Source organism: Vibrio sp. 779(2023) (genome assembly GCF_033344285.1).
Classification (GTDB): domain Bacteria; phylum Pseudomonadota; class Gammaproteobacteria; order Enterobacterales; family Vibrionaceae; genus Vibrio; species Vibrio alginolyticus.
The window spans coordinates 1-57671 of record NZ_JAWPOM010000001.1; the positions used below are offsets into that span (position 1 = coordinate 1).

The 57671-nt window shown below is 46.5% G+C and carries 54 protein-coding genes and 1 pseudogene (1 of these 55 running past the window's edge); 24 read left to right on the forward strand and 31 right to left on the reverse strand.

Going from position 1 to position 57671, the window contains the following annotated elements; translation table 11 throughout:
• From R8O70_RS00005 to R8O70_RS00020, 4 genes and pseudogenes are all read right to left on the reverse strand, one after another.
• Positions 1-251: transposase (locus tag R8O70_RS00005; protein ID WP_206937396.1), on the reverse strand; the 251-nt coding region annotated here is incomplete at its 3' end.
• Positions 252-310: 59 nt separating this feature from the next.
• A pseudogene (locus tag R8O70_RS00010) lies at positions 311-553 on the reverse strand (HlyD family type I secretion periplasmic adaptor subunit); the annotation flags it as partial.
• 173 nt (positions 554-726) lie between these two features.
• On the reverse strand, positions 727-1950 hold the full coding sequence (locus R8O70_RS00015; RefSeq protein ID WP_005383565.1) for a sigma-54-dependent transcriptional regulator: 1224 nt from the start codon (positions 1948-1950) through the stop codon (positions 727-729).
• A complete protein-coding gene (locus tag R8O70_RS00020; protein ID WP_017634535.1) occupies positions 1943-3817 on the reverse strand; it encodes a sensor histidine kinase in 1875 nt (624 codons plus the stop codon). The genes R8O70_RS00015 and R8O70_RS00020 overlap by 8 nt, the downstream gene beginning before the upstream one ends.
• 115 nt (positions 3818-3932) lie before the next feature.
• On the opposite strand from R8O70_RS00020, the gene pdxH reads away from it, so the two are divergent.
• Complete coding sequence (gene pdxH, locus R8O70_RS00025) at positions 3933-4568, forward strand: pyridoxamine 5'-phosphate oxidase (RefSeq protein ID WP_005374570.1); 636 nt, start codon at positions 3933-3935, stop codon at positions 4566-4568.
• Between the two features lie 73 nt (positions 4569-4641).
• Here the strand turns inward: pdxH and R8O70_RS00030 are convergent, their stop codons facing one another.
• A complete protein-coding gene (locus R8O70_RS00030) occupies positions 4642-5361 on the reverse strand; it encodes a PAS domain-containing protein (protein WP_017820063.1) in 720 nt (239 codons plus the stop codon).
• A 972-nt stretch (positions 5362-6333) separates the two neighbouring features.
• On the opposite strand from R8O70_RS00030, the gene R8O70_RS00035 reads away from it, so the two are divergent.
• From R8O70_RS00035 to putP, 4 genes are all read left to right on the forward strand, one after another.
• Entirely contained in the window at positions 6334-7146 is an 813-nt protein-coding gene (locus R8O70_RS00035) for an AraC family transcriptional regulator (protein WP_025768702.1), read from the forward strand.
• Positions 7147-7552: 406 nt separating this feature from the next.
• Positions 7553-10684, forward strand: coding sequence for a bifunctional proline dehydrogenase/L-glutamate gamma-semialdehyde dehydrogenase PutA (putA, locus tag R8O70_RS00040; protein ID WP_318183986.1), 3132 nt, complete (start codon positions 7553-7555; stop codon positions 10682-10684).
• Positions 10685-10695: 11 nt separating this feature from the next.
• A complete protein-coding gene (locus R8O70_RS00045) occupies positions 10696-11403 on the forward strand; it encodes a 1-pyrroline-5-carboxylate dehydrogenase (protein ID WP_006740880.1) in 708 nt (235 codons plus the stop codon).
• Positions 11404-11539: 136 nt separating this feature from the next.
• Positions 11540-13033 (forward strand): sodium/proline symporter PutP, encoded by a 1494-nt coding sequence (gene putP, locus R8O70_RS00050; RefSeq protein ID WP_005374582.1) that lies wholly within the window; start codon positions 11540-11542, stop codon positions 13031-13033.
• Positions 13034-13152: 119 nt separating this feature from the next.
• Here the strand turns inward: putP and R8O70_RS00055 are convergent, their stop codons facing one another.
• Positions 13153-13686, reverse strand: a complete 534-nt coding sequence (locus R8O70_RS00055; RefSeq protein WP_017820066.1) for a GNAT family N-acetyltransferase — start codon at positions 13684-13686, stop codon at positions 13153-13155.
• A gap of 148 nt (positions 13687-13834) precedes the next feature.
• Between R8O70_RS00055 and R8O70_RS00060 the strand changes: the two genes are divergently transcribed.
• Positions 13835-14074: an RNA recognition motif domain-containing protein gene (locus R8O70_RS00060; protein WP_005374587.1), complete on the forward strand. Its 240-nt coding sequence runs from the start codon at positions 13835-13837 to the stop codon at positions 14072-14074.
• 91 nt (positions 14075-14165) lie between these two features.
• On the opposite strand, the gene R8O70_RS00065 is transcribed toward R8O70_RS00060, so the two are convergent.
• Positions 14166-14600, reverse strand: a complete 435-nt coding sequence (locus R8O70_RS00065) for a hypothetical protein (RefSeq protein ID WP_017820067.1) — start codon at positions 14598-14600, stop codon at positions 14166-14168.
• Positions 14601-14618: 18 nt separating this feature from the next.
• Complete coding sequence (locus R8O70_RS00070) at positions 14619-15152, reverse strand: GNAT family N-acetyltransferase (RefSeq protein ID WP_085569453.1); 534 nt, start codon at positions 15150-15152, stop codon at positions 14619-14621.
• A gap of 359 nt (positions 15153-15511) precedes the next feature.
• On the opposite strand from R8O70_RS00070, the gene R8O70_RS00075 reads away from it, so the two are divergent.
• Positions 15512-15760: a hypothetical protein gene (locus tag R8O70_RS00075; RefSeq protein ID WP_005374593.1), complete on the forward strand. Its 249-nt coding sequence runs from the start codon at positions 15512-15514 to the stop codon at positions 15758-15760.
• Between the two features lie 292 nt (positions 15761-16052).
• Positions 16053-16529, forward strand: coding sequence for an Lrp/AsnC family transcriptional regulator (locus tag R8O70_RS00080; protein WP_005374595.1), 477 nt, complete (start codon positions 16053-16055; stop codon positions 16527-16529).
• Between the two features lie 102 nt (positions 16530-16631).
• Here the strand turns inward: R8O70_RS00080 and R8O70_RS00085 are convergent, their stop codons facing one another.
• Positions 16632-17339: a DUF445 domain-containing protein gene (locus tag R8O70_RS00085; RefSeq protein ID WP_005383549.1), complete on the reverse strand. Its 708-nt coding sequence runs from the start codon at positions 17337-17339 to the stop codon at positions 16632-16634.
• Positions 17340-17932: 593 nt separating this feature from the next.
• Positions 17933-19783: an ABC transporter ATP-binding protein gene (locus R8O70_RS00090; RefSeq protein ID WP_005374597.1), complete on the reverse strand. Its 1851-nt coding sequence runs from the start codon at positions 19781-19783 to the stop codon at positions 17933-17935.
• Between the two features lie 404 nt (positions 19784-20187).
• Between R8O70_RS00090 and R8O70_RS00095 the strand changes: the two genes are divergently transcribed.
• Both R8O70_RS00095 and R8O70_RS00100 read left to right on the forward strand, forming a co-directional pair.
• Positions 20188-21189, forward strand: a complete 1002-nt coding sequence (locus R8O70_RS00095) for an arginine deiminase-related protein (RefSeq protein WP_005383547.1) — start codon at positions 20188-20190, stop codon at positions 21187-21189.
• A 264-nt stretch (positions 21190-21453) separates the two neighbouring features.
• On the forward strand, positions 21454-22692 hold the full coding sequence (locus R8O70_RS00100) for a DEAD/DEAH box helicase (protein ID WP_132936212.1): 1239 nt from the start codon (positions 21454-21456) through the stop codon (positions 22690-22692).
• Between the two features lie 55 nt (positions 22693-22747).
• Here R8O70_RS00100 and R8O70_RS00105 read toward each other — a convergent pair whose 3' ends face one another.
• A complete protein-coding gene (locus R8O70_RS00105) occupies positions 22748-23452 on the reverse strand; it encodes an MOSC domain-containing protein (RefSeq protein ID WP_025768698.1) in 705 nt (234 codons plus the stop codon).
• Positions 23453-23563: 111 nt separating this feature from the next.
• Here R8O70_RS00105 and R8O70_RS00110 point away from each other — a divergent pair, with 111 nt between their 5' ends.
• Both R8O70_RS00110 and R8O70_RS00115 read left to right on the forward strand, forming a co-directional pair.
• Entirely contained in the window at positions 23564-24379 is an 816-nt protein-coding gene (locus tag R8O70_RS00110) for an AraC family transcriptional regulator (protein WP_054575376.1), read from the forward strand.
• Between the two features lie 88 nt (positions 24380-24467).
• Positions 24468-25460, forward strand: coding sequence for a zinc-dependent alcohol dehydrogenase family protein (locus tag R8O70_RS00115; RefSeq protein ID WP_054576540.1), 993 nt, complete (start codon positions 24468-24470; stop codon positions 25458-25460).
• A gap of 73 nt (positions 25461-25533) precedes the next feature.
• Here the strand turns inward: R8O70_RS00115 and R8O70_RS00120 are convergent, their stop codons facing one another.
• The 3 genes from R8O70_RS00120 to R8O70_RS00130 all read right to left on the reverse strand — a co-directional run bounded on the left by R8O70_RS00120 (position 25534) and on the right by R8O70_RS00130 (position 27733).
• Positions 25534-26229, reverse strand: coding sequence for a VC0807 family protein (locus tag R8O70_RS00120; protein ID WP_005383527.1), 696 nt, complete (start codon positions 26227-26229; stop codon positions 25534-25536).
• Between the two features lie 166 nt (positions 26230-26395).
• Entirely contained in the window at positions 26396-26926 is a 531-nt protein-coding gene (locus R8O70_RS00125; RefSeq protein WP_255209459.1) for a sigma-70 family RNA polymerase sigma factor, read from the reverse strand.
• Between the two features lie 120 nt (positions 26927-27046).
• Positions 27047-27733 carry a DJ-1/PfpI family protein gene (locus R8O70_RS00130; RefSeq protein ID WP_132936213.1) on the reverse strand — a complete coding sequence of 229 codons (687 nt, stop codon included), beginning with the start codon at positions 27731-27733 and terminating at the stop codon, positions 27047-27049.
• A 126-nt stretch (positions 27734-27859) separates the two neighbouring features.
• On the opposite strand from R8O70_RS00130, the gene R8O70_RS00135 reads away from it, so the two are divergent.
• Together R8O70_RS00135 and R8O70_RS00140 are read left to right on the forward strand one after the other, a co-directional pair.
• A complete protein-coding gene (locus R8O70_RS00135; RefSeq protein WP_017820076.1) occupies positions 27860-28816 on the forward strand; it encodes a LysR family transcriptional regulator in 957 nt (318 codons plus the stop codon).
• Positions 28817-28943: 127 nt separating this feature from the next.
• Entirely contained in the window at positions 28944-29483 is a 540-nt protein-coding gene (locus R8O70_RS00140) for a CAP domain-containing protein (protein WP_005398264.1), read from the forward strand.
• A gap of 79 nt (positions 29484-29562) precedes the next feature.
• On the opposite strand, the gene R8O70_RS00145 is transcribed toward R8O70_RS00140, so the two are convergent.
• Positions 29563-29982: a VOC family protein gene (locus R8O70_RS00145; protein WP_132936215.1), complete on the reverse strand. Its 420-nt coding sequence runs from the start codon at positions 29980-29982 to the stop codon at positions 29563-29565.
• A 229-nt stretch (positions 29983-30211) separates the two neighbouring features.
• On the opposite strand from R8O70_RS00145, the gene R8O70_RS00150 reads away from it, so the two are divergent.
• On the forward strand, positions 30212-30781 hold the full coding sequence (locus R8O70_RS00150; RefSeq protein ID WP_064369556.1) for a hypothetical protein: 570 nt from the start codon (positions 30212-30214) through the stop codon (positions 30779-30781).
• A 253-nt stretch (positions 30782-31034) separates the two neighbouring features.
• On the opposite strand, the gene ahpF is transcribed toward R8O70_RS00150, so the two are convergent.
• The 3 genes from ahpF to R8O70_RS00165 form a co-directional block, all read right to left on the reverse strand.
• The gene (gene ahpF / locus R8O70_RS00155) at positions 31035-32603 is read right to left on the reverse strand and encodes an alkyl hydroperoxide reductase subunit F (RefSeq protein WP_005374617.1); all 1569 of its coding nucleotides are present in this window, start codon (positions 32601-32603) and stop codon (positions 31035-31037) included.
• 171 nt (positions 32604-32774) lie between these two features.
• A complete protein-coding gene (ahpC, locus tag R8O70_RS00160; protein WP_005374632.1) occupies positions 32775-33332 on the reverse strand; it encodes an alkyl hydroperoxide reductase subunit C in 558 nt (185 codons plus the stop codon).
• A 305-nt stretch (positions 33333-33637) separates the two neighbouring features.
• On the reverse strand, positions 33638-34096 hold the full coding sequence (locus R8O70_RS00165; RefSeq protein WP_005383518.1) for a MarR family winged helix-turn-helix transcriptional regulator: 459 nt from the start codon (positions 34094-34096) through the stop codon (positions 33638-33640).
• A gap of 137 nt (positions 34097-34233) precedes the next feature.
• Here R8O70_RS00165 and R8O70_RS00170 point away from each other — a divergent pair, with 137 nt between their 5' ends.
• From R8O70_RS00170 to R8O70_RS00180, 3 genes are all read left to right on the forward strand, one after another.
• Positions 34234-34656 carry an organic hydroperoxide resistance protein gene (locus tag R8O70_RS00170; RefSeq protein ID WP_005374640.1) on the forward strand — a complete coding sequence of 141 codons (423 nt, stop codon included), beginning with the start codon at positions 34234-34236 and terminating at the stop codon, positions 34654-34656.
• 264 nt (positions 34657-34920) lie between these two features.
• Positions 34921-35163, forward strand: a complete 243-nt coding sequence (locus tag R8O70_RS00175; protein WP_005383516.1) for a type II toxin-antitoxin system Phd/YefM family antitoxin — start codon at positions 34921-34923, stop codon at positions 35161-35163.
• Positions 35164-35176: 13 nt separating this feature from the next.
• On the forward strand, positions 35177-35512 hold the full coding sequence (locus R8O70_RS00180; RefSeq protein ID WP_020195558.1) for a type II toxin-antitoxin system RelE/ParE family toxin: 336 nt from the start codon (positions 35177-35179) through the stop codon (positions 35510-35512).
• Between the two features lie 53 nt (positions 35513-35565).
• On the opposite strand, the gene R8O70_RS00185 is transcribed toward R8O70_RS00180, so the two are convergent.
• Complete coding sequence (locus R8O70_RS00185; protein WP_258625362.1) at positions 35566-36663, reverse strand: ElyC/SanA/YdcF family protein; 1098 nt, start codon at positions 36661-36663, stop codon at positions 35566-35568.
• A gap of 298 nt (positions 36664-36961) precedes the next feature.
• The gene (locus tag R8O70_RS00190; protein ID WP_258625365.1) at positions 36962-37861 is read right to left on the reverse strand and encodes an AraC family transcriptional regulator; all 900 of its coding nucleotides are present in this window, start codon (positions 37859-37861) and stop codon (positions 36962-36964) included.
• A 184-nt stretch (positions 37862-38045) separates the two neighbouring features.
• Here R8O70_RS00190 and R8O70_RS00195 point away from each other — a divergent pair, with 184 nt between their 5' ends.
• Entirely contained in the window at positions 38046-38909 is an 864-nt protein-coding gene (locus tag R8O70_RS00195) for a helix-turn-helix domain-containing protein (protein WP_258625367.1), read from the forward strand.
• Between the two features lie 91 nt (positions 38910-39000).
• Positions 39001-39588 (forward strand): GNAT family N-acetyltransferase, encoded by a 588-nt coding sequence (locus R8O70_RS00200; protein ID WP_258625369.1) that lies wholly within the window; start codon positions 39001-39003, stop codon positions 39586-39588.
• A gap of 111 nt (positions 39589-39699) precedes the next feature.
• On the opposite strand, the gene R8O70_RS00205 is transcribed toward R8O70_RS00200, so the two are convergent.
• From R8O70_RS00205 to R8O70_RS00230, 6 genes are all read right to left on the reverse strand, one after another.
• Positions 39700-39966 carry a DUF2999 family protein gene (locus R8O70_RS00205; RefSeq protein ID WP_004746427.1) on the reverse strand — a complete coding sequence of 89 codons (267 nt, stop codon included), beginning with the start codon at positions 39964-39966 and terminating at the stop codon, positions 39700-39702.
• A gap of 103 nt (positions 39967-40069) precedes the next feature.
• Positions 40070-41194 (reverse strand): lipocalin-like domain-containing protein, encoded by a 1125-nt coding sequence (locus tag R8O70_RS00210; RefSeq protein ID WP_132936223.1) that lies wholly within the window; start codon positions 41192-41194, stop codon positions 40070-40072.
• Positions 41194-43704: an ABC transporter permease gene (locus R8O70_RS00215; protein WP_258625371.1), complete on the reverse strand. Its 2511-nt coding sequence runs from the start codon at positions 43702-43704 to the stop codon at positions 41194-41196. Before R8O70_RS00215 ends, R8O70_RS00210 begins: the two co-directional genes overlap by 1 nt.
• Positions 43691-44401, reverse strand: a complete 711-nt coding sequence (locus tag R8O70_RS00220; protein ID WP_182016050.1) for an ABC transporter ATP-binding protein — start codon at positions 44399-44401, stop codon at positions 43691-43693. Before R8O70_RS00220 ends, R8O70_RS00215 begins: the two co-directional genes overlap by 14 nt.
• A 486-nt stretch (positions 44402-44887) precedes the next feature.
• Positions 44888-45133, reverse strand: a complete 246-nt coding sequence (locus R8O70_RS00225; protein ID WP_005374689.1) for a DUF3297 family protein — start codon at positions 45131-45133, stop codon at positions 44888-44890.
• 105 nt (positions 45134-45238) lie between these two features.
• The gene (locus R8O70_RS00230) at positions 45239-47230 is read right to left on the reverse strand and encodes a U32 family peptidase (protein WP_171344779.1); all 1992 of its coding nucleotides are present in this window, start codon (positions 47228-47230) and stop codon (positions 45239-45241) included.
• Positions 47231-47457: 227 nt separating this feature from the next.
• Here R8O70_RS00230 and R8O70_RS00235 point away from each other — a divergent pair, with 227 nt between their 5' ends.
• Positions 47458-47904 (forward strand): DUF302 domain-containing protein, encoded by a 447-nt coding sequence (locus tag R8O70_RS00235; RefSeq protein ID WP_005383492.1) that lies wholly within the window; start codon positions 47458-47460, stop codon positions 47902-47904.
• A gap of 96 nt (positions 47905-48000) precedes the next feature.
• Here R8O70_RS00235 and ptsG read toward each other — a convergent pair whose 3' ends face one another.
• Positions 48001-49443 carry a glucose-specific PTS transporter subunit IIBC gene (gene ptsG / locus R8O70_RS00240; RefSeq protein ID WP_075984812.1) on the reverse strand — a complete coding sequence of 481 codons (1443 nt, stop codon included), beginning with the start codon at positions 49441-49443 and terminating at the stop codon, positions 48001-48003.
• Between the two features lie 247 nt (positions 49444-49690).
• On the opposite strand from ptsG, the gene R8O70_RS00245 reads away from it, so the two are divergent.
• From R8O70_RS00245 to R8O70_RS00255, 3 genes are read left to right on the forward strand one after another with little or no spacing between them, the layout of a single operon-like run.
• A complete protein-coding gene (locus R8O70_RS00245) occupies positions 49691-50398 on the forward strand; it encodes a response regulator (protein ID WP_005383484.1) in 708 nt (235 codons plus the stop codon).
• A complete protein-coding gene (locus R8O70_RS00250; protein ID WP_258625373.1) occupies positions 50388-51818 on the forward strand; it encodes an ATP-binding protein in 1431 nt (476 codons plus the stop codon). The genes R8O70_RS00245 and R8O70_RS00250 overlap by 11 nt, the downstream gene beginning before the upstream one ends.
• Positions 51819-51820: 2 nt before the next feature.
• Complete coding sequence (locus R8O70_RS00255; protein WP_258625375.1) at positions 51821-53065, forward strand: ABC transporter substrate-binding protein; 1245 nt, start codon at positions 51821-51823, stop codon at positions 53063-53065.
• Between the two features lie 73 nt (positions 53066-53138).
• On the opposite strand, the gene R8O70_RS00260 is transcribed toward R8O70_RS00255, so the two are convergent.
• The 4 genes in view from R8O70_RS00260 to R8O70_RS00275 are tightly spaced (at most 6 nt apart) and all read right to left on the reverse strand, a layout consistent with a single transcriptional unit that may run on beyond the window.
• A complete protein-coding gene (locus tag R8O70_RS00260; protein ID WP_054576551.1) occupies positions 53139-54341 on the reverse strand; it encodes a type III PLP-dependent enzyme in 1203 nt (400 codons plus the stop codon).
• Complete coding sequence (locus R8O70_RS00265; RefSeq protein WP_054578600.1) at positions 54334-56163, reverse strand: IucA/IucC family protein; 1830 nt, start codon at positions 56161-56163, stop codon at positions 54334-54336. The genes R8O70_RS00260 and R8O70_RS00265 overlap by 8 nt, the downstream gene beginning before the upstream one ends.
• The gene (locus tag R8O70_RS00270; RefSeq protein ID WP_005374702.1) at positions 56135-57340 is read right to left on the reverse strand and encodes an MFS transporter; all 1206 of its coding nucleotides are present in this window, start codon (positions 57338-57340) and stop codon (positions 56135-56137) included. The genes R8O70_RS00265 and R8O70_RS00270 overlap by 29 nt, the downstream gene beginning before the upstream one ends.
• Positions 57341-57346: 6 nt before the next feature.
• Positions 57347-57671, reverse strand: partial view of a siderophore biosynthesis protein PsvB gene (locus R8O70_RS00275; RefSeq protein ID WP_005383472.1) — the end only. Its footprint extends 1508 nt past the window's final position; only the last 325 of its 1833 coding nucleotides appear in the window; its start codon lies beyond the right edge, outside the window; it ends in the stop codon at positions 57347-57349.

The following is a 57671-nucleotide window of genomic DNA, read 5'->3' on the forward strand; positions in this document are numbered from 1 at the left end:
CGTTCAAATACGCCAGCATCCCGCCACTCCTGAAATCGGCGATGAGCAGAGCTTGACGAGCATATACCGGTGGCATTTAGCGCATTCCACTGGCAACCCGTCCTGAGTACGAAGAAAATGGCGTTCATTGCAGCGCGATTATCAACCCGCTTGCGGTGCGTACCCAGCGGGTGTTGAGTTCTATGTTCCGGGATGAGAGGAGCCATTTTCTCCCAGAGTTCATCACTGATTTGCCACTTATTACCTGCCATACGTTGCCCTCATAAATTATCATTATGTATTATCTGACAATTCCTTTTGGGATAGGTTCTAAGCCACCTTCTAAGTTTTGGACTACTTGTATCTGTGAGGAGGGAATCACTTTGCCTTGACCAACCGTGACTTTGTCGATTTCAGCCCAAGATGCCCAACCTATTGCTGCAATGAAAAATAGCACCATAACCCAGAGCATAAAACGCGCGCTGTTGGGGGTATTGAGGAGCAATGCTGCAGTTTTGTCATCAACAAAATCCAACTCTTCATCGTTGAGTTTGTTGTAGTTATCTCGGCTCATCACAGTCCCTGCTTATATAATTACGGATTATCTTTTTGATCTTATTATTATTAACCGATCATGTCAGCATGCTCGGCTAATAAAATATGAGAAGAGGGTTATTCTCTCTTCAAATGAGCTTTCTTACACTTTCTAAATCAAACAAAAGCATAATTAGCGCCGGAGTATAGCTATTACGCCTTGAACTTGGCTTTATCCAACTGATGTTTTTTTAGTTTGTCGTACAAGGTTTTGCGTGATACCTGTAATTCTAGTTGAACCTCTTTGAGTCTGCCGCGATGTCTTTGCAATGCATCGAATAACAAGCAATATTCAAAGTATTCTGTGCGCTGAGTCATACTCTGAATTTCAAGACTTTTCTCACTATTCCAATCTTCCATTCTAAAAGTATCTGGCTTGAGGGCACGAAGTTCAGCAAATTGGCGTAGCTGCTTAACGTTTTCTGGCCATTCGAGACTGGTGAGGTGTTTGACTTCTTCTAGGCTGATATGTGGTGGCTGTAACTGATATCGGCTCGCGGTGTGGCGCACAAAGTGCTTGTATAAAGGCCCTATATCTTCCTTTCTTTCATCGAGCGTTGGTAAGTGAATTAGAGTCGCCAGGGATTTTAGAGGCGGCTCGGCTTGGGTGGTCGCGCCAAAAACACGTTCAAGTTTTGGGTGCTTGAACAAGTATTCCCATTGCTCAAATGATACATGCTCTGCGCTATGTAAGTACAAACTGCAGTGGCGTTTTCCTTCACTTAAGCGGTGTATGGCTTTGTCGAGCGCTTCTAATGAAAGCTCATAGAGGTCTTCACCAGAAGCGGCGATTAGCTCACTATCCGGTGTTGCATGTATGTCGTGGGCAAATTGTGCGGCGAGACGGCGACCTGTACCATCTTGACCTACAAAAATGAGCGGCTGGCTTGTAGGCGCACTGATCAAGGCGCGACGAATGCTCACCATGGCCTTACTGTGACCAATCATTTTCGGACCAACATGAGTTTGCATGTCGAGCTCTTTCTTAAGCCAGATGTTTTCTTGCAACAAGTTCAGTTTATCGCTGGCATTGTTGAGCGATTTCATGAGCTGTTCCGTTGAAAACGGTTTTTCTAGAAAGTCGTACGCGCCGCTTTTCATCGCATCTACCGCGGTTTTCACATCTCCATGTCCAGTAAGTACGATGAATTGAAAGTGATCGTTTTTGCTTCGCAAAGTTCGCATAAACTCCAAGCCATCCATCACGGGCATATGGATATCGGTAATGATAATCGCAGGCGTATTTGAGTCGATTACGCGTAAGGCTTCTACTGCGTTTGGTAAGCAGGTGACGTCTATCCCTTCAATCAGCAGGGCTTGAGACACGGCATCACGAATGTGTGGTTCGTCATCAACAAAGAAAACTGGGTTATTCATGGTCGTTTTCCACTTCTGGGGTACGTTTATTCTGATTGACTATTGGTAGCGTCACGATAAAGGTCATCCCTCCTGCTTGTTGTTCTGTGTTCTGATGTTTATAGGCACAGAGGGAGCCGTGATAGCTCTCTATAATCCGCTTGGAGATGGTCAAACCTAATCCAAGACCCTCCGGCTTAGTCGTAAAAAATGGGTCGAACACTTTTGCTAGGGCTTCGTCTGACATCCCTGGTCCGTTATCGGAAACAAGAATGTCGCAACTGTCATCATGACACTGAACAGCAATGGATATTTGCGGATCGATACAGTGGTTTTCCATCGCTTGTGCGGCGTTGTGGAAGAGGTTTATCAGCACTTGTTCTAATTCAACGCTGTGAATGGCCAGCTTCACATCATAGTCGATGGCCGGAACTTTTAGTGTTACTCCTTGCTTAATAAGCTTGTTGCTCAAAATGCTGGTGGCAGTATGTACCGCGTCGTGCAGTACTGAGATTTCATTGTGTGAATCGTGCGTGGCTTTCCGAGTAAAGACTTTTAAGCGGGCAATGACTTCCGAAATGGTGTCATTGAGTGTCAGCATTTTGCCCAAATTGTCGGCGACCATTGGGTATTTTTCCATTGCCAACAAACGCTGCGAGTTTTCGGTATAGGTTCTTAGTGCGGAAAGTGGCTGATTTATCTCATGGTTAATACTGGCTGATAGCTCGCCCAACAGTGCCAATTTCGCGGCTTGTGTCAGTTCTTGTTGTGTTTGTTTAAGCTCTTGTTGGCTTTGCTCATATTGGCGGATGGTCTGTTGTAGTTTTTGGTTGGCTTCACTCAGAACTAGTGTCCGTTGCACTACTTTTTCTTCTAGGCTCACATTGAGATGGGCAAGGCGTGCTTTGTTAACTAGGGTTTGGAACCACGCTAACGCAATTAGAGCAATGAGCGCATATAAGATCAGGAAGACGATATCGGCCTGTAAAACGGCGGCAAGAACGCTGTTGTGGTTAATTAAGGCAACGACGCGAAACCCTTTATCCAATAAGTGTGTTGCGTATGCGAGGTAATTCGGTGATAGAAGCAATTGATTGTCATCAAACTCTGTGACACCACTGTGTGCCGTTAACTCACCAAAATATTCGGGTAAGGTATCGCCATATTGACGCGTTTCGGTAAGTTCATTTATTGCACTCGATGACAGTGGGAAAAGTGCACGATAGCGCCAGTCTGGTAAATTGCTCATAAACACGACATTGTGTTTATCTGTAATGAGTACGTCAGTCGTGGTTTGCGAAAGGCGCTGTTCTAATTGCTCCAAATTCACTTTTACTGTGATCACGCCAACGACTTCCTCATTTACCCACAGCGGAGATGAGAAGAAGTACCCACGTTTATTCGAGCGTACGCCTAATCCAACGTATTGAGCGGGCTCACCGCGTCGCGCATTTTTAAAATAGGGGCGATAGCTAAAGCTAGAGCCAACAAACGTATCTTCTTGCTGAAAGTTACTTGAGGCTATGACTAACCCGGTACGGTCATGAACGTAAATCGTATCGGCCAAACTTTGCTTCAACCAATCTGATAACAGTAGGTTGAGCTCTTGAGAGGGCGTTCCGCGCTCGACTGCTTTGAGTAGTCTTGGGTCGTGACTTAATAGGTTTGGTATCTGTTCAAACTTTGCCAGTTCGTAGTCCACTTCTTGTGATACTTGCGCGGCTTGTCTCTCTAGCTTTTGTTGCCATTGATCATGTTGGTATTGAGTTGCGTAATGATGAGTAAGCGCAAGCCCTGAAATGCCAACGGCACACAGTAGCAGTAAAAAATGACGTAGGGCTTTGGGGTTGAGTAAGTTCACGATCGGCTCACTGGTTTTTTGTGTCATGGTATCAAATGACGCACTGTGATGCTGTGAGCGGCAACGATAACAAGCACAATGATGTCCTTGTATTTCCTCAGTATCGGGAGCACAATCGACAAAAACGAGTGAAGGAGTAAAGATGGAACTTGCTGATATTCGTCGTGAGTACACCAAAGGTGGGCTGCGTCGTAAAGATTTGAAAGCTGATCCTATTGATCAATTTAATCTGTGGCTAGAGCAAGCAGTTGAAGCGGGTTTAACGGACCCGACTGCGATGACAGTTGCAACGGTTGATGAAAATGGCATGCCGTTTCAACGCATTGTTCTATTGAAAAACGTCGACAAAGATGGTTTTGTGTTTTACACCAACCTAGGCAGTCGCAAGGCCCAGCAGCTAGAGCATAACAGCAATATTAGTTTGCACTTCCCTTGGCATCCGTTAGAGCGCCAAGTTCATATTACTGGTGTGGCTGAAAAGCTTACCGCCGTAGAGAATATGAAATACTTTACTTCTCGTCCTAAAGAGAGCCAGTTGGCCGCAATCGCGAGCAAACAAAGTAGCCGTATTTCTGCCAGAGGTGTGTTGGAAGGTAAGTTTTTAGAGCTAAAACAGAAGTTTGCTAAGGGTGAAATACCAGTACCAACCTTTTGGGGTGGCTTTCGCGTAAAACCAAAGAGCATCGAATTTTGGCAAGGTGGCGAACATCGCCTTCACGATCGTTTTCTTTTCTCCCAGCATGATGGAAGTTGGGACATTGATCGTTTAGCGCCATAGGCTTATGGTCCCTCATGAATAAACAAACACCGCCGAATTGGGGCGGTGTTTTTGTAGGTAGAAGCGATGCGAATTATCGCTCTCCATTCAACACAACCGATAATTGATGCTTAAGCAGCGTTTTGGGTACAACAGAGCCGTAGCCTGCTTCCATTGCTTTATCTATTAGTTCGTTCTTGCTGTTCGCTGCAAACTTATTACGTAAGCGTGCGACGTGACCTTCAACGGTTTTTGTTGATATGCCCATGACCTGAGAGATAAATTGAGGCTTTTTGCCATAGAGCAAGAGGAAAAGCGTTTCTTGCTCGCGGCATGTGAGCTTCTCTGGTTTTGGTTGTAAGTCAGAAAAACGAAAGATGGATTGTTGATTTGGGTTGGTACTGATTGCACGACAAACCCAATACCCGACTTCAATCACGGCGGTGTCGGTGAGTTCCCTTCCGTAGAAAATGGTGCCTACGATGTCGCCTTTGTCATCTCGCCACGGTGTTTTAGTAAATATATGTGCTCGCCAGCGGCCATCTGGATAAGGGTGGATATCCAGAATTTTTAGTGACTCGCCAGTTTCGAGAACGTGTTTATCTTGGCGTTGAAATTCTTGCGCGCATTCAGTGGTTGGGCTGGCCATATCAAAATCAGTTTTACCCAAGCACTCCTCAGGCGACGTGTGCCCTAACAGTTCTGCGTATTCCTGGTTTACGTATAGGAATACCGAATCTTTATCTTTGCATCCCCAACAACCTGGTAGCTGTTTAAGGAGGGATTGTTCTATGGTATCGACTGAAATATTCACAAAAGGACTCACTACATACTGCTTTTACCAATACAGAGACGTCCGTGTTACATGGCTCGTATTGATGTTGCCAAGTAGGCAGTTACGTTGCTAGAACACGTTCGTTGATTGGCGCTCAATCCAATTAAATTCGTGGTGTTCGATGTTTTCGTCAGGTAGTCATAGACAACGACGAAATGGAACGAAGAGTTTAATTGGGAAAATGGTCTGTTTCATTACAGATATGTGCGCTCACGGATGTCCGCCAATGTTCGGCTTACAACTCGTATCGTCCTTGATCATGCTTCCTACAACTCAGTTGTAATGTGGTTGACGTTCATATCACTTGTGAGCGAAAGAGCAGCACCTAAGCATATGAGAGGGACAGTGAGACAAACGCTATGATATCAGCTTATGCCATTGTTTTCATTGTTGAGAAGCGAAAAAAAAAGCCAGCCTGAAGACGGGCTGGCAACACAAGATATAATCTTGTCGACGTGTAGAAGAGGTTCTAAATTACCTAGCGAGGGTCTGCTAAGTAAGTTAGAGGTATCAATGAGATACCGAGAGCTTTAGATCGTATGCATCTTAAAGCTCGATAACTAATGTATTGAATCAGAAGCATATTAGTAAGGGGGGAAATCCCTCTATGTTGAGTTTAAGAGTGGGTTTCGATCCGTTTCAGGGACGAGTTATCTAATATGGAGCACGGTGTTTTACAAAATAACAGATTGTTCGGTAATAAGGATCTTTACATTGATTGATTATGTATACGTAAGGTGTTGCCTATCTATCCGTTTTTGTTAATAAAATTGGTTGCTCACTGACCGTAAATTAACCTCGCATGATCATCGTTCCGGAACTATGATCATGTAAATGAAATTGATCATGCTGATTTGATCTTGTCGATTGAGTTGGGTAAAAGTTGCAACCCAACAAAGAAGGTATATGATGCGAAGACGTAAGCTGACCGTGTAAAGACGACTGTTTAAAATGAGTGATTCAGATAACCAAAAAATCCTTTCATATCAAGAGATTATGCTGCCAAAGCCGGCGGAGCTGATCACACTTCCGTCTTATATGGATTGCCACGATCATTCTTATACGCAGATCGTGATTGGTTTAAAAGGGCAAGCCGAATTTGAAGTGCGCGGGCGAGGTAATCTTGTCGGCCCTGGTCAAGGTTGTGTGGTTACCGCATGCTCTGATCATGCTTTCGGTGGCGTCATCAATCAATCGGATATTTTGGTGCTGAATATGCCCAAACCGACAAATGATGATCCCGAAATGCTTCAAAAAATCAATAACCTGGAGAGAGACCATGTCTACTTCCAGTTAGATAGTCAAATTCAGAAGCTGATACAGATGTTGGTTCAGGAAATGCGAAACCATCCGGATGACCTGCTGTTAAGTCGTGCGTGTAACGACACTGTGATTGCGTTAATGCAGCGCCATATCTCGGCATTTGAGACCAGTCGAAAAGAGTCGCGCTTTGATTTGGAGGCGATTGATCGTTACATTGAGCAGCACCTGAGTCATAAGATTAGTGTGGCTCAATTGGCCGGGCGAGTGTTTCTTGGGGAAAGTCAGTTCCATTGCTTGTTTAAAGAGCAGATGGGGATTACACCTCATCAATATGTTCTCGGAAAGCGAATCGACATGGCTCGTGAATTAATCGAGCAAGGGCACCTTTCTTTAGGGCAAATTGCCGAGTTTACTGGCTTCTCAAGCCAGAGTACTTTTACTCATACTTTTACTCGCTTACAGGGAATATCACCTTCCCGTTATAAAAAACAAGTTGGATAACAACGCGTTTTTTTAGGTCAAATAATCATCAATCAGAATGAAGCCATGCACTATGCATGGTTTTTTTATGTTTTATTCACGTGACCTATCTCTCGTTTTTTTAAATTCTCTGTTCTTTGCAGTGGTTGATATGCCACTTGATCCTACATTTTCTCTTAGAACGAGCTCTTCACAAAAATCTTATTGATATTCTTGATATTTTGTTGTGAATGCAATGAAAAAATTAAAATTTACAACACAAAATATTACCTATTTGAATGTGACTATGTGGATGTTTTGTTATAAAAGCGAGTTTTTGGCAAAAATGTCGTAGTTTTTGACAAGTATTCTTATCGGCCTCAAAATACACTGCCAGCCATTGATAATCCTCGAAGCGGTTTTCGAGGAGTGAGATTGAGGAACACACATGTTTACAGCTACGAACGTGTTGACACCGGAATTTATCGGGCAGCCGCTTGATAAGTTGTGGTCACTGATCTCGCCATTATATATGGTGGACGAGTCTCAATGGCTAGAGCAACTATTGCCACTAGCGACGCCGACAGAGGATGAAAAATCGGCGATCACTACCCAAACGACCCACCTTATCGAAGCCATTCGTGCCGATAAGAAGTCAATCCAGATGATTGATGCTTTATTGCTGGAATACAGCTTAGATACTCAAGAAGGTATCTTGCTGATGTGTCTTGCAGAAGCATTAATGCGCATCCCAGATGCCGCGACAGCAGATTCTTTGATTAAAGATAAGTTGAGTGTCGCAGACTGGAAATCTCACCTGAAGAACTCTGACTCTGTGTTTGTTAACGCATCAACATGGGGCCTCATGCTAACAGGTAAAGTGGTTGGTCTTGGTGAGCAAGGCACCCAGAGCCCAGGTCAGGCTGTAAACCGTCTGGTAAATAAATTCTCTGAGCCTGTGATTCGTAAAGCCATGTATCAGGCAATGAAGATCATGGGTCACCAGTTTGTTCGTGGTCGTACGATAGAAGAAGCGCAGAAGAACGGTCGCCCAATGCGCGACAAAGGTTTCACCTACTCGTTTGATATGTTGGGTGAGGCGGCGTTAACGACAGCGGACGCGAACAAGTACTTCAAAGATTACCTAATGGCGATCGAAGCGGTGGGTCGCGAGACTTACGGTAACGACACCAGCCCTGCGCCTTCGATTTCCATCAAGCTTTCTGCATTACACCCGCGCTACGAAGTCGCAAATGAAGAACGTGTAATGACAGAGTTGTATGACTCACTAATGCAACTACTAAAACGTGCTATTGAAGTCGACGTTGCAATCACAATCGATGCAGAAGAAGCGGATCGCCTTGAGCTTTCCCTGAAGCTATTTGAGAAAGTATACCGTAGCGATCTTGTGAAGGGTTGGGGCAAGTTTGGTTTGGTTATTCAAGCCTACTCAAAACGTGCGCTAACAGTCTTGGTGTGGCTAAATGCACTCGCAAAAGAGCAAGGTGACGTTATTCCTCTGCGTTTGGTTAAAGGCGCGTACTGGGACAGCGAAATCAAGTGGTCTCAACAAGCGGGTTATGCAAATTACCCAGTATACACTCGCAAAGAAGCGACGGACGTTGCATACCTAGCTTGTGCTCGTTTCCTACTTAGCGAAGGTGTTCGCGGTAATATCTACCCACAATTTGCAAGCCACAATGCTCACACAGTTACGGCAATTGCTGTCATGGCGGAGCACAAAGAATACGAGTTCCAGCGCCTACATGGTATGGGTGATTCACTGTATAACCATGTTATGAAAATGTACGGTCAGCCAGTACGTATTTATGCTCCTGTCGGTAGCCATGCTGATCTTCTTCCGTACTTGGTTCGTCGTCTGCTTGAAAATGGTGCGAACAGCTCGTTTGTACACCGTCTAGTTGATGCGCGTTGTCCGATTTATGAGTTGACCCACCACCCTGTGGATGTGTTGACGGGTTTTGACACGCTACACAACGACAAAATTCCATTGCCTGCCGATATTTTCCCTGAGCGTAAGAACTCATATGGCGTCAACATTGACATCGACAGTGAAGCGAAGCCATTTGAAGCTCAGGTCGAAAGCTTCATGGACAACCAGTGGGTTGCAGGCCCGGTGATCAATGGTGAGCGCTTTGCCGAAAGCATGATCAAGGAAAATGCGGTTGAGATCATCACCGCACCATACGATCGCCGAATTGAAGTCGGCAAAGTGGCATTTGCAACTCTTGATCACGTTTCCGCTGCAATTGATGCGGCGCAAAGTGCTTTCTCTGATTGGAAAGCCGTTCCTGTTGAGCAAAAAGCGGCTTGTTTAGAAAAGCTTGCTGACTTAATGGAAGAAAATCTGGCTGAGCTGGTGGCGATTTGTCACAAAGAAGCGGGCAAGACGATTCACGATAGTATTGATGAAGTTCGTGAAGCGGTGGATTTCTGTCGTTATTACGCGAAACAAGCGCAAAACCTACAGCCATTTGAGCTAGAAGGTTTTGACGGTGTGAAACGCATTTCTAGCCGTGAAGGTCTTGGTGTGTTTGTGTGTATCAGCCCTTGGAACTTCCCGTTGGCTATCTTCCTTGGTCAGGTAACGGCAGCACTGATTGCAGGTAACACTGTGGTTGCAAAACCTGCTGAGCAAACAAGCTTAATTGCCGCTCGCGCTATTGAACTAATGCTTGATGCTGGCTTCCCTGCTGGTGTGATTCAGTTACTTACTGGTCGCGGCGCTGAGATCGGTCATGCACTGACTTCTCATGATGCCATTGCTGGTGTGGCATTCACTGGTTCAACGGCAACGGCGCAACGCATTAACGTCACGCTTGCGGAGCGCAGCGCGAAACCGGTTCCGTTTATTGCGGAAACAGGTGGTCAAAACGCAATGATCGTGGACAGTACTGCATTGCCAGAGCAGGTGGTGCGTGATGTGATTCGTTCGGCGTTTGCATCTGCAGGTCAGCGTTGTTCTGCCCTTCGTGTTCTATTTGTACAAGAAGATGTAGCAGACCGTATGATCAACCTGATTCAAGGTGCGATGAATGAGCTGCATGTTGGTTTACCTTACCTACACAAAACGGATGTTGGTCCGGTTATCGACAGCAATGCAAAACAAAAACTCCTCGCTCACCTTGAGCAAATGAGCAAAACACAGACTAAAGTCGCTCAGCTCCAGCTGGATGAATCGTGCCAGCATGGTGACTTTGTCTCACCAAGTGCGTTTGAAATCTCGGGCATCGATGTGCTGAAAGAAGAACAATTTGGTCCAATCTTGCACATTGTTCGCTTTAAAGCGTCTGAATTACCGAACGTGGTTGCGCAGATCAACAAAACGGGTTTTGGCTTGACGATGGGTATCCATAGCCGTAACGAAACCACGTATCGTTGGATTGAGAAACATGCTCGAGTAGGTAACTGCTACATCAACCGAGACCAAGTTGGCGCTGTGGTTGGTGTACAGCCGTTTGGTGGTCAAGGCTTGTCGGGTACTGGCCCGAAAGCTGGTGGTCCACACTACCTATTCCGCTTTACTCAACATCTTCTTGCTCAAGCAGAAAACGCATAAGGAGTCGCATTATGGTTCATCAGATCACCTATTTTAAAGATGCATTCTCTGCGTGGGAGCAGTGGAATCTGACTGATTTTGATTACAAATGCGAGCATGTTCTGGCATTTAAATCTGCACTAGAAGGGCAGCAGTCTACCGTTGCCAAAGTGGTTTCTTACCACTTGCAACAAGCATCAACTCTTCTTGCAGAAACTCACCAGTTAGTTGGCCCTACAGGGGAAACTAACGAACTGTATGCCGCAGGACGCGGTGTGGCTTTGGTGATTTGTGAAAACAACATCGAGCCTGCTGATAATGCGTTATACAGTGCTTTTGCGATGATCACCTGTGCCTTAATTGCAGGCAACAGTGTGGTCGTTTGCAGTGACAATGCAGAGCTAAACCAACTGGTTAAGCAAGCTGTAGCGTTGGCAAACTTCCCATCTAACTTAGTCCAGGTTGTTGCGTACGATGCGTCTGCCCCGTTGCTTGAGAGCGATGTACGTAGTGTGGGTTATGTTGGGCGTTCACAGGTTGAGCATGCGCTCAATCTTCAACTAGCTAAGCGTGACGGTGCAATCGTCGGCTTAGTTTCTGAAACGGATTTAGAGTCACCGAAATTGGCTCATGATCCTCATCTCTCGTTGCGCTTCATTACTGAGCGCACTCGAACGATAAATATTACCGCGGTGGGTGGTAACGCAACTCTACTCGAGTTGGGGAACGAAACTCACTAACCTGACTTGTAATGCCAATCTGGAGTAACTGGACTGAGAGCCGGTCCAGATTGGTTTTTTATACTCTGATGTATTGCTGAGACGGTAAAATATCAGGGCAGGCAAGGAAGGAAATAATTATAACGAGGACTATCTAATGATAGAAAATAGCTTTGCTATCACGTCCACTTTTGTGGCGTATTTACTGATTATGGTTGCTATTGGCGTTTACGCGTATAAGAGGACTTCCAATTCATCTGACTACTTCCTAGGTGGCCGTAGCCTAGGTCCGTGGCCTGCTGCATTATCTGCAGGTGCTTCAGACATGAGTGGTTGGTTGCTGCTAGGCTTGCCTGGCTATGCGTACGCTGCGGGTATCGAGGCCTTCTGGTTAGCCGGCGGTCTACTTCTTGGAACATGGGCAAACTGGCTCATCAGTGCAAAACGCCTCCGTACCTACAGTATCCAAACTGACGCGCTAACGTTGCCAGAGTTCCTGTCACGTCGCTTCAACGATAAGTCGAAACTGATTCAGACAATCTCTGCGTTTTTCATTCTTCTATTTTTCCTTTTCTACACCAGCTCAGGTTTGGTCGCAGGGGGCAAACTGTTTGAGACGGTATTCGGTCTAGATTATACCTACGCTGTTATCATCGGTACGGTGTGTGTCGTTTCTTACACACTATTCGGTGGTTTCCTAGCGGTATCTTGGACTGACTTAGTGCAAGGTCTGCTAATGGCGGCTGCGCTAATGATTGTTCCTATAGCGGTAATGGACGGTGGTTTAGGTCAGCTAAGTTCTGATCTACATGACATCAACCCAGAACTTGCAACGCTATGGAATGACGCGAAAGGCGAACCATTGTCTGCGATTGCCATTATCTCTCTAGCGGCGTGGGGCCTTGGTTACTTTGGTCAGCCACACATCCTAGCGCGTTTTAAAGCGTCTCGTTCAAACAAAGATCTAACGACTGCACGTCGTATCGCAGTGATTTGGACGGCACTATCTATGGTTGGTGCAATGCTTGTTGGTCTTGTTGGTCTGGTTTGGGTTACGGGTCATCCGGGTACTCAACTAGAGGACGGTGAGAAGATCTTCATGCTATTGGTTAACGCAGTATTCCACCCTGTCGTTGCGGGTATGTTGTTAGCAGCAATCCTAGCGGCGGTAATGAGTACCGCTGACTCACAGCTCCTTGTTTCATCTTCAGCGCTTGCAGAAGATTTCTACAAGCAAGTATTCAAGCCAGAAGCGTCTTCTGAAGAAATCGTAATGATTGGTCGTATCGGTGTTATCGTTATTTCGCTTGTTGCGCTATTCCTAGCGATGACGCCTGATAGCTCAGTACTCGGTCTTGTATCTTACGCTTGGGCTGGTTTTGGTGCGGCATTTGGTCCTGCGGTTGTACTTAGCCTTTACTGGAGCGGTATGAACCGTAACGGCGCGTTAGCAGGTATTCTTGTTGGTGGTATCACTATCGTAGTTTGGAAGCAGCTAACTGGCGGTTGGTTTGATGTGTACGAAATCGTACCGGGCATCATCTTCTCTACGCTTGCTATCATTGTGGTAAGTAAAGCAACGGGTGGTGCTGCGCAAGACGTGTTAGACCAACACCAGTCGTTCGAGAAAAAACTGGTTGAACTAGACTAGTCCCGTATATGAACACAAAGCCCGCTATTTTAGCGGGCTTTGTTTTATCTGAAACTTAATTAACGTTAATGGTGGTAGCTTGAGATCAGAGCTTAGCATTGCTCGGTTAGATTGGAGTGTTAGTCGCGACGAATTTTGGCGTAAATAACGGTGTTACTCAGCTCTCCCGATGTGGTAAGACGTTCGTTTCTGAGCTCTCCTTCGAACTCATAACCACAGCGCTCGGCTACAGCCCGGCTCTTTTGGTTGGTGCTATCAGCATGAATTGCGATTCTCTTGGCGCCCAAGTCATCAAACGCATAGCGCTCAACTTCGAGCACAGCCTCGGCAACATAACCATTGCCAACGGCAGCATTATCTAACCAATAACCTATCTCAAAGGACGGTACGTCGGGATCTCGAATCATCAAGCCGACCGCACCCAGTAAGCGATCGCTTTCCTTTTCAATGATGTAGTAACGCAGCTCTTCTTCGAAGTTTTCAAAGTTTGCGATGGCTTTCTCTGTCCCTTCTATCATCGCTTCTAATGTCAGCACATGAGGTACCCACGGCAGATAGACTTCGAGAGTTTTTTGGCTGCGAACGACAGCTTGATGCGCCTCTTCGGCTCGTTCTAAACAAGCAGGGATGAGTTTGAGACGTTTCGTTTCCATGCCGACTCTCCTATGGGTGAAAAATGAACGGAAAATCATTTAAACAGATGTACTTAGAATGATCTAGTCAACGCCGTCATATTATTCACTTGGTTTGCCAGAGAGAAACTGAGAGAATCGAACCGTTATCAAACCAACTAGGTTCATTATGAAACTTTTAGTAAGAAACTTGGCTCGTCACATGACCGAGCAAGATATCCGCAAATTATTCTCAGCGTACGGCAAAGTAGAACTGTGTTCGCTAGTGCTTGATCAAGACACGGGTTTGTCGAAAGGCTTCGGTTTTGTCATCATGCCGGACGAAGCAGAAGCCATTTCTGCTCTTGAAGCACTGAATTTGACGAACGTAGAAAAAAGCAAAATTCGCGTGAAAGTCGCACAAGACTAATACAGAGAAAAGCCAGCGTTATTGCTGGCTTTTTTGTCTTTCTATTTAGAGACCAAATTGGCAACATTCTAGAATGTCTTCTCTTTTCGTTTTAGCGAGATTGATCATCAATTCTCTCTTCAAGTTGTTTCATTAAATCCTTTAACTGTAGAGAATCGAAATTGTCTGAATTCGGCACTTGGTAAGCGTCGTTGACTGTGTAGAGCATCAAACTTTTGCTAGAGAAGAACTCTTTCTGTATTTGGACTTTGACAATGTCATCAAGAGGTAGACGGAAGTAAACCGTTGAGCCCTGGCGGTACTTCAAGGTGTTGGTGCTTGCATCGATATCTAGCGTTTTAGGATTGAACGCGCGGCGCGTGAAGTACGTTGAGAGCAGTTTCAATCCTATTATTGTGAGTGCTACGAGTCCAAACTCGACGATCTTGTCTGCTAGGTAGGAAAAATAGAACAGCGACAACAATACAGTTCCTAGCAAGAAAGGGTTGTTCTTGGGCAGATTTTGTGAAGTTTCATGGATGATCATCCGACATATTCCTCGACTTTATTCAGAAGCGACGAACGTGAGTTGGTAGACACAAACCTTTCGTTCTTTGCCTTGCATGCGCAATGTTTTGTCACCGATGTAAGGGATATTTAGTTTTTGGATCACCGATTTAGAACGCTGATTGTCCACCAAATGCATCACGGTTATTCCGTTTAACTCAAAGTGCATTCGAGCAAATTCGAGTAAGGCTTTGGAGGCCTCGAATGCATAGCCTTTCCCCCAATGTGGCACGCCAACCCAATAGCCTAATGTACCGTAGCCCTCTTCGATACGCGGTAAACTCACTGCACCAAGTAACTCCCCGGTGTTTCGCAAGGTAATAGCGTACGCCACGCCTTGATGCTGCTGATACATCGGATCGTGCCTATCTATCCATGCTTGCGCCATCGGTCGCTCATAAGGATGAGGGATGTTTGCTGTCATGTCGGCAATTCGCTTATCTCCAGCGAGTAAAGCCACTTGTTGGCAGTCATCGATATTGAATGGCCGGAGGACGAGTCTTTCGGTAGTGAGAATCGGTTGTATCGTCATGCATTTCTTCCTTGATGAGACGGCTATAGCTGCTAGCAACTGGTTTGCGGGGTAAATCGAGATAACAAGGCGTCTCGAAAGCTCGATCTAGCCAGGCGTGTAGTTGTCATGCGCCTTACTAAATAATAAGCCCGAACAATTGCTTATGTGTAATGTGTCGTATTATTACACACATAAGCACGTTTGCTCATATTGATGGTACAAAAGTTGAGGTCTGACCAATGTCTCAGTTTTTTGATACTTTCGTTCAATTTTTTGAAGATAGGGCACAAAAAATTAAAGGAGCTTTTTAATTGTGGAATTATTTTGAACAAAATATGTCAATTGTCAGTAGGACGAAAAAAGTAGGGAGAAGAGAAATGCCGGATATATATTGCGCAGCTTGTAGAAAATCAACGCAACATAAAGTGATTATGAAGCGTTGCGAGCCTCAGTCTGTTGACTCGTTAACAGGCAAAATGGTGAGTTTTACACAGCTGATGGCGAAATTTGTATCAGGTGAACATTATTACGAGATGGAGCCTCAATACTACTGCCGTTGTTGTAATCATCGTGCAATTGGAGAGGTTGTTCCACATCCTACACGGCATACATCGGCCGCACTCTAATTCTGAGTGATAGCCATGATTAATGGCTAAATAGGGCAGTGTTGCCCGAACGACATATCTATACAGGCGTGTCATGCGCTTTCAAATTTGCGACTCCGCGGGAGCCGCTAGGTTGCTTTTTCTCTTCATATCACGGTTACTAAGTGAGCGGCAATAATCATAGCTCTTTCCCTCCTTCGTTGTTTTCTGGTTATTCTCTGCTGAATTTCACATGCTGTGCATTTGATGGTTTGCAATTGTTTGAGCAACGATTAATGTGATGCTTTCTAAGTGGTTACAAGGAAGTGGGTTAATGAGTTATCAATTGGACCGGATTGATTTACATATTTTGAGAGTGCTTCATTCGAGAGGCAGAATTCCGGTTGTAGAACTAGCAAAGCTGATTAACTTAACGACTTCTCCATGTTCTGACCGTGTAAAGCGACTAGAAAAAGAAGGGTATATCAATGGTTATCATGCGGAGTTGAATGCGGAAAAGTTGGGGCTGGATGTGCAAGTATTCATCCATATTCGTTTAGACCAAACCAGTTTTTCTATTTTTGAAAAGTTTGCGAAAGCGGTGGAATTGATGCCTGAAATTGAAGAGTGCTACTCGCTCTCTGGAGATTTCGATACCATGATAAAAGTTCGTGTTAAGAGCATGAAAGCGTATCAGGAGTTTATGTCGAGCAAGTTAGGCACGCTTCCGGGCGTGATTCAAACTCGTAGTGAAGTGGTCATAGAAGAACATAAAACGGGATTTGGTGTTAATCCCGAGCTCCTTGGTTAGGCGAGGCATGTGTTGATCCTCCTTATTTAGCGTGGCTTGGTATATTACTTTTTCACGATTAAAAAAGGAGCCGAAGCTCCTTTTTAATAAATCGGTGAGCGATTATGCCCCGATAAAGGTGCTGATAACGCCAATTAAACCACCAAAAACACCGCCCCAAACGACTAGCCAGCCAAGGTGCTGTTTAATCATCTTTTGCACCATTTCTTTGACTAATGCCGGTGTTAATTCGCTTAAACGTTGATCGATGATACCTTCAATGTTCTGCTTTATCTCATCCATCATTGCAGGAGATTCGAATTGCTCTTTCAGTGCTTCTTTGATGTTATCGCTCTTGCTCAACTCAATGATGGATTCTTGCATCTTTTCGACGAAAGGTTGGCGCATGGGTTGTAGCGCTTCCGAGCCGCCAAACATCGCTAGCATGCCACCAAACTGAGAACCTTCAATTACTTCCACTAGGGAATCAAATGCTGGATTTAAATCTACTTTCTCAATTACTGGTTGAAGATCGATGTTCACACCGCCCGCCATTTCTTTATTCAAGAATCGGTCAATGTTCGCTTCAGTAAAAAACTGTTCCATCATCAGGTTTTTGATAGCCAGTTTAAACTCTTCAAATCGTGCGGGGATCACGCCAGAACCGTATAATCCAGGCACTTTCTCAAACAGCATATGGATGGCAAGCCAGTTGGTGATGGCGCCTGAGAACGCAAACAGCCCTGCATACCAAAGATAGTCGTTTTGTAATTGATGACCTCCAGCCATCAAAGCGATAGCGAGGACATTCGTTAGCAAACTTTTGTTCATAGTGACCAGTTATATATGAATATCGGAAAGAATAAGTGGGCCTGATTCTATACCTAAGTCACATTAAGATGCTAGGTTTTGCCGTGATGAGTAGTCTTGTAGAGAAGGGACAAAAAATGAATGTTCAGAAAAACAAAACCCGACAATCATTGTCGGGCCACTGCTTTTTCTTAGAAAAACTAAGATTCTATTTTTAATTTTAGATGCGGTAGATCTTACAACAAAGTTGGCATTTCCATCTTTCTGAGTAGCCAAATAGCTTGTCAGCCCAACTTGGTTTGAGTTGTACGATCTGCATTGAACCACATTTACACATAAGCTAATTACCTTATTGTTAATATAATAACTAAGCCATCTATTGAGTATAGCTGTTTCTCAAAAAGTGAAATGACAAATGAAGACGGCTCAATACTCTGTATTGTGTTCATTGCAATGGATACGCAACGAGGCGGTATATTAGCAGAAAAAGTGTGAGCTTTATCATGGAGAGTGTTTCATATATGAGAAACCACAATGGCTATATGAGCGTCTAGCCATGGATTAAAATAAAAAACGGCGCTTAAAGCGCCGTTTTTTATTGAGCTTATCACTCGTTAAGAAGCGTGTTGATTGTCTAGTTCTTCAGCGATAAATCCGCCAGTTTGATGCGCCCAAAGCTGGGCGTAAATGCCGTTATTCGCAATGAGTTCTTGATGAGAACCTTGTTCAACGATGCTGCCTTTATCTAGCACGATGAGGCGATCCATTTGTGCGATGGTCGATAATCGGTGAGCGATAGCAATAACCGTTTTCCCTTGCATTAACTCATTCAAGCTTTCCTGAATCGCTGCTTCGACTTCTGAATCCAGAGCCGATGTGGCTTCATCCAATACCAGCAATGGTGCGTCTTTGAGTAGCACACGAGATATTGCGATACGCTGACGTTGGCCGCCAGACAGTTTTACACCACGTTCACCAACTTGCGCATCGTATCCGACATTACCAAATGGGTCGGTCAGAGTTTCGATAAACTCATGGGCATGCGCTTGCTTAGTGGCTTTCAGCAAATCTTCTTCTGTCGCATCTGGATTGCCATACAAAATATTGTCTCGAATTGAACGGTGTAGCAGAGAAGTATCTTGGGTCACCATACCGATCTTTGAACGCAAAGAGTCTTGTGTAACTTCTGAGATGTTCTGTCCATCGATCTTAATGCTGCCGTCTTCGACATCGTGGAAACGAAGTAACAAGTTCACCAAAGTCGATTTTCCGGCGCCGGAGCGCCCAACCAAGCCGACTTTCTCTCCTGGTTTGATGTTGAGATCGAGATGGCTAATTACGCCTTTGTTCTCACCGTAATGGAAGCTGACGTTATCAAAGTGAATGCCTCCTTCAGTGACAACCAAGTCTTTTGCACCTGGTTTATCTTTAATATCAATAGGCTTAGAGAGCGTTTTCATTCCATCGACAACGGTTCCCATGTTTTCAAAGAGGGCGCCAACTTCCCACATTATCCACATCGACATACCATTTACGCGTAATGCAAGACTAACAGCAATCGCAATCGCGCCAACGCTAATGGCACTATCCAACCACAGGTAAATAGATAAAGCAGCAACGGAAAAGACCAAAATATAGTTTGAGATCTCTACAGCGACGTCGAAGCCGGTCACTAGGCGCATTTGACGATAGACCGTATTCAAAAATCCTTTCATGCCTTGCTCGGCATATTGGGTTTCGCGCTGGCTATGAGAAAACAGTTTGACGGTTTGAATATTGGTATAACTGTCGACGATGCGCCCTGTCATTGTCGAACGTGCATCGGCCTGTGCTGAAGCGACGTCTTTGAGCTTAGGGACAAAATAGATTTGGATAGCGATGTAAGCGAGTAGCCAGACAATCATTGGGATCATCAAACGCCAGTCTGCCGTCGCTAACATAATGATCATGCTGGTGAAGTAAACCGTAACGTAAACAAACACATCCATAGCTTTCATCACGGTTTCGCGCACAGCTAATGAGGTTTGCATGACTTTCGTTGCGACTCGACCTGCAAAATCATCTTGATAGAAGTTCAAGCTTTGATTGAGCAAATACCGGTGTGCAAGCCAGCGGATAGACATTGGGTAGTTGCCCAATAACGTTTGATGAACGAGCAACGAGTACAAGATCACCAATATAGGCATGACAACCAGCAATAAGGCTCCGTAGAAAATCAAATCCGATTTGTTGTCTTGTAAGAACGTTTCTGGATTGCTGGTAGACAACCAATCAACCAATTGTCCCATGGCGCCAAACAACATTACCTCAACAACAGCCACAATTGTGGCCATCAAAGACATGATGATCAAAGGCTTTTCATAACCACGAGTGTAATAACGCAGAAAAGCGAACATCCCTGAAGGAGGCTGATCCGGTGTAGATTTGGGGAACGGCTCTGTAAAGCCTTCAAATCGTTTAAACATAACTCATCCTAAAGTTAAAACAGTGCCATTTGGGGTGGCTAAATCCATCGATTCACGCTGCTTTGGACGAAACCGCGTGTATGAGAGTTTTTTGCCTGCTCCTCGATAAAGCAGACCGATTGACGAGAGGGGCGAAAAAATAGTCTAACCGATTGTGTCTTAAATGTAACTAGTTGGTTATGAGTGTAATTGTCTATGGTTCTGATTCTTATGATGAATTCTTATCATGTTCATCGTGGTGCCATAAAAGCTTAAACCTGCAAAGTGACAATAAAATTTAAGGAAAAATGAACTTAATGCAGCAAAAATTACTTTTGTGCAATTAAATTAATTGTCAAAACAGCAAAACTGAAGTTAACAATAAATTTACAATCTCCTCATTCTAGTGATAAGGAATGTATTGGATGCTATTACACGAATCAGTGACCCAATTTGCTAATGGGAAAGAAGAAAGCACGCAAAGTGCTCAGCGCCAAACCGCAAACTGCGTAGTGATGGTGCCACCGAAAGAGTTTCGTTTTAATGAAGAAACCGCACAAGATAATGAGTTCCAACATAAAGTGTCACTTAGCCAAGAAGAAGTCTCACGTCGAGTAATGGCCGAGTTCGCGAGTATGGTTGCAACGCTGCGTCAAGAGGGCGTTCAAGTTGTTGAGTTTGATTATCCAACTTCAGATGTTGCGACGCCAGACGCGGTATTTCCAAACAATTGGTTTAGCACTACGCCAGATGGCACGTTGTACACCTTTCCAATGGCCTGTGAAAACCGTCAAAAAGAAGTACGTCCCGATGCGCTTGTGGCAGCACTAGCGCAAGCAGGGCGAGAAGTTCATCGACGCAGCAGTCTAACTGAATATCTTGATGAGCAAGCGTATTTAGAAAGCACGGGTGTGATGGTGTTTGACCACCTAAATAAAACGGTCTACGCCGCACTCTCACAACGTTGTGATCGTCTGGTTTTAGAAGATTACGCCGATCGTATTGGCTATGAACGAGTGATTTCTTTCCAAACTCGTTTGCCGTCTGGTGCGCCGATTTATCACACCAATGTGATGATGGCGGTTGGCGAACAGTTTTGCGTGATTTGTGACGAAGTGATCCCAGAATTTGAGCGTCGTTTTGTAATGAAGTCACTCGCCAAAGACAAGCAAGTCATCTCAATTTCGCTTGAGCAGATGAACCAGTTCTGCGGTAACATTCTGCAACTGGAAACGATCAACGGCGATAAGGTGATTGCGATGTCGCAATCGGCGTACGATGCATTTTCACCAGCACAAAGAAACCAATTGGCAACGCACGGTAAATTGCTGCCATTCGACGTTTCTACCATAGAATCTATTGGTGGTGGTTCGGTTCGTTGCATGTTGGGTGAAGTGTTCTTACCGAATCGTAAAGCTGTGCTTTAATAAACTGCACATTTCTTTTCAGCCGCAGTGAAAGGCTGATGAAGCGTTCTCTTCAAGGGTTTTTAGCCGTTAGCTCTGTGGCAGTACAGACTAACGGCTTTTTTGCGCTTTTTAGTTTTCTGACGATTTGCGTAGGCGACGCTTGGTTTAAGCGCCTAAAATAGGATGGTTCACCTAGCAGATTGTGATAAAGTCCGCGCCTGCGTTTTACCGCATCTTCATTGTTTTTATTGCTTCTTCAACCAAAAGTACAAGGTTTCGCTAATGCCATTTTCTACTCTCTCATTGAGTTCTGAGCTGATTCACGCACTGCCAAAAGACTTCAAGAAACCGACCGATATTCAAGCGTTGGCCATTCCTGAGCTGTTGGCTGGTCAAGATCTATTGGCTTTGGCAAATACAGGCAGCGGCAAAACCCTTGCTTATGGTTTGCCTTTGTTGGAAAAGCTGGGTGTCAATCCAGAGCAAAAGGCGCTGATTCTTGTGCCAACGCGTGAGCTGGCAATGCAAGTGAGTGAAGCAGTTAACCAAGTTGGTCAAGTTATTGGCATTAAAACAGTGTGCTTGTGTGGCGGCGTTGATAAAGAGCAACAACAGCAGGCGCTAGCGACAAATCCTCATATCCTTGTCGCGACGACAGGTCGTTTGGTTGACCTAGCAAACAATGGCCTGGATTTGAGCAATGTTCATTATCTAGTATTGGATGAAGCGGATCGTTTGTTGGATATGGGCTTTTGGCCTGACGTACAAAAGATTTCGATGCAAACCTTCAATCAGCGTCAAACCGCGATGTTCTCGGCAACGTTTTCAGATGAGTTGAAGGGTAAAGCGAAGCTGCTTATGCAGGCACCAAAGCAAGTTGCAGCGCATCAAGAAAACAGCACCAACCAAGATATTGCTGAAACGCTGTACCTCGTCAACAAAGGCAGTAAAACCAAGGCATTGATTGAACTGATTCAAAAAAACGCGTGGGCTCAGGCATTAGTCTTTATTGGTGCGAAAGAGAACGCCGATGGCTTAGCGAAGAAGCTGAATAAAGCGGGCATCTCAACCAATGCGCTGCATGGCAATAAGAGTCAAGATGAGCGAGAAGAAGCACTGGCGCAGTTTAAATCTGGGCAAATTCAGGTGTTGATTGCCACCGAACTACTAGCGCGTGGCATTCACATTGAGCAATTACCTGTAGTGATCAACTTTGAACTGCCAATGCATGCAGAAACTTACGTTCACCGAGTAGGACGTACCGCTCGCGCAGGCCAACAAGGTGTGGCGGTGTCATTGGTTTGTCATGGTGAAATGGACGCACTAAACGCGATTCGTCACCTGACTCAACGTGCATTGCTAGTGCAAGATCTGGTTGGTTTTCCAGTAACGGATAAGCCATCAACTGGCGAGAGCAAACGCGCGCCACGCGATAAAAAAGCCAACCGCCGAACTCATGCTAAGAAGAGCATTAAGCAGTTCCAAGGTAAGTCGAAACGCCCAGCCCCGAGTGCGAAGTAAACCAAAAAAACACGCTCTTGACGGCATAGTCGGTTCAGAGCATGGCTTACAAATTTTACTTTTGAGTATTAACGGCAGTTGGGACAATCAAGCGCATTTCCCAATCTTCGACTTCACCAGTTTCTAGACGGCGCTCGACCAGCTTGCCCCAAGACTCGACTAACGGCAGCTCAGACAGCTTAGTGAGTTCTTTTCTATCTAAACAGCCAGTGAAAACCGCACCCATGATACGAGCCAATGGCCATTCTGGATAAGGTCTTTCGCACAGAATAATCTCGTCACCTGCACCGATATCGCCTTCTTCCAGCACTCGGAAATACCAGCCTGTTCGAAGCGTATCTTGCAGTCTTCTCGCCATGTCGTGTTGGTCAAAGCGTACGTTAAGTTTCCAACAAGGCATGCGACCTTGCGACACTTCCAGTAGTGTTGAGCCGATGCGAATTTTATCTTTCAAGCAAATCGTGGATTCGGTGACGCTTTCGGAGCTGATGTTTTCGCCAAAGCCGCCGGCGGATTGGAAAATTGGTCTTTCGCCTAATTCTTGTTGCCAGATTGGGTAGTGTTCGCTTGGGTAAATATGAAGCGCTTTTTGAATGCCACCATGAAAGCGCGGATCACCTTGCTCATCACTGATAAAACCGAGCTCTGTTGCATGCTGGCGCTCAGGCAGCACTTGTTTGTTGATTGCGCTTTGCGCACCATGAGCATAAGGGACGGTTTTCCCTGCTAGCACTGCTTTTACGACGCCGATTTTCTTCATGTAACCTCCTTATTATTTGAATGAGAGATAAAGTGTTTACCTTCATTCGCGATGCGGAGCATGATAGCCTAGTAAACTTGTGTCGGTGTAGGGATGAAAAGACAACTAACAATGCTAACTCGCCAAATTGATTCGAAGTCAGGCGTCGTCACCTCCAATAAGATGATGGACGCGAATCCCCATTCTCCTGTTTTGGTGAAAACCATCGACATGCCAAAAGGTTACATTGATGCGCTGCATCAACACACTTGGCATCAAATCATCTTTCCTATCAAAGGGTTATTGCAAACACAAACGGAGCATTATCAGCATTTGGTTCCGCACACCTCTGCGTTATTTGTTCCTGCGGGTGTTCAACACGAGTCGATTGCTCTAAGCAACACGATATTTGTTGGTATTTACCTCAACCCTGAGTTTGGCGCAACGTACGAGCCACAAGTGAGAACCATTGCTTTAACGTCGTTTTTAAATGAGCTTTTACAAGAGATCCGCAGACAGTGTGAAGGTGAGACAAGCCACGAAGAAGTGCTGCATTTGCTGGCGGTGCTGCATGATCAAATTTTGAAACGCAACGTGCAGACATTTCAGTTATTGCTGCCACAAGACAGACGACTAAAACTGATTTTCGAGCGACTGACTGACGAGCCAGCGTTGAGCTGTTCGCTAAAAGAGTGGGGGGAGAAAATTGGGGCGTCTGAGCGTACTTTATCACGGCTGTTCGCCAAGGAATTCAACACTTCATTTCTACTTTGGCGGCAACAAATTCGGCTAATTTACTCGCTTTCTTTGTTAGATGAATCGTTGTCAATCCAAGCCATTGCAGACCTAGTGGGTTATCAAAACGACTCATCCTACATCAAAGCATTTAAAGCCTATTTTGATATGACGCCACAACAGTTTAGAGTGAACGGCGCATCGCGCAGGTAGAAGTACAGAGTTTCGACTTCACTTAATGCTTTTGAGTAGAAGTTACGAAACTTCCTTCTTGAATTTCAATTACATGGTATGAATAGCAATGGCACCAACGATAAATACTCGAGTGAATCAATTCTGTTTTGGTCAACCCAAAACGTCGCTGTCGTTGGAAAAAGAGCCCCTCAAACCGCTTGCTCAGGGCAAGGTTCGGGTGCGACTGGAAGCCACCAATATTAACCCAAGTGACTTGCTTTCCATTCATGGTGTTGGGCAATACCGCCGCGTTCACGTACCACCTCGCGTGCCGGGATTTGAAGCGGTTGGGCGTGTGGTGGAAGTCAGTGCAGTTGGTCAAACTGACCTTCAAGTTGGGCAAAAGGTGTTGGTGGCGATGAGTGGTACTTGGCAATACTATATAGATGCCTCGCCTGAGAATCTTTTTCCACTACCTGAGAGTTTGGAGAACGGCTATGCCTGTCAGTTGTACATCAACGCGTTAACCGCGTGGGTGATCACCACTAAAGTAGCTAAGTTGAACAAAGACGATGTGGTGATCATCAATGCAGCTGGGTCAGCGATCGGTAAGATATTTGCCCAGCTCGCCCATTCACTGGGTTTTGCACTGATTGCTGTGACCTCAAAGCGAGACGAGTATCCGTACGATACGATTCCAGTGTTGGACGCGAAGAAAGAACTACAAGCGCAGCTGCAAACGCGCCAACTGCCACAACCAACGGTCGCTCTGGACGCGATAGGTGGTGAGGCTGGCACGGATCTCATTCGTACCTTGAAAGAAAACGGCCAATACATCAACTACGGAACATTGTCGTTAACGCCTTATACGCCTGAGTTTTTTGAATCGATGAAGGCCAACAACATCGACTTTAGTACATTCTTTTTGCGGTATTGGGAAGAATCGGTAGGTAAAGGCGGGAGAAAGACGGTGTTTGCTGAAATGTTAGAACACTTTATTAGCAGCGACATAAAGTTAAACGTTGCATATGATCTGCCGTTAGAGGACTTTCAAACAGCGATTGAAATGGTTGAGCGACGCTCGTCAGCAGTGTCAGGAAAAATCATTTTGACGCTGTGAATTACAGTGAGCCTGTTGAGAAAAGGGAGGATAAAATCCTCCCTTTTTTATGGGTTTACTTGTAATGATTGGGCTATTTTAGATGGAAGATTTGCTCTGTTTCGAGCGATGTCATCGCACGTACTTGACGCCAAATGTAATAAAAAATACCGAACATCATCAACATACTTGGGATGGCAATCATTGGGTAACTGTACAGCGTCATTTTTCCTAACTCTTCGTTAAAGGCAGCAGTACCAGAAGGGCTAGTCACAATCCAAGTCGCAAGGAAGTAGTTCATTGCAGATGAGAACGCAAAAGTACTTGCAAACAGGTAGTTAGAAGACATAAGGCAACGTTCGAACGCATCGGTTTTACCATTTTCTTTTAAACGTTGGTTAATCAACGCGAGGTTCAACACAGTGTCATTCAGTACTAACTTCTGCATCAGCGGGTAGCGGGTAAACGTTGAACCCAAAACCGCTAAACCGATCAGGCCAGGAATCAGGGCTTCTTTTAGTGCTAACCAGCGTGTATCAAGCTCTAACAAGCCGATGCCACCAGTTAGTAGAACACTGATAAAGCCCAGAGCAGAAATAAAGTTAAATTTCTTGTTACGGACAAGGTCCATACCGCCATAAATGATAGGAAATAGCAAAGCGACAACCAGCGCCATTGCTGTCCCTAGATGCTCATCGCCACTAAACTTCATCAAAATGAAGGAAGGGATAAATACGTTGAAAAGGATTTCAAATAAGGGATTCGGCTTTTTCGCCGTCGTGTTACTCATAATGTTTTACTGACTCTACTCTATGTCGGCTGTTATTGTACTTTGACAAGAAGTGTTCATCTAGTCGCGCTTGATGTAAAGCGTTAAAGCGTCGAGTTGTGTAACGACTTATGAAATAGACCGGAGCATAGCCAGTTAGTTTACATGATTGACTACTTTTTGTGTCTTAATGACTCTCCTTCTGTGCGATGATCTGATTACGCGCTCTGAATAATCGAGTCGCCACTGTGTTGTGGTTGAGCCTCAAGGCTTGGGCAATTTCATCATGATTCAACCCAGCCACTAAGCTCAAGAGCAACGGCTCTCGGTATTTGGGTTCGAGAATCATCATTTGTTTTTGAAGCCAATCTTGGGCCATGTCGTAGTCACTGCCAGGGTAGGTTTTTGTCTGTATTGCACACTCATCAATGTCGACAAAATCGTACTGTTTTCTATCAAAGCGCCGAGCATTCTCACGACGCAAAATAGTAATGAGCCAAGACTTCGCGGCGTTGGGGTCATTTAATTTATCAAAGAATCGCCACGCTTTCAGAAAGGTTTCTTGCGCTAAATCTTGAGCAAGGTGGTGATCTTTGCATAACCAATACGCGAGACGGTAAATCTCTTGGTATCGATCTTTCGTCAGTGCTTCGTAACGTTTATGTTTTTCCATAGCATTAAGATAAAAAGTTTGGAGAGCACGTTGTGTCTGCCAGATGAACGACAACCCTTTTTATCGCTTTTACAGTGATAAAAAGGGTTGTTCGATTAGGAAGACAAATTCGAAGAGTTAACCTTCCAAATATCGAAGGGTGACTCTGATTTCTTTCTTACACGCTTAAAATGGTTGGTTGGAAAAGCGTGAGTACTGGATGGCATCTGCGACTTCCTGAGCTTTAGACTCTGAAGTCATAAGGTGAAGTAGCTTAAGAGCAGCTTGATAGCTAACTAGGCTACCGTTCGAAGTGATAACGCCATCATCAATGACAAAATTCTGGTCGACTTGTACTTTGACTGCTGGGTAATCTCTTTGAAAGCCGTTTTCACCTCCGGCCCAAGTTGTTGCTTTTTTGCCGTTTAAAAGGCCAGCTTCGGCTAACAAATACGCGCCAGAGCAATTACTTGCCATCCAATCTGCCGCCTTTGAGGTAGTTTTAACAAAGTGAATGAGATCTTTATTTTCGATTAGTGCATCCATGTCATAGCTGGATGTTAAAACCAATACGTCGAGTTCCGGCAGATCACCAATCCAAGCATCCACACCAATTTTTAATCCTTCTTCAGTGGTGATGGTTTTCTGATCTGAGACGGAAATGGTGAGCACGTCATAATCACTAAACCAAGTGAGACGACTTGCGACGCCAAAAACCTCTAAAGGCGCAGTAACATCAGAGGTCAGTACGCCATCGTAAACCAGAATACCAATTCGTTTATCTGCGGCATGTGCTGTTTGAAGCATCCCAAAGAATAGGACTAGTGTCGCTATCAATAGTTGTAGTGCATTCTTCAATCCGTTTTTACCCATGGTTTTTTCCTCGTTAACAGAGCATCAAGTTATTGAGGTTCATTATATTTAGGCTAATTAGTGATTGAAGAGCCACTTTGTCTTTACTAAAGTGAATAAAATTCATGAATAGAGTTCATTGGTTATATGGATAAGATACGGTCCCTACGATTTTTTATTGCCACTTTAGATGGCGGTAGTTTTGCTGCGGCTGCCAAAGTGTATGGCACTGACCCTTCGACCGTGAGTAAAGCCATACATCGTCTTGAAAGCGATTTGGGTATACAGCTTTTTCAACGTTCTACGCGACAGAGCCGCCTGACAGAAGCTGGTCGTAGGTACGCAAATACTGCTAGGTTTGTACTGGAGGAGCTGGCGGCATGTGAGGATTCATTAAAAAGTCACAATGATGCGCTTTCAGGGCAGCTTAAGATTAATGTGCCAGTCTCGTACGGTCGCCTCTATATTCGTCCTTTATTAAAAGAGTTTTGTCGCCGCTACCCTAACATCACTATCGATATTCATTACGATGACGCCTACGTTGATATTATTGAGCAAGGTATTGATGTGTCGATTCGCTCTGGTGTCGTTCACGATAGTCAATTGATTGTGCGTCAGCTCAGCCCTATCGATTTTATCATTTGTGCCAGTCAGGATTACTTAGCGCGCCATGGTGTTCCGAGTGGCCCGGATGTATTCAATGACCATTCTTGGGTTCGTTTTCGTTTTAAACAAACGGGGAAACTGTTGCCGATTCGGATGCCAGAACCAGACGGTGCGAGTGAATATGACCCCGAAAGAAACTACATTGTAAATGACGGTGAATCCATGGCAGAGCTTTGCGCAGAAGGCTTAGGATTAACTCAGATCCCTCATTTTATCGCGAGAGACTGGCTTAAAGCGGGGCGTTTAGTGCCGATATTTCCGAGCATGCGCCAAGCAGGAAATGGCGTGTATCTTCTCTATGCCAACCGGGAATATGTGCCTGCACGAGTTAGGGTGTTCATCGATTTTATCACTCAAGCAATACAGGATATGGATGAAACGCCATTCCATACTTGGGCTGAAACGTTGCCGATTTATCGACCGAACCAAGGCGATTGAAAACTTCATGTGAGTCTTTGGTTAAAACCCCCTAAGCTATATGGCGCTTTTATTGGTTTTTGTTAGTTTATTGGGCGTTATTATCGAAAAGCGCAGTTTGCTCTTCGTCACTCATAAAGGAAAGACAATGCCAACTAAGATCTTAGTGCCTGCTTTGGCCCTACTTCTCAGCGCATGTGGCGGCGATGGGGAGTCGTCAGCCCCAGCAGAAAGCGGCTCACAAAACACAGGTTCCACATCGTCACAAGGCACATTTGCCGAGCAGATGCTTGCAGCGGTCAACAGCGCTCGCTCTACTACACAACAGTGTGGCGCAACCACCATGCCACCTGTTGGGGCCCTGACTTGGAGCTACGATTTGGAAAGCGCCGCTTATCGACATTCAAGCGATATGGCGAACAGCGATTTCATGAGCCACACAGGCTCTGATGGCAGCAAAATGTCAGATCGAGTTAACGCAACGGGTTATGCTTGGAGCGCCATTGGTGAGAATGTCGCCGTAGGGCAAAGCACCATTAACGCCGTCGTGAATGCTTGGTTATCGAGTGAAGGTCACTGCCTTAATATCATGAGTGCGGATTTTGATCAGATGGGCGCGTCGCTTGTCGAAAATCACTCTGCACGTTACGGGTATTACTGGACTCAGGTTTTTGCCAAACAGCGCTAATGCGATAAAGAAGCCCGATAGATAAAAAATAAAACGCCAGCAGTCACTATCTGCTGGCGTTTTATTATTTACATCTCTTTTAGCTTGTCAGGTTACGAAGTTTTGGGTCATCCGCCAGGTATTCAACAAATTCAATCTCAAAACCTGCAGGGTCAACAAAATACACATTTTTGCGATATGGTTCATCAGCACCAGGTTGGGCAATCGGATAACCTGCATCGGTTAGTCTTTTGATGATTGCATCGACGTTGTTGGTCACATAAGCAAAATGCGCTAGCCCAACTTGGTGCCCGCTCAACTCGCGGTTTTCTTCTTCGCCATGGTCACTCATGGCTATGTATTGATACTCGTCGCCAAAATGTAGCCAGTTTCTTGGTTTGCCACTCCATTCGCCTTTACCTTCATCACGCACGTACCAATGTGGAAATGCAGTTTGGTAAAACTTCAGCATTTCAGGGATATCTTTCACGACTAAGTTAATATGTTCTAGTTGGATCATGATGTGCTCCTTTTTGTCATTTTCTAGCCAACGATGAATATGCTAAAACCTCAAGTAAAGTTGAGGTAAAGGGCTTTTTTGATTTTATTTGTAGACGCCATTTATAAAGGTCAGGCAGCTGACACTGAAGAGTTGGCTCACACAGAAATCATTGAAACCTTGTGCAAGATTGGAAAGATGTTACATGATGGGGACTTCCAGTTAACCGTTTGATTTAAGTAAGCAAAAGATGAAAGTTTTTACACTTAATCATGATGTTGAGAATTTCCCTTTTTTACAAGAAACTCAACTAGAGATTTCTATACAATACTCGGATGGCGATTTGCGGGAGTTATGTGGTGAGCGTGTCGCTGATACTTGGATGATTATTGATTTGGAGTGGGTGAGTGATAACCACATGCTTACAACAAAACCTGATTTTGCAATCTGGCGTGCAGGCGAGTTTGCTTGTTCTGAGTCCGCATATAATCAAATAAACGAAGCTCTTGATTCCAGTTGTGAGTTTTTGCCATTACGCGTCGCTGGCGAGCGTTGGTATGCCATAAACATACTCAAAACTTGCGATGCCATTGATAAGGATCGCACTGTGTTAAATGTAAGAGCTAATGGTAAGCCAAGTCGTGTAAAGCGGTTTAAAAAATTAGTGTTGAGTATTAAATCAATCAAATCCGGAGGCTTGTTCAGGATTGAAAATAACGGAAGCGGTGTTTACTGCAATGATGAATTAGGTGGTTTGTATGAAATTTACCATCGTTGTCAGCTAAAAGGTCTGATATTTGAAGCAGTAGAAACGAGTTAAAGCCCGCAATGTTTCACCCTAAGTGTATTTCGGCAGCTTTATTTTACTCTGTTATTTCTAGTAATAATTTGTTCCCCCCCCCCCAAAAAAAAAAAAACCAAAAAAGCCAGCAGTTAGTACCTGCTGGCAAAGTCTTTGGGCTTCTAGTTTTTTGATTTTATTTCTTGTTACTCATCGCTGTCACGGTGCCCCGATTGGTTTTCCGGGGAAGAAAACACAGCACCGTGCGCTTTGTGTCCAAGAAATTTGGAGATTAACCTTGCTTACGGATTAGGTAGTCAAATGCGCCTAAGCTTGCTTTTGCACCTTCACCCATCGCAATGATGATCTGTTTGTAAGGAACGGTTGTTGCGTCACCCGCTGCGAAGACACCTTCTAGGCTAGTATCGCCACGGCTGCCGACTTCAATTTCGCCGCGCTCAGATAGCGCTACTTCTGAATCTTTTAGCCATTCTGTGTTCGGTACTAGACCGATTTGAACAAAGATACCTGACAGTTCAATCTCTTTGATTTCATCTGTGTTGCGGTCTTTGTACTTCAAGCTTGTTACGCGAGTACCGTCGCCCACTACTTCTGTTGTTTGCGCCATCGTGATGATGTCTACGTTTGGTAGTGAGTTCGCTTTGTCGATAAGTACTTGGTCTGCGCGAAGTACGTCTGCAAATTCAAGAACCGTTACGTGTTCTACGATACCAGCAAGGTCGATAGCCGCTTCGATGCCTGAGTTACCACCGCCGATAACCGCAGTTTTCTTGCCTTTGAACAGTGGACCGTCACAGTGTGGGCAGTACGCGACGCCTTTGTTGCGGTACTCTTGCTCACCCGGAACGTTCATTTCACGCCAGCGTGCACCAGGGCTAAGGATGACACTCTTACTCTTCAGCGTTGCGCCGCTTTCAAGTTGAATGTGAATCAAACCATCTTCTGTGTGTGCTGCGCCCATTAGCTTCTCAGCTTGTTGCTCAGTCACAACATCTACGTCGTATTCTTTTAGGTGTTCTGCTAGGTCAGTTGCCAGTTTTGGACCTTCAGTACGTTTTACCGAAATGAAATTCTCGATTGCCATGGTGTCCATAACCTGACCGCCAAAACGCTTAGCAACCACACCAGTGCGAATACCTTTACGAGCGGCGTATAGAGCAGCTGCGCTACCACCAGGACCACCGCCGACAACAAGTACATCGTATGGATCTTTCTCGCTCAGTGCTTTTGCGGCTTTCTCGCTCGCGCCGTCATCCACTTTGTTTAGGATTTCAGTCAGAGACATACGACCTTGACCGAATAGCTCACCGTTCACGAATACGCTTGGTACGGCCATGATGTCGCGTTGTTTCACTTCATCTTGGAACAAACCACCGTCGATCATGGTTGCTTTTACTTTCGGGTTGATCGCCGCCATCATGTTGAACGCTTGAACCACGTCCGGACAGTTTTGACACGACAATGAAATGAAGATTTCTACGTCTAGATCTTTGTCTAGTGCTGCGATTTGCTCAATCACTTCCGGTTCTAGTTTGATTGGGTGACCGCCCGAATGAAGCAGTGCCAATACTAGAGAGGTAAATTCGTGACCCATTGGTAAGCCTGCAAAGCGTAGTGCTGTGCCTTTTGCTGGGTTAGTTACCGCCATCACTGGTTTACGTGCGCTTGCGTTGTCGTCACGTTCAACGGTGATTAGGTCGCTCATCTCTGCGATTTGGTTCGCTAGAGACAAAATGTCATTCGATGCTTTGCTTTCATCTAGACTAACCACTAAACGAACTTCTTCTTTTACATTAGCCAGATATTGTTTGAGTTGTTGTTGGATCGCTTGGTCTAACATAGTTGTTACTACCTTAATTAAAACTAAAAAGTGGTTACTGTAGATAAAACCTGAGGGGGAGAGAGCAAATCAGGCAGAAGGTCGTCAAGGTATCTAACCTGAAGTGCTCTCTAATTCAGTTCTAATCAGAAAAAGGAAATCGGAACTGATTAGAACTTAAATTTCAGTGGCTTAGATTTTGCCAACTAGGTCTAGTGATGGAGCTAGTGTCTCTTCACCTTCTTTCCATTTAGCTGGGCAAACTTCGCCTGGGTGCGCTGCTACGTATTGAGCTGCTTTCACTTTGCGTAGTAGGTCTTCTGCGTCACGACCGATACCTTCAGCAGTGATTTCCATTGCTTGGATAGTACCTTCTGGGTCGATTAGGAACGTTGCACGGTCTGCAAGACCTTGACCTTCACGCATCACACCGAAGTTGTTTGTGATGTTGCCTGTTTGGTCGCCAAGCATGTAGTACTGAATCTTACCGATTGTGTCTGAGCTGTCGTGCCATGCTTTGTGAGTGAAGTGTGTGTCAGTTGATACTGAGTAAACTTCTACGCCACGTTTTTGTAGCTCTTCGTAGTGGTCTGCTAGGTCGCCCAGTTCTGTTGGACATACAAACGTAAAGTCTGCTGGGTAGAAGAAGAATACTGCCCATTTACCTAGAACGTCTTGTTCTGTTACTTCAACGAATTCACCGTTTTTGTACGCTGTAGCTGCAAATGGTTTGATTTGAGTATTAATCATAATTTACTTTCCTTTGAATGTTTTAAGCTGAGCTGTTGTTGCTTTCGGAAAGTATATTCTCATCGGAGTGTGTTTAAGGAAAATCGCTTGTAACTATCCTATTGATAGCCATTTCCTATTTCACTTGATAGGGAAATCCGATGTAAGTGGGTTTGCATTGATAGGTTTTATTGAAGATGAAGGCAGAGTAACAATAGAGAATACTGATGAGGACCTTAAGTGGATGATCTGAATAAGATCGAAAGAGCCTGCATCTCGGCAGGCTCTTTCTAATAGGAAGTGGGGAAGCGAATGCTTCTATTTTGTTAGCTCAGATTGTCGAGCACTTTGCCACATAGCTTCTTCAGCATGATCATTTCATCCAGCTCTAAGGTGATTTTGCACATCATGGCGTTTGGCACAGACTTAGCTTGTTCTTTAAGGTCACGACCTTGCTCTGTTAGATTGAGTACGCGAACGCGTTCATCGGTTTCACTTCGGCCGCGCTCTACATAGCCTTTTGCTTCTAAGCGTTTAAGCAGCGGCGTGAGTGTGCCTGAGTCCAAATGCAGTTGAGACCCCAACTCTTTCACGCTAGCACCATCTTTCTCCCACAGCACCATCATCACTAGGTACTGCGAATAAGTCAGATCAAGCTCGTCCAACAACGGGCGGTAAGCTCGGATCACTGCGTTTGCAGCGCTGTAGAGCGGGAAGCAAACTTGGTTTTCGAGTAAGAGTTTATCGTCGTCGGTCATGGTGTTGTCGGTGTAACACTGGCTCATTGGCGTTGCCTACCTGCTTACAGAGAAAGAGAGTTATAAAATAAATTGTGCACAATATAGTTGCAAACTATCTTCACTTCGATATAAGATTGCAAGCAATTAAATTGTGCACAACTTAAATTAAGAAGGACACTCGCATGACTACTCTATACAAAACTCAAGCTACCGCTTTGGCTGGTCGTAATGGTCAAGTAAAAACTGATGACGGTCTTCTCGATCTAGAGCTGTCATACCCGAAGGAAATGGGCGGCACAGGCGCAGCAACTAACCCAGAACAGCTTTTCGCAGCGGGCTATTCAGCGTGTTTTTCTAACGCGATTCTGCACGTAGCACGTGAAGGTAAAGTAAATCTGAAAAGTGCACCCGTAACAGCGGAAGTGGGCATCGGTCCTAACGATAACGGCGGCTTTGCACTAACAGTGAGCCTAGCGGTAGAGCTAGACATGCCGCAAGAACAAGCGCTAGAGCTAACGCGCATTGCACACCAAGTTTGCCCATATTCAAACGCAGTTCGTGGCAACATTGATGTGGCAGTAACGGTAAACGGCGAAGCAATTTAAGCGGCTCTTATCACTGCACAAAGACAAGAAAGCCTGCAAGTACGCAGGCTTTTTCTATATTTGAAGTAGGAGTCTAAATTTAAACTTAATTTGGTTTGTTCGAAATGCATAGGTATAGTTGGCAAGATTAGGTCAAAATCTAAACGAAAAATAGAATGTGATTAGCACTTTCTATTGATTCAAATATTTCGGTCAAACCTGCAGTATAGCTCGGCTGGTTTCGCTTGTTGTTACACCAGCGGGGTTGCCGATAGGAGTCATGTGATGAGCACTGAAACGGTAAGTTATCTAAAAAAGAATGCTGCGAAGCTTGAGCTGGATGAACCAATGACGATTACGCAAAATGGTAAGCCTATTTATGTCGTTGAGTCTTATGAAGAACGTCAGAAGCGTGATGAAGCCATTGCTTTAATGAAGTTTGTTAGCTTTGCTCAAAATGATGTTGCGAATGAACGTGTAAAGTCATCAGAAGATATGAAGAGCACGTTAGCAGCACTCAAAGATTGAGTTTGATACGAGCATGGAAGCAAAAGTTCTCTATACACAAACCTTTGAAAATACGGCTATTCAGAGTATTAACTATTTATCGAACTGGAGCGCTCGCAACGATGTGATTGATAGATTAATTGCGGTTCAGCAGAGGTTTGAACACAACGTTTTGAATAACCCGTCTATCTATCCCCCTTGTTATGAACTGACAACAATCGGTGTTTACGACATCCGGCAATTTAGCTTTGATGGATTCAAGCTGCTTTACCGAATTGGTGACAAAAATACTATCTATGCTCTAGTGATTCTGAGTGACAAACAAAACCTACAAAACGCATTGATTGACCACTGCATCATGTTCAAATGATTCTATGAGAGACCGCATTAACGCGGTCTCTTTTGCTTTCTGGCTCTAGTGTATTAACGCGACTCTAGCGGGTAAGAGCGGTAGCTCCACATGCCGTAAGTACGAAGTGCGTCGCGGTAGATACCAAGCAGTTCGCCATCGCTGGCTTTGGCTAAGTCTTTCAGTGGCTTGTCTGGATAGCTCACGGTGTCGAAAGTGATGTCTTGCGGGCCAGTTTGCCAGCTTGCGATTTCAAACAAGGTTTGACCACGGCGCACGTGGCTCGCTGAGCTTATGATGGTCGCGTGTTTGATGTTATGACGCGCCAATGCATAGCTGCTGAATAGGGCGTTACCTACCGTGCTGGTGGCGTAGTTTTCTTCAATGATGCGATCTGTGCTGATGCCTTTTTCAATCAGCCAATCTGCCATTAACTTGCCTTCGGTTTTGTGGTTCTTCGGTACGCCGCCCGTCAATACGATCAACGCGTCTGGGTTTGCTTTCGCCATGGCTAGCGTGGTTTCCAAACGCTCAACCAAGATCTGATGCATTGAACCATCTGGGTTCAGTGCGTATCCCAATGTGACGATTGCGCCTTTGTCATCCAGTTTGCCTTTATCGGCTTTCTCTTTTAGTGGCGTTGCAAGTACGCGGTCTACGGTGTCGAAGATGCGTTGGATATCTGCCGCTTTACCTGCATTGAGTTTAGTGAGCGTCGCCATGTGTTTTGCTGATTCCGCTTGGTTGCCCTCAAACCGTTGCCACACTGCTAAGTAGGCGTGCAAATCCACATCGTCTGGTGCAACAGAAAGGGCTTGTTCAAACAGTTCAATCGCGCGGTCTGCATTCTTGTTATAGATCTGCGCGTTTGCTGCAGAAATCAGTAGATCAGTGCGGTACGGCTCAAGTTTGTATGCTTCTAGTAAGCGGTCGGTAACAATCTCCATGTTGCTCGGCATTTTGGCGGTAAAACCCGCATGCGAGATACGCGCAGGGGATTTGAATGCTTGTACCGCGTCATTCAGCAGTTGGTCGACAACCTGACGTTTGGTGACGATCTGTGAGTAGTCGGCGGAAGATTGGACAGCAGCATCGTTAGCCGCGATAGAGTATGGGGCAGCAGTCAGCGCAATCACGCTACCAAGAGCAATGGCAAGTAAGTTCTTCTTCATGGAATGTCCTAGAGGTGCTGTAGTACCTAGTTTTTATTGTGCCTAGCGTTGTAGGTCTAACGGGGTCGATGGAATTTTTTCAGTCTAGGTTCGCTTCATGAATAATCTGTGAAATGAATCCCAACTCAGCCGAGCGAATGAATGCGCGTGCTCAAAACGCGAAGTAGGATCACGAAAATACTGAGGTATTCATTCGTGTTCTAAGTAGTTGGATTAAAAGATAAACAGCGTTTGGAAGAACGGACTTAATCAACCAGAGTAAGAAATGAAAAAGCCTGCAACGATGCAGGCTTTTGGTTTATTTGATGGCGGTGCAGAAGCTAACGTCTGCATGATGCGTTTGTGGGTCGAAGCTGTGGTAAAGCTCAAAGCAAGGACGGTCGTCGTTCTCAATACCGGATTCAATTACCTTGCTCATGACATCATCCCACGCTTTTGAGTATTGGCTTGGGTCAGTAATGTGCTGGCGCATCACCGCATATTGACCGCCGGGGAAGTCTTGCAGCTCAATGCCTTTCGGAACTTCGGTATCTTCTGGCACCATCAAGCAGATATCAGTACGGCACTTCTCGTCTGGCGTGATTTCTGGGTTGTCATGGTAGATGAAGATGCAGGTATTGCCTGCCAAACCTTTTATTCCTGCCCATTGATACAGGCGACCTGAGGGCTCCTCATAGCCTTGGCCGTAAGGGCCGTTTACGCGAATGTAAGCCAGTTTTGCTTTTTCAAAGTTTTGCGTTTCCATTGTCGTGCTCCATTTGGTGAGTTCAGAGCCAGTATATGAATCGCTTGGTGTTACTTCGTTTCCATTCTTGCGCAACGTGTGTCCAATCTTGCTGTTTCGTGCTAATTCAGAAAACTGCTGGTAGTTTTCGCAGTCACGAAAGGCCGTAGGTGTAACGCCATAATGTTGTTTGAAGGCTTTGGCTAAGCTCTGTGAGCTAGAAAATCCGTACTCTAGGGCAATGTTCAATACCGGTTGCTTAGATTTGAATAAGTCATCGGCGGCGGCTTCTAGACGCAAACGTCGAATGAAATCAGCCAATGTCTCGCCTTGCACGGCTTTGAAGGTACGATGAAAGTGATAAGGAGAAAGGTTCGCCAGCGCGGCCACTTCTGGCAGGTTGAGTGGTTCATTAAAGTGTTGTTCTAAATAACGAATCACAGGAACCAGTCGTTGGTGGTAGTCGACGCGCATCGGGGGATTTCCTTGTTCTGTTCAGCTTGTTTTCTCTGCTCAAAGCCTACCGCAATCCAACAAGCTTGCAAGGGAGCAGGGTGAGAAATGCGTGGCGAGATGAGCGTCAATCAGTCACACTCAACGAACAGATGTTGAAGCAAAAACGTCGCGCTTATTATCTTTACTAACCGCTAGGACAATCATGATAGCTTGGAAACAGTCTCTGCCAGAGTACGAATGGCTCATTCATCAAGTTTGGTACTTGGAAGTGCCAGAGGGTGAAGTCATTGACCCCAAGCCGCATCTTATTCCAAACCCGCGTGCTCATTTACTCTTTACGCCACCAGAGCAAGGCTACAGTTACGACACGGGGGACATTAAGCTTGCTGGCAAAGGCTGCCACTTATTAACGGCTAACGAACATTTGCTGTTGTTGGAAGATAGGGCACCCATCAAGCGTATTGGTATCACCTTTCGCCCAGAGGGTTTGTATGCCATTGAGTCACGGTTTAGTGATGCATCCCAAGTTACAGCAATTAACCAATGCGAATGGTTTGATTGGCTCAACACGGCGTTTGATGAGCGCTTTCAACAAGGTCTATGGCAGTTAGAGTTGCAGGATTCACCGCAATGTTTGCTGGACTATATCAAGCGACATTTAGATGCGTTAGATATCGAACCTTGCCGTATCAAACCGTTTTTGGCATCGCAAAAAGCGGTGTCCGTGATGGACGTTCAAGCGCTACGCTCACCTGAGTTAGCGATGGATATTGATGAGATAGCCAAACAGTGCGCCTGCTCTCGAAGAACGCTTGAGCGCAGTTTCAAACAAGTGGTGGGGGTGAGCGTTAAGCAGTATCAACAAATGGCACGTCTAGAGCAGATGATTTTGACCCTCTACAAGCAACAAGAGGCGATTGATTGGGCGAGCTTCTCCCAACAATTTGGTTTCAGTGACCAATCGCATTTGATTCGTACCCTCAAACAGCAGCTAAGGAAAACACCGAGCAGGTACTTGAAAAAGCGTGACTTAACGATCGATATCTATGGCGACTTTGAGTCGTAATACATTGCTACTCAGCCCGAAAGTTGTCGCAAAAATCCAATTTTTCTCTTATCCGCTGGGCTACTATTTTCAGCAGATAACGAGGTAACACATGTCATATCAAAAACTAAAACAAGGCGAAGCCATCCCATTTAAAGAATCGTTGACTATCCAACTGATTCAAGGCTCTGATCTACAAGATATTATCGAGATGTTGAACGACGATAAGGTCAATCAGTATCTATTCTTCGCACCTGCTGACAACAGCCTATATGAAGGCTTCTTTGGCCCTATTATTGAAAATACGGCACAAGCGATTAAAGACGATGTTTGGCCAGATAGCCCAACGTTCGTGATTCGTGACCAACAAGGTCAGTACATGGGAATGTGTGCAGTGACCGCAGTGATGTTCTTAACTGGCAACTACGAAGTGGGTTATCAGTTACCAACTTGTGCATGGGGCAAAGGCGTTGCGACTCGCGCTTGCCAAATGATGACCGAGATTGGATTTACTGAGCTAAACGCGCATAAAGTCAGTGCCGATTGCTACGCTTCTAATGCTGGCTCTTACAAGACGTTAGAGAAAAATGGTTTTACTCAAGAAGGCCGTCAGAAAGACTACTACAAACTAGAGCAAGGCTTTGACGATAAACTTTACTACGGTATGACCGCAGAACAATTCGCGTCTTTAAATCGCTAATAACTAGCCGACAAAAAAGTAGCTAACAACAAAGTAGCCAACAAAAAAGGCCGTTAACCCACATGCTCGGGTTAACGGCCTTTTCTATATTCAGCGGTAAATGGCTAAGACTTAGTTGCCTTGGTTTTGGCTTTGAAGCTTCTCTTTTGCTTCTTCAACCTTTGAGAAATCCAATCCCAACTCGTCTACGGCTTCTTTGATTAGCGCAGGGTTTTGCATCACTTGCGCCATCAGCATTTGTAGCTTGTCTTGTGGCAAGCCTAGTTGGCTGATTGTTGCCATTGCCGCTAGAGGGTTTTGCGTCAGAGTCTGAAAAATCTCGTTGATTTGCTCATCGCTGATGTTGTTCTCTTTCAGCAAGGCGATAATTGGGTTCATCATATTTCCTTTCAATCATTCATTGGATGACACTGAGGTGCAGTGTATCACTCGGTTACCTGTGTTTGTACTAGCTGAATAATTGGGGTAATCACTCAACTTTTCAATACCCCGTTAGTTCCATATAACCTGTCCCAGAATGAGAGCCCTTAATGCGCACAGGGCCTTCCCAATAAGGCACAGAAAGGGGCATTTTCGCGTTCGGGTTGAGTGCAGAAACCGTAAGCTCAACTTGCTGGTTAGGAATCGATACTTGCCACTCGGTTGGATACTTTCGCCCTTGGATTTCTGTTTGCTTGGTCGCCTTTAACTGAATGTCCTTTTGTGGGATAGCGATGCCAGAACCATCTTGCTGCATCAGCCTTGCGCTGGAGTAACTGGCTTGTCCGGTTTTGGAATCACGCAATTGGAACACCACCAAGCTAGTGTTGTCACTCAACCTTAGGGCAAACCAGTCCCAGCCTTGTTGTGAGTCGAGTAAGAATTGCGAGCTCCACTCTCGATCTATCCAACCTTTGCCCGACACTTGATGGGTTTTGCCGTCGAGCGTGACTTTACCGGAGACTTCAATAAACGGTTGGCTGTAGTAATACGAAGCCACCTGACCATCGGCGCTTTTGGTGCTGTACCCTTGCTCGCCTTGCTTTTGATAAGGTGCGCTGCTGGTAAGCGTCAGCGAATAGCCAAACTGTTCGGAGTTCGCCTTCAATGTGGCAGGGAAGAGGTCGGTGGTTGAAGAGGTCCACTGCCAATCATCGAGGTAAACGCGAAATGGTGAGGTGTCGACGCCAGCGAGAGAGGCTTGAGCGCGTGACCATTTTTCATCGGCGTAGTGTTTGTCGGTTGTCGTGACTGCGCTGTGCGCCATGTAGATTTGTTGAGCTTGCCACTCGGTTTTCTTCACGTCATCTTCGTCCGTTGGCGGCGCAGCAGCAAAGCGAAATTGTGTCCACTGGACGCCAAGTGGAGTGCCATCTTCATCAATTAAGTTAGCGGTTAAGTACCACCATTCATGACGAAAATTCGGGTGCGCTTGATGATCGGCAGGAAAGGTGAGTTCAACCCCTTTTTCTACGGGTGTGAATAAGTTGCTCTCGCTTTGCGTATCTCCGCTTCCCAGCAACTTGCCCATATTTTGCGTACCCATATTTTTTTGTTGGGCACCTTCACAACCGAACAGGAACAGACTGCTTATGAGCAGAGTAAGTTTGCTTGCTAATCGAACCATCACAACACCTCGCTTTGCAAACTGGAGACGACAGGTTTACTGACCAATCGCCACAGCGGAATCAAGGTTGCAATCACCGCTACCAAGATGGTGATTGCCGAAATGCTCAGCGCATCACTCCAATTCCACAGATAATTTAAGCTCCAACCAAAAGCACGCAAGGTGACGATGTCTGTCAGTACATAGCCCACCATGGCACCGAGGGGCAGGGCGATAACCAGAGTAAAACTGACCAAAGCGACGATCTGCCCGACCACCATGGTCATTAATTTACGACGGCTTACGCCAAGTGCATACAGCCTTGCAATGGCGGCTTTGCGCGCGTCGAGCAACATGAAGCAAGCACTGAACAAGCCAATCACCGCGACCATCAACGTCACACCGTTGAGTGCGCGCGTAATGGCGAAGGTCTGCGAGAAAATATCCAACGCGATGGATTTGATTTGCGCCTGATCGTAGAGCTGACTTGGGTGCAGATTCAATTGCTCGCGCAGTTGCTCGTAGACGATTTGTGGGTCCCCCGAGACTTTAATACCAAGGCTTGTCGGCAAGTCGGTAAATCCGCTCTCTTGCCATAGCTTTGGTGCTAATAACACTTCACCGTTGGGTGAGCCGTAATCGTGGAATACCGCACCCACAAGCAGGTTGTTATTTGGAATGGCATCAAGCGTGAGCTCGCTACCCAATGATAAACCCAGTTTGACCGCAGTCGGTTCACTGATAGCGACTAACTCACCTTGGTAAAAACGTGACCAGAAGTTCTCTAAATGCGATTTGAAAACCATGGTTTGCTCTAAGGTGTCTTTGTCTTTGGTGCCAAGCAAAATCGGTAAGCCTTGCAGATTATCGTCGACGTAGTATTGCTTGTAGACGGTCTCAACCTTGTCGAACTGCCCCAACGCGCGCTCTACATCAGCGATTTCTCCTTGGGCAGGGCTGACGTAAATATCGGCGTGCAGCCTTTGTTCTAACCACTGTTTTAGGGTGGATTCAAAGCTACCAACTAGCGTGTTCATGCCCATATTGGCTGTAACGGCGAGCAGCAGTGCCATCATGGCGAGAGAAAGCGGAGAAATCAGCTCGCGTAGCTCAGCAAACAGATACTGCATCAAACCAGAACTGGTGCGCTTTTCACACCAATTGGCTAACACGCTGAGTGTTTTGGGTAGGTACAAAGGAATCGACACCACAAGCACGCCGAGCCACGCCATGGTGAAGCGGTGATGCTCACTCAGCCATAACCCTGCGAGTGCGAGAGCCGTCAACGCAGCACCTATCACGAACAATTGGTTTTCGTTAGAGGCTTCCGGCGCTTGATAAAATCCGCCATGAGAGGAAAGCGGCTGGCGCACTCGCTGTTTAAAGTGCTGCCAACATGCCAATAGGGTTGCGGTTAACGTGAGTAGCAGGGCTTGCGCCCACCATTGCCACTGCCAAGTGCCGGGCAGCAGTGTCGCGCCATAAAGTTGTTCTAGAGTCAGTGCCACGGTCGGATGTAACCAGTGGCTAAGCTGCATGCCCAATACAAAACCGAGGGAAGCGCCGATGGTAACGAGAATTGTGAGTTCAACTAACAGCGTAGAGAACACAATGCTCGGCGCAACACCCGCTTGTTGAATTTGCACTAACAGCCGATTGCGTTTAAGCAAGCTGTACTTTACGCCGTTGTAAGCGATGAACAGCCCGACTAAAAACGCGAGTAAGCTCATTGCCGTGAGGTTGAGGTGAAAGCTGTCGGTCAGCGAACCAAGGTCGGTACTTTGATTATTGGCAATCCATTGTCCTTGCTCACCAATAAGGTTCTGCCAATTTGCTTGCGTGTCTTTATTCCCTTTATCACCCGAATGGAAAACCGCAATGTAACTGAGCTGTCCTTGTTTATTGAGCAATTGCTGGGCAAAGCCAATGTCCATCAACATTCGGCTACCTAACTGCCATTCGTCAGGTAGCACCACCACTTGGGTTGGAATGTCGTCCAGAGTTAGGGTTTCTACCTCTCCTAAGTTTTGATGTTGAGATTGGCTCATCATCACGATTGGCTTGCCGGCTAAAAGCTCAGGCAAAGGTAAAGCACTATCGAACAAAGACACGTTCTGTTCACTATCTGATGAATAGCGAGAACGTGAAGAGATAGCGGCAATCAACTCGCTACCTTGTACTGACCAGCGTCGACCTTGTTCGTCTCTCACTCGCCCTTCGATTACAGGTAGCGCTGTACTGAGTCCGTTTTGTCTAAGGGTGAAGTAGAGCGATTCGGGCAGGTAGTTTTGCCCTGCTGGTGGAATAACTACGTTCTGAGCTTGTGCGCTAAGCTGCTCGGTAGACTCCGCATAACTGCGCTTGGCATTGAGGTTGATGGCTTGCACCGCAACAAACAAGGTCACAGCCAACACGATACCGATCAGAATTGCGGCGGCTTGCAGTGGCGCCTGCCGATAGTGCGCTGCAAACAGATTCAGGGCGAGTCGAGTATGAGTGAATCTGTTGTTTGATGGCTTAGTTTGCTTCATGGTGAAGCTCATGTTTGTTTACTTGATGGCTGTTCTGTAGCTGACTATTATCCAATCGCAGCCGTGCTTTCATAAATTCAGCGCATTCATGGCTGTGGGTCACCAAGAGCACGGCGGTATTGCCTTGGGTGGTGATTTCACTCAGCAGTTTCATCACTTCTAACCCTGCTTTTTGGTCAAGGTTACCTGTGGGTTCATCAGCAAGTAGCAGTTTAGGTTTGTGTGCTAAGGCGCGCGCAATAGCGACTCGTTGTTGTTGACCACCGGAAAGGGTAAAAACATGTCTATCGAGCAGTTGGCTGATGCCCAGAGTCTCGACCAAATAATCGCACCAGTCGTTCCATTTCTGCTGATTCAAATGCAGAGGGAAGGCGATGTTTTGCTGCACGTTGAGCGGCGTTAATAGATTGAATTGCTGAAAGATAACACCGAGTTTTTGGTGTCGAAATTGGCTCCATTGTGGGTCTTTCCAAGCCGCTGTGTTATCGCCATCTAACCACAACTCACCTTCGGAAAGTGGCTCAAAGCCAGCGATGACATTGAGTAAAGTACTTTTGCCGCTACCACTTGCGCCCGTTAGCGCAACACTCGCTCCTGTGTTCAACGTAAAGTCGACGCCTTCTAACACGCGATGTGTTTCTTTGCCATCAACAAAGCTTTTGCTGGCGTGTTTGAGTGTGACAAGTGGGCTTTCCATTTCCTCTCCCTGTATTCAAAAGGTGTCGTTTCTTTTGGCAATCACTATTGCAGTTAGTTCTCTAGAAACTTTAGACAACAATTAGATAAAAACAGCGATTTACATCGAGTTTAAGGTCTGTTGACCTTTCGAGCTGATTTTTGCAGCGAATTGTTGGGTATTTGTGCAAGGCAGAAGCTTTGATGTGTAGTTAGCCTACATGAAAAAGCTGATAACGCAGGAGAAATGACCAACAAACGCTGCCCAAAGGGTTCGGCTAAAATCGTTCTATGCTTTGTTAAGGAGTATTTACTTAGGATGCTAGGCTACAACTCCTTGCCTCGCCTAAAACGATTTTATCTCGAACAAAACTTAATCTCGAAAGATAAACAGACCCTACTTTGTACTGAAAAGAAGAGGGAAGAGATTAAATGAGGAAGGGATATGACAGGCATTAAAAAAGCCCGAGTCAAACTCGAGCTTTCAAATACATTCAGCGTGGTCAGCTTACACGTAGTACGCTTCAACTTCGCCTTTAAGCTTGATTAGCATTGGGTTACCGAAACGGTCTTTTGCTTTAGGAGAAGCAATTTTTACCCAACCTTCGCTGATGCAGTATTCTTCTACGTCAGTACGCTCTTGACCGTTGATACGAATACCGATTTGGTGCTCGAAGCATTCTTTGATGAAGAATGGGCTACGTGGGTTACCCGCTAGGCGATCTGGTAGAGCTGGTTTAGCTGTGTCTGTCATTTTGTGTGACCTAAATTCCGTAAAAAGTGCGCTATTGTAGTCAGTGCACTGTGTGTGTTCAAGATATGTTGAGAGTGGATGCGTTGTTTAACTTTCAAGTACCGCCTACAACCCCTTCAAATACTGCGCGTTGGCTGTTGGTTGAATCATGTCATTCAGCGTTTGGACGGCTTGTTCACTGTGATCTTCAAGTAGAGCTAAGAACGCGTCAATCAACTCAGGTTTGCTTGCTGAGACTTTCGTTTCTGTCTGGATATCACGCAGATCGATCAACACATCGGTAAACAATTGCGGCAGATCGTGCAGCACTTGCAGGTTTAAGACGTTGTGCTCGCTGTAGATTGAATTGTGGCTGCCTTTTTGTTTTTGTACCACGTAAGGATTGTCTTTTAAGTTGATGATAGACGTGCGTTTATCACAGCGTTTCAAACAACCTTTGTTGACCTTCACCTTACGGCATCCTTCGGTTTGTTGGAACAAACATTGGCGGCTCGTGAGTAGGGTATTTGGATGATAAATGCTGTAGAAGCTGCGCATGTTTTTCGGACGCTTTATGTGACGCATCTGCTTCATATTCAGCTCGTTAGAAACAAACGCGCCACTTGCCGCGAACTCGTCTTGAAGGCATTTAAACGCGTATGAGTTCACCGTGTTCATTTGTGGGCCTGCCACCCAGCCTAAGCCGAGCTCTTTTGCGAGCATGCCGACGCCTGAGTTGTTGGTGATCAACAATTCAGGTTGGATGGTTTCCAAAAATACACGAGCGGCGTGGTAGTCTTCGCCAATCAAAATGGCAGGGAACCAAGGTTTGAGCATTGGGTTGGCTTGGAACAATTCAATCATCGCGCTCAGTTCACCAGACAATCCCATTGGCAATTGATAGTAAACGTCAACGTTGTGGTATTCACACAGCATGGCTTCTTGTGCTGACGAGATCAGAACCGATAGTTTTGGCGCACCTTGGCGAGGGTCTGGTTGAGGTAACGCTGGCAGAGTTGGCACATCAATCGACCCTTTCAAGCTGCTGCCGGATACTTGTGTTGAAGTGGCATCGAACGACTTAGTTTGCTCTGCCACTTTCTCAATGATCGCGGTTTTGTCATCGTATAGTTTCTTTTTCACCGCTTGCACATCATCAGCAGATTGGCATTGGTAAACCTTCGAAAAATGCTTTACAGCGTGGTCGCGCGGGTTGTCGATGTACATCGCCTTGCCGAAATCACCTTGCAAAAATGCGTTGGAGAAATCACGGTTGAACACCGTGTATAACTCTGTGGTGTCTTCAGAGAGTTCCAAACCTTCGCACAAGCGATCGATTTGCTGACGCCAATTGTCGACCACGGTATAGACGTAGTGCGATTTCTTGATTCGTCCTTCCACTTTTAAGGAATACACGCCAGCATCGGCAAGCGCTTCCAAGTCCCCAAAGGCGGAGTTGTCTTTCATATTGAGTGGGTAGTTGTTGCCCGTTTTGGTCGTTTCGTACTGTTCGCGACAAGGTTGACTGCAACGTCCACGGTTACCTGATGCACCATTGCGAGCGGAACTTATGTAGCAAATTCCGGAGAATCCGATGCAGTATGAGCCGTGGACAAACACTTCCATCATTACGTTGTGCTCGCGACCAAATTGCGCCAGATGTTTTATCTCACTGATGTTAAGTTCGCGAGATAAGTTTACTCGGCTTGCGGTGATCTGGTTGAGAAAGAGGATCTGGCCTTCGTTATGCGTGTTCAGTTGCGTTGAAGCGTGCACATCCAAATCGGGAAAGTGATGTTTGAGAATATAGGTCAGACCGAGATCTTGCACGATCACGCCATCGATTTTGGTGGTGTTCAGTTGGCTGAGTAAGCGAACAATCGCTGGAATTTCACTTTCTAAAATCAGCACATTCAACGTTAGGAAAATCTTACAGCTGTGCTGATGGGCTAACGTTAACACGCCATTTAAGTTATCTAAGGTGAGGTTGGTCGCTCGGTTACGAGCATTGAAGCGGTCGAGCCCACAGTAAATTGCATCGGCGCCAGCGGCAATGGCGGCTTTGATGGAATCTAAATCACCACCGGGTGCTAATAACTCAAATTGATCGCGTGTCACTACTTTTCTCTTTCTTACTAAAATAGGCTGCAAATGTTACGTATTTCACGCTTTTGATGCTCGGCTAGTTAATGCTTTATTAATCTGAATCAATTAATCCGTGTTACACGGTCGACTCTTGAGTGGGTAGAGTGCAATTCGCGATAGTGGGATCTGACTTCTATAGTTTTCCTACACTTGGTTTTTCTATATCTAGTTTTCGACTCAGAGAGAGGAAGGGACGACAAATGAAAAAAGTAATCATCGGGTTGGTCGTGGCGTTGACGTCATTGAGTGCGTTGGCTGGTGAGGGTGTGGTAACCGTTGCGAGCACGCATTCAGCAAAAGATACGGCGGATAAATTTGTCGCTATCGCGCAAGAAAAAGGGTTGAACGTCTTTGCGCGCATTAACCATCAAGAGAATGCCACGAAAGTCGATATGACGTTGCGACCAACCGAAGTTATCGTGTTTGGAAACCCTAAAGTGGGCACGCCACTGATGATCTGTGCGCAGGAAGTGGCGCTCGATTTACCCCAAAAAGTGTTGGTGTATGAAGATGCTGAAGGCAAAACGTGGTTAGCTTATAACGATCCTATGTATTTAAAGCAGCGCCATCATATTGAAGGCTGTGACGAGGTATTGAACAAAATCAGCGGCGTGCTGGGCAATTTAACCAACGCGGCGGCGAAGTAGGGCTGGTTATTGGCTTCGCTTTTTTTACTCCGAAAACGAAAAAGCCAACCTCACAAGGAGGTTGGCAAATCTTACCTAAACTGGGGGTAAATAAGATCAGGAGGTGGCGAGTACGCTGTGCACTTCTGACTTAATTGAGTCAGACTGCGTGCCGAAAATCGCTTGTAAACTGTCGCCAATCACTAACACATCTCGCGCGCCAAGTGCTTTTAGCTTAGCAACATCAACGTTAGCAATGTCTTTCACCGATACGCGCAGACGAGTGATACACGCATCGACTGACTTGATATTGGCTTTGCCGCCCAATGCCGCTACTACATCCACCGCGATTTCATCAGGCTGTCCGGCAATCTTCACTTCTGCAGTGTCGGTTTCGCGACCCGGAGTTTTTAGATCCAACTTCACAATTAGGAAGCGGAACAAACCGTAGTACAGCGTCGCCCAGATTGGACCGATGATGATGAACATCCACGCGTTGGTCGACATTGGGTAGTAAAGGAAGAACTGGATCGCGCCGTGCGCAAAGTCCGTGCTGTGTTTGATTTCCAAAAACGCGGTGATCGCAAACGCAATACCGGTGAGGAAAATATGGATCACGTACAGCACTGGCGCGACGAATAGGAAGGTAAATTCGATTGGCTCTGTGATACCAGTTAACCAAGAGGTCAACGCCGCAGACATCATCAAACCGCCGACGATTTTCTTACGCTCAGGAGACGCGCAGTGGTAAATCGCCAGTGCCGCTGCTGGGAGCGCCCACATGGAGTACATAAAGCCACCAGACAGATAACCTGCGGTTTTATCGCCTGCGAAGAAGCGAGTGAGCTCACCAGTAAACTCTTTGCCTGTTTCTGGGTCTACATAGCTGCCGACTTCAAAGAAGAACGGCGCATTCCAGATGTGGTGCAAACCAACCGGGAGTAAAGAACGTTCGCCAGCGCCGTATACCGCCCACGCGAGTACAGGGTTTTGGTACGCTGCCCAATGAGAAAATGCATCAAGAAGTTGTCCGACAGGTGGCCATGCAAACGCGAGAATCGCACCAACGACGATCGCCGATAAACCGGTGACAATGGGCACAAATCGCTTACCCGCGAAAAAGCCCAAATATTCCGGCAGCTTGATGTTGTAGAAGCGGTTGTACATGATTGCCGCGACCGCACCGATAAAGATGCCGCCAAACACCCCGGTTTGCAGCGTCTCAACGCCCATGATGGTGGCGTCAGTTTCTAGGCCGCGCAGGCCAGTCACGATACCGAGCGATGCGTTCATTATAATTAGGCCAACTAAGCCTGCGAGCGCAGCGGCACCGTCATTGCCTTTTGACAACCCGAGCGCCACACCGACTGCAAACATCAACTGCATGTTGCCGAATACGCCTTCACCGGCGGCGAGCATCACTTTGTTGACCGCGTCTGGAATAAACGCAAAACCCGCGTTACCAATACCCAGCATCAAGCCAGCCACTGGTAACACCGCCACAGGCAGCATCAACGACCGCCCTATTTTTTGTAGTTGTCCAAATATACTTGCAAACATGGTTTCCTCCTGACGAATGCCAGTGTTGTAGGACCTGATTCCTTCAGGTCATGTTGTTTCACGTAAGGTCAGGATGATCATAGCGAGCAAGGCGGCGCCTAAGGTTACAAAAGGCAATCAGTTTGTAAGTGGCCGCTTACAAATCTCTTACACTGAGAAGTGAAAATTGTAATCGGCTCGATTGTGCATGGGCGTTTAAGAATGCATCATATTGGCCAGCGCTAAGCACAGGCACAGGGAAAGTAGGATGGAAAACAAGCAGATACTGGTCGTCGATGACAACCTCGACCTTCGCGAAGCGTTGTCAGATTACCTTGGCCGCGCAGGGTTTGAAGTGCTTTGCGCGGAAAACGGCGGCGTGATGTGGCAACTGCTCAACGATCACCATCCTGATTTGATCATCCTCGATATTATGATGCCCGGTGAAGACGGCTTTACCCTGTGCCAGAAACTGCGCAAAAACTCCGATATCCCGATCATCATGCTGACCGCCGTCACTGAAGAAGCCGACCGAGTCGCGGGGCTAGAAATGGGCGCTGACGACTACATCACCAAATCATTCAGTCCGCGTGAACTGCTCGCGCGCATCAAAACCATTCTGAGACGCAGCCAATCGACCGCCAATAGCAAACTGACGCGTAAAGTGCGTTTTGACGATTGGTTATTAGATACCGTAACCCGGCAACTGACCCACGTTGCTAGCCGCGAGGTTAAGCAACTGAGTGGCGCGGATTTGTCGCTGCTCGGTTTGTTCGTCAACCACGCGCAATCAATATTGTCTCGCGATGACATTGCGCGCGAGATCTGGGGACGCGATGCCGACCCGTTTGAACGCGGCATTGACGTGCAGATCAGCCGCTTGCGTCATCACCTTGAAGATAAAGACCGCTCTCTGATCTTAACGGTGCGTAATAAAGGCTACATGCTGACCACGGACGTGCACTATGAGAATTAAACGCTGGACGGGATCACTGGTCGTTCGCACCAGTGTGTTCCTGTTGCTGGTGATCATTTTGGCGCAGGTATTATCCGGAATTATCTGGTATCAACATGCCAGCGAACGCGATAAAGAGGGCCTGACCACCACAGTCAAAAGCTTAGCACTGAGCGCTTCTTCCACCATCGCTTTCTTTCAAACCCTCCCTTCTGAATATCGCCACTTGGTGCTCAATCAACTGCGCAACATGGGCGGCACGCGCTTTTTCGTCTCACTCAACAATCACCAGATTGACGTCGACCCACTGCCAGAAAGCGAACGCAAAACGCTGGTCATCAACCAAGTTCGCGAGGTATTAGAAAGCGAGTTGAGCGGCATTCCTAATATCGAGGTGGAGTTCACCCAGCGCGACAAACTCAAAGTGTTCAACAACGAGCTACCTATCGATGAACTGCCACTATTGTGGGCGCATTATTCGCTTTCGTTTGGTGACCTCAATCCACCCATTCTGGTGATGCAGGTCGAAGTCGCGCAGAACGAATGGTTTTATCTCGCGGCGGTGCTACCCGCGCCTTACATCAACCTAGAGACTAACTATTTTGAGCTGCGCCAATGGCTGACGCTATTGGTGTCCGCGCTAATGCTGTTGCTGTGTACCTGGTTTATCGTTCGCAAAGAAATTCAACCAATTCGAGAGCTGGCAAAAGCCGCAACCCTGATGTCGAGCCGACTAGACGTGCCCGAAGTCTCTGAGCGAGGCAGTAACGAACTGAAAGCGGCGGTACGTGCGTTTAACAAGATGAGTCGACGCATCGACAGCCATATTAAAGACCGTGAAATGTTGTTCAGCGCCATCTCCCACGATCTGAAAACGCCGATTGCCTGCCTAAAACTGCGAGCGGAAATGCTGGATGACGACGCCGACCGAGAACGCTTTATCCGCCTGAGTAACGACCTAGATTTGATGGTCAAAGGCGCATTGCAATGCATTAAAGAGACCGATATCCACGAGGAAATCGAGCCGATCAATTTCACCCAACTGATTCAGCACATTTCCTCCAATATCGCCGATGCGCCGGACACAATTCGCATCCACGGTGAAATCCGCACCCACTTTGCTGGTAAACCGTTAGCGATTAAGCGCTGCATTCAGAATCTGGTCGATAACGCGCTCAAATACGGCCATCAAGCGGACATTACGCTGAGTGAAAGCCCAGAGTCGATCCAGATTGAAATTGAAGATCACGGTGGCGGCGTTGACGATTTATTACTTGAAAAGCTCTGCCAGCCATACTTCCGCGCTAGCAACGATAAAGAAGGCAGTGGGCTGGGGTTAACCATTTCACAGAGTATTGCAAAGGCTCATGGCGGCAACTTGTTGCTGAGCCATTCTCAGTTTGGCGGCCTCTGCGCCACACTGACTTTCCCGAGAGACTGACTATGAACAAACTGGCATTCTGGTTCCCACTGTTGCTCGCCCCTTGCGTTGCTCACGCTGAGTCGCCACAAGGGGTAGAGTTTTTACATTGGTGGACTTCTGACGGCGAGCAGCAAGCGCTGCAAACACTTAAAGCACAACTGAAACAGCACGATATTGAGCTGCTGCAAAGCCCGGTGTTAGGCGGTGGTGGTGACAGCGCGATGACGGTACTGCAAGCTCGCGCGCTGGCGGGTAATCCACCGAGCTTCGCGCAAATCGAAGGGCCAAGTATTAAGGCGTGGGATGCCATCGGTATTTTGCACAACGTCAACGCGGTTGCCGATGAGCAGCGCTGGGACGAGGTGCTCTACCCGCTGTCTATCGAAATCAATAAAACACAAAACGGCTACATCGCCCTGCCACTCACACTGCACCGCTTAAACTGGCTGTGGGTCAACCACAAGCTGCTTAAACAACTGAATCTGTCCGCGCCGAAAAACTGGCAAGAGATGTTCGCCGCCATGGAGCTTGCTAAGCAAAATGGCATCGTGCCGATCGCGGTCGGTGAGCAGCCGTGGCAAGTCGCCCAACTTTTCGAGAACTTAGTGATCTCCACTGGCGGCGTTGAGTTCTACACCAATGCGATGGTTAAACTAGAACGCGACAGCATCGACAGCGATACCCTGCGTCAAGCTCTGACGCAATTTCGCCGCCTGAGTTTGTTGATCGACAACCAATTACCCGACAGTAAGTGGGATACGGCGACCCAAGCGCTAGCCGACGGTCAAGCGCTGTTTCAAATCGGTGGAGATTGGATTTTAGGTGAGCTGCTCACCAATCAAGTCTCGGTTCCGCAAGAGGTCGGTTGTTACCCAACGCCTGACAGCGATGGTGTCTTCCTCTACAACATGGACAGCTTGGTGTTTATGTCGAGCAAGTCGTTTTCTGCCGAGGCGGCTCTGCAAACCGCAAGCGCGCTGGCAGACGTCGAGTTTCAAGCCAAGTTCAATAAGGTAAAAGGTTCGATTCCGGTACGCACCGATATTGACATCAGCGATTTTAATCCGTGTCAGGTCCAGTCATATCAAGACTTTCACTACGGCGTTAAACACAACCTCGCTGTGCCGAGTATGATTGATTCGATGGCGGTCAATCCGGTTGCTCAGCAAGCGATAAACTCGGAAATCTTCCGTTTTTACCGCAATCCCAAGATGGAACCCGACGAGCTGATAAAACGCATTATTGCTATTTCGCAAAGCGGTTAATGGCAATGAATTTGTGCCGAGTGGAATAAAAAAGCCCCAATGATTGGGGCTTGAATGAAGCGAAGTATGCCGTTTAAAAATAGTGAAAGATCGGCGGTTCATGCATCAAGAAGTTTTGATGGGAGATGTTCCACGCATAGGCGCCTGCTAAGGTAAACACAACATAATCACCAATATCGACATGGGCGACGTGTTGATTGCGTGCCAGCACATCTTTGGGCGTACAAAGCTGGCCGACAAAGGTCGCTTGTGCATGCTGAATTGGGTGAGAAATCTCATGGTGTTGCTCGCTTTTCAGGATGACGAATGGATGGTCATGACTCTGCGCTGCTGGCGTGCGGAAGTGGTGAGTTCCCCCGCGTGCGATGACAAAGTTTTCGCCAAGATTTTGCTTAATATCCAGTACTTCCATCACGTAATAACCGCATGCCGCCGTGATGAAACGTCCGCATTCAAAACGCAGTGTCCAGTCTTGCGCTTGCTCTTTGGCGATGAGGAATTCCAACTTGTCGCAAAACTCCATCCACGGAAAGTGTTGCTCAGGGTTTTGGTAGTTAATGCCCATGCCGCCGCCCAAGTTGATCATTAGCTCACCGAGTTCGAACTCCTGCTGCCACGCCTTCACGACTTGGAAATAGCGCTGCATTAACGCTAAGTGGCGTTCAACATCAAGCTGATGCGACATCAAGTGAAAATGGAAGCCTTTGAGTGACACTTGCGGGAAATCGCGCAGCAACATCAAAGCATTGCTCAGTTCGGACTCGTCCAAGCCAAACGGAGTCGGCTTGCCGCCCATTGCCAACTTGCTGAGCGTGATGTCGCCAATATCGATGTTCATACGCAAAAAGATCGAAGCAGGGCGGTTGAGGCGCTCGGTTAGCGCACCAATGCGTTGCAGCTCAGTGAGGCTTTCGACGTGAATCGCATCGACATCAAGTTCAATCGCTTGTTGCAATTCACTTGGCATTTTTCCTGGGCCACCGAAGATCAATGGTTTATCGAGTTGTTGCTGGTGGAGGTGTGCCAACTCCCCGCCAGATGCCGCTTCAAAACCATCGACATACGGCGCGAGCGTTTTGAGAATCGGGCCCGATGGATTGGCTTTAGCTGCGTAAAATAGCTCGACATTTTTCGGCAAAACGTGACGCAGTTGTTTGATGTGTTCTTCTAAGGCGCTTAGGTCATACACGTACGCGCACAAGGGTTGACTTTGCTGCCGTGCGAGCGTGTGAACTTGTTGGCAAACGTGTGTCGGTAGAGAGAGTGAATTAGACATGTTGCGATCCTTTTTCGTGTTGCTGCCAAGGCGCGGCGACTTGGGTATAGCCCGACTCCTTATCGGCTTTTTGCATCAAACGCGTGGTGAAATTATTTTTGCTTGGGAAGTGACCGCCATTTAGCAACGTTTCTAGTTCCGGTTGTTTTCCATTCACTGATTGCCAATGCACAATGGCACTTTGCACCGCATTCCACAGCGTTTGCTCTAGTGGCTCATCACCTTCTGCGATGAAGAAAATCGCTTCGCTGATGTTGTTGATAAAGGTGCAGTATCCGATGCGATTCCAGCCTTGTTCGCGACTGTAGTAAACCGATTGTCGTGCGCGTTCAGACAAGTCAGTTAATGTTTCTGCTGGCCAGAACTCCGGCAGTAATTTAGTGCCTTCCAAATCACGAATCCAAACACAACACGGCATCTCTTGCTCAAAGCCAATCAGGGTGTTTTGCAAATGCGGCTCAAACGCCACCCCGTGTTTGAAGTAGTAATTAAATACGCCCGGGATCAGGCAATGCAAATAGCGTTCAAACCAAAGTGTCGCGATGTCGGAATAGCGATTTTGCGTAGTACGCGCTTTGTTTTTAAGGCGTTGAGCAATGCGACTGTTGCCGTTATTATCGTAAGCAAACAGAGCGCCAGCGAGGGTTGGTTTCAAGATGTCGACTTCGCTCAGCGAGAAATTTTCGCGATACAAAATCCCAAACGATTCGCGTGCTTTGGTGTTGTCGTCCCAGTTGTGCTCAGCGACACTTTCTAGATTCAACGTGGTGGCGTAAGGCTCTGTCATCACTTTAAATACGGGGTTGTGCAGCTGTTCGTTTTCTCTAATTGGTTTGAGAATCGACGTGAGTTGCACGGCGCTGTCGAGTTCGTACCACGCGTTTTTGCGCACGCAATTGGTTAATCGTACGTTGATGGAGAATTTCGCAAACCAGTCCATGTCAGGGTGGTAGAGGGTACGAACTGAAGAGGTCGGCTGCATCTTTTCACCACCTAAACCCAGTGGCGTGATCTTGCCTTGTTCAATGGCGCGCTTCACGCTTGGGTTACTCAAAATGGTGTAGCTTTCCCAAGGATGACAAGGGTAGAGGGTCTTCCCATTGCTGGTGGCGTGTTGTGGCGCGAGCCGTTGTAGCATGCGCTGCGCAGGGTTAGCTTCTCCGTCGGAACTCAGCACATCAAGTAAGGACGTATCCACTTCAAACCAGTACAACGGGACTTGCGCGCCGACTTCTGGAGAAAACGCCAAGAGATCATCCATGGTGACGCCCGAACGACTTTTCGGGGTCGGATGGAAAGTATGCCCCCAAATCAGAGATTGTTCCGAAGCGATAAATTCGTTGTGATGCGATTTGGGCGCGACGTTGAGAAACTGCTCGGTAACCAGCACGCTATTTTCTAGTTGTTCGATCAGCTCATGGTTAAACGGGATCGCCAATACCTGCTTGAGATAGTTAAGCAAAAGCGTAAGAGTTTGCGTGGCATCCAATTTCGCCCAACCAGATCCCGGCATTTTCGCCCAAGGCAGTTCTGCCAATTTGATTTTGCCCAGTTTGCTCGCGTAGTGAATCGGCAAAACCAGCACGCCATTTTGTTGAGAAAGATGAACGGCTATCCGCTGTTTAGCGGGATAGTTGCGTTTTAACGTTTGGGGTAGCGATGTCGATTGGTAGTGCCATTCCACTTGTTGATTCGGTAGCGCAAATTCACGTAAGTAACAATTAAGAACACCCATTATCGTGTTGAGTTGGGCTTTCTCACGGTTGAGCTGCACCTCATGTGCGCGCAACTCGCTAGTCTGAGAGGATTGAGTTTGTAACATGTTGATTTCCAAATTTTGAGTGGAGAACCAGCGCGATCAAGGTGATTACGCTGACTATCGCAGAAAGTAGGAAAGGAACCTCAAGTAGCCCCAAGCTAGAAATGAAAGAAGCGCAAAATCCCGCTGCCACGCCACCCCATTTGGACATGGCATCAAAGCGAGAAAATACTTTGCCACTGAGTTTGCGATCCAGATTGCTCGCAAGATGCTGATGCAATCCGTGATAACAACACACCATCGCGATGCCGAAGATAATTCTCGCAGCAATGAGTGCGGTTTCGGACGCAATCAAATGCAAGGCAGAGCTCACGGCAAGCAATGCAAACCCAAGCCACAACGTGCGCAGCGGTTGATGGCGATTCAACCCATCTGACAACACGTGAATTTTTCCTGCCAGCAACAGATAGACGCCATGCGGCAGTGCGTACAAAAAACCGATCCATGCGTGGTTAGTGATGCCATATTGCTGCACAAACGGCGAGAAGTAAGGAAAGGTCACCACCATAGAAAACGCAAACCCGAATTGAGCAAAGAAGATCCAACGAATGGCATGCATTGCGTTTTTCTGTGCAACCGGTTTTTCTTGCTGAGGTTCTGAGTTTGGCTTTTCGAGGTTTTGGTCGGCGGGTTTATCCGCTGGCAGTGTTAGCGTGATGCCCATAGCAATTAAAGGCAAAACGCATAACCACAGGTACGCGTTGAGCGGGTTGGTCTCTGACAAGCTCCAGCCGAGCCCAATGGGCGCAACGATCAGCGCCAAGCGAGCAGATAGTTGGGTTTTATTGAGTGACTTGCCGAGTGTTTTGGCTTCTTTAATTTGACTAGATAAGTAGCTGTTCGAGGCGGCCATGGTGCCGCCAAAGGTTCCTTGAACAATAAGACCAAACACAAACATGGCGAGGTTGTCTGCCAAGCCGCACAGCGCAAACCCTGCTGCAAGGCCAAGTTGCGCACGCAAGAGTGAGAGGCGGCGACCGTAGCGATCGGCAAAGTTGCCCCAAAATCGCGCCGCCAACGCAGTACAAAACGTAGGTAGGATAAACAATACCCCTGCCCAGTCCGCATCAATGCTTGCGCCTAACGTTGGCAACACGACGGGTAGAAATAGCGGCATACCTAACGCGGCAAACGCAGCGATAAAGTGGCACAACAACACACTGTAGATGAGTTTGGTCATAATCGTTTAACGTACGCTTTTTTTGATGGCTTCTAAGTAGGCGCGTTGCGCTTCTTCGTTAGAAAGCAGCAAGAAGTTCGGAGCCGACAAACCATAGAACTTATTGATGTCACTCGCGCCGGAGGCTTCTTTCGAGAGCAAACTGCCAGAGCTCAACAAGTACTTGGCGTACAAATCAGGCGCCTCTTGCAGTAACTCGCGTGCCAGTTTTGTCTCTAACCCTTCGCCTTCCAATCGGTTGAGTTGCTCTGCAATGCTTTTGGCCACGATGGCGTAAAGCGATGCTGAAGAGGCAATGCCCTTCGCTGCCATAGATTCTACAATCGCTGCG

Excerpts from the sequence above, each read along its gene's own strand:
- ahpF (WP_005374617.1), bottom strand. The coding sequence starts at position 32,603 with ATGTTAGACCAAGCGATCCAACAACAACTCAAACAATATCTGGCTAAT.
- R8O70_RS00130 (WP_132936213.1), bottom strand. The coding sequence starts at position 27,733 with ATGGGTAAAAACGGATTGAAGAATGCACTACAACTATTGATAGCGACA.
- R8O70_RS00100 (WP_132936212.1), top strand. The coding sequence starts at position 21,454 with ATGCCATTTTCTACTCTCTCATTGAGTTCTGAGCTGATTCACGCACTG.
- R8O70_RS00210 (WP_132936223.1), bottom strand. The coding sequence starts at position 41,194 with ATGGTTCGATTAGCAAGCAAACTTACTCTGCTCATAAGCAGTCTGTTC.
- R8O70_RS00235 (WP_005383492.1), top strand. The coding sequence starts at position 47,458 with ATGAAAAAAGTAATCATCGGGTTGGTCGTGGCGTTGACGTCATTGAGT.
- R8O70_RS00180 (WP_020195558.1), top strand. The coding sequence starts at position 35,177 with ATGGAAGCAAAAGTTCTCTATACACAAACCTTTGAAAATACGGCTATT.
- R8O70_RS00095 (WP_005383547.1), top strand. The coding sequence starts at position 20,188 with ATGCTATTACACGAATCAGTGACCCAATTTGCTAATGGGAAAGAAGAA.
- ahpC (WP_005374632.1), bottom strand. The coding sequence starts at position 33,332 with ATGATTAATACTCAAATCAAACCATTTGCAGCTACAGCGTACAAAAAC.
- R8O70_RS00215 (WP_258625371.1), bottom strand. The coding sequence starts at position 43,704 with ATGAAGCAAACTAAGCCATCAAACAACAGATTCACTCATACTCGACTC.
- R8O70_RS00085 (WP_005383549.1), bottom strand. The coding sequence starts at position 17,339 with ATGAACAAAAGTTTGCTAACGAATGTCCTCGCTATCGCTTTGATGGCT.
- R8O70_RS00250 (WP_258625373.1), top strand. The coding sequence starts at position 50,388 with ATGAGAATTAAACGCTGGACGGGATCACTGGTCGTTCGCACCAGTGTG.
- R8O70_RS00065 (WP_017820067.1), bottom strand. The coding sequence starts at position 14,600 with ATGATCATCCATGAAACTTCACAAAATCTGCCCAAGAACAACCCTTTC.
- R8O70_RS00075 (WP_005374593.1), top strand. The coding sequence starts at position 15,512 with ATGCCGGATATATATTGCGCAGCTTGTAGAAAATCAACGCAACATAAA.
- R8O70_RS00055 (WP_017820066.1), bottom strand. The coding sequence starts at position 13,686 with ATGGAAACGAAACGTCTCAAACTCATCCCTGCTTGTTTAGAACGAGCC.
- R8O70_RS00205 (WP_004746427.1), bottom strand. The coding sequence starts at position 39,966 with ATGAACCCAATTATCGCCTTGCTGAAAGAGAACAACATCAGCGATGAG.
- R8O70_RS00060 (WP_005374587.1), top strand. The coding sequence starts at position 13,835 with ATGAAACTTTTAGTAAGAAACTTGGCTCGTCACATGACCGAGCAAGAT.
- R8O70_RS00150 (WP_064369556.1), top strand. The coding sequence starts at position 30,212 with ATGAAAGTTTTTACACTTAATCATGATGTTGAGAATTTCCCTTTTTTA.
- R8O70_RS00175 (WP_005383516.1), top strand. The coding sequence starts at position 34,921 with ATGAGCACTGAAACGGTAAGTTATCTAAAAAAGAATGCTGCGAAGCTT.
- R8O70_RS00270 (WP_005374702.1), bottom strand. The coding sequence starts at position 57,340 with ATGACCAAACTCATCTACAGTGTGTTGTTGTGCCACTTTATCGCTGCG.
- R8O70_RS00245 (WP_005383484.1), top strand. The coding sequence starts at position 49,691 with ATGGAAAACAAGCAGATACTGGTCGTCGATGACAACCTCGACCTTCGC.
- R8O70_RS00090 (WP_005374597.1), bottom strand. The coding sequence starts at position 19,783 with ATGTTTAAACGATTTGAAGGCTTTACAGAGCCGTTCCCCAAATCTACA.
- pdxH (WP_005374570.1), top strand. The coding sequence starts at position 3,933 with ATGGAACTTGCTGATATTCGTCGTGAGTACACCAAAGGTGGGCTGCGT.
- putP (WP_005374582.1), top strand. The coding sequence starts at position 11,540 with ATGATAGAAAATAGCTTTGCTATCACGTCCACTTTTGTGGCGTATTTA.
- ptsG (WP_075984812.1), bottom strand. The coding sequence starts at position 49,443 with ATGTTTGCAAGTATATTTGGACAACTACAAAAAATAGGGCGGTCGTTG.
- R8O70_RS00145 (WP_132936215.1), bottom strand. The coding sequence starts at position 29,982 with ATGATCCAACTAGAACATATTAACTTAGTCGTGAAAGATATCCCTGAA.
- R8O70_RS00190 (WP_258625365.1), bottom strand. The coding sequence starts at position 37,861 with ATGCGCGTCGACTACCACCAACGACTGGTTCCTGTGATTCGTTATTTA.
- R8O70_RS00260 (WP_054576551.1), bottom strand. The coding sequence starts at position 54,341 with ATGTCTAATTCACTCTCTCTACCGACACACGTTTGCCAACAAGTTCAC.
- R8O70_RS00070 (WP_085569453.1), bottom strand. The coding sequence starts at position 15,152 with ATGACGATACAACCGATTCTCACTACCGAAAGACTCGTCCTCCGGCCA.
- R8O70_RS00220 (WP_182016050.1), bottom strand. The coding sequence starts at position 44,401 with ATGGAAAGCCCACTTGTCACACTCAAACACGCCAGCAAAAGCTTTGTT.
- R8O70_RS00170 (WP_005374640.1), top strand. The coding sequence starts at position 34,234 with ATGACTACTCTATACAAAACTCAAGCTACCGCTTTGGCTGGTCGTAAT.
- R8O70_RS00015 (WP_005383565.1), bottom strand. The coding sequence starts at position 1,950 with ATGAATAACCCAGTTTTCTTTGTTGATGACGAACCACACATTCGTGAT.
- R8O70_RS00225 (WP_005374689.1), bottom strand. The coding sequence starts at position 45,133 with ATGACAGACACAGCTAAACCAGCTCTACCAGATCGCCTAGCGGGTAAC.
- R8O70_RS00255 (WP_258625375.1), top strand. The coding sequence starts at position 51,821 with ATGAACAAACTGGCATTCTGGTTCCCACTGTTGCTCGCCCCTTGCGTT.
- R8O70_RS00035 (WP_025768702.1), top strand. The coding sequence starts at position 6,334 with ATGAGTGATTCAGATAACCAAAAAATCCTTTCATATCAAGAGATTATG.
- R8O70_RS00195 (WP_258625367.1), top strand. The coding sequence starts at position 38,046 with ATGATAGCTTGGAAACAGTCTCTGCCAGAGTACGAATGGCTCATTCAT.
- R8O70_RS00120 (WP_005383527.1), bottom strand. The coding sequence starts at position 26,229 with ATGAGTAACACGACGGCGAAAAAGCCGAATCCCTTATTTGAAATCCTT.
- R8O70_RS00185 (WP_258625362.1), bottom strand. The coding sequence starts at position 36,663 with ATGAAGAAGAACTTACTTGCCATTGCTCTTGGTAGCGTGATTGCGCTG.
- R8O70_RS00265 (WP_054578600.1), bottom strand. The coding sequence starts at position 56,163 with ATGTTACAAACTCAATCCTCTCAGACTAGCGAGTTGCGCGCACATGAG.
- R8O70_RS00165 (WP_005383518.1), bottom strand. The coding sequence starts at position 34,096 with ATGAGCCAGTGTTACACCGACAACACCATGACCGACGACGATAAACTC.
- R8O70_RS00105 (WP_025768698.1), bottom strand. The coding sequence starts at position 23,452 with ATGAAGAAAATCGGCGTCGTAAAAGCAGTGCTAGCAGGGAAAACCGTC.
- R8O70_RS00020 (WP_017634535.1), bottom strand. The coding sequence starts at position 3,817 with ATGACACAAAAAACCAGTGAGCCGATCGTGAACTTACTCAACCCCAAA.
- R8O70_RS00110 (WP_054575376.1), top strand. The coding sequence starts at position 23,564 with ATGCTAACTCGCCAAATTGATTCGAAGTCAGGCGTCGTCACCTCCAAT.
- R8O70_RS00200 (WP_258625369.1), top strand. The coding sequence starts at position 39,001 with ATGTCATATCAAAAACTAAAACAAGGCGAAGCCATCCCATTTAAAGAA.
- R8O70_RS00045 (WP_006740880.1), top strand. The coding sequence starts at position 10,696 with ATGGTTCATCAGATCACCTATTTTAAAGATGCATTCTCTGCGTGGGAG.
- putA (WP_318183986.1), top strand. The coding sequence starts at position 7,553 with ATGTTTACAGCTACGAACGTGTTGACACCGGAATTTATCGGGCAGCCG.
- R8O70_RS00115 (WP_054576540.1), top strand. The coding sequence starts at position 24,468 with ATGGCACCAACGATAAATACTCGAGTGAATCAATTCTGTTTTGGTCAA.
- R8O70_RS00135 (WP_017820076.1), top strand. The coding sequence starts at position 27,860 with ATGGATAAGATACGGTCCCTACGATTTTTTATTGCCACTTTAGATGGC.
- R8O70_RS00140 (WP_005398264.1), top strand. The coding sequence starts at position 28,944 with ATGCCAACTAAGATCTTAGTGCCTGCTTTGGCCCTACTTCTCAGCGCA.
- R8O70_RS00080 (WP_005374595.1), top strand. The coding sequence starts at position 16,053 with ATGAGTTATCAATTGGACCGGATTGATTTACATATTTTGAGAGTGCTT.